Source organism: Rufibacter radiotolerans (genome assembly GCF_001078055.1).
GTDB classification, from domain to species: domain Bacteria; phylum Bacteroidota; class Bacteroidia; order Cytophagales; family Hymenobacteraceae; genus Nibribacter; species Nibribacter radiotolerans.
Genome location: NZ_CP010777.1, coordinates 3,271,713 through 3,329,383 on the forward strand (window position 1 = coordinate 3,271,713; position 57,671 = coordinate 3,329,383).

Annotated in this window: 41 protein-coding genes (2 of these 41 cut by a window edge); 9 read left to right on the top strand and 32 right to left on the bottom strand. The window is 49.4% G+C overall.

Annotation, left to right across the window (positions count from 1 at the left end; genetic code table 11):
• The 8 genes from TH63_RS13505 to hsdR all read right to left on the bottom strand — a co-directional run.
• Positions 1 to 2,281, bottom strand: the 5' portion of a protein-coding gene (locus tag TH63_RS13505; protein ID WP_048921404.1) for a toxin-antitoxin system YwqK family antitoxin. Its footprint begins 14 nt before the window's first position; the window shows 2,281 of its 2,295 coding nt (coding positions 1–2,281); its start codon is at positions 2,279 to 2,281; its stop codon lies off the left edge, out of view.
• 107 nt (positions 2,282 to 2,388) lie between these two features.
• Positions 2,389 to 3,003, bottom strand: a complete 615-nt coding sequence (locus TH63_RS13510) for a hypothetical protein (RefSeq protein ID WP_048921405.1) — start codon at positions 3,001 to 3,003, stop codon at positions 2,389 to 2,391.
• An 83-nt stretch (positions 3,004 to 3,086) separates the two neighbouring features.
• Positions 3,087 to 4,409 carry a hypothetical protein gene (locus TH63_RS13515; protein ID WP_048921406.1) on the bottom strand — a complete coding sequence of 441 codons (1,323 nt, stop codon included), beginning with the start codon at positions 4,407 to 4,409 and terminating at the stop codon, positions 3,087 to 3,089.
• A 97-nt stretch (positions 4,410 to 4,506) separates the two neighbouring features.
• Entirely contained in the window at positions 4,507 to 5,316 is an 810-nt protein-coding gene (locus tag TH63_RS20360; RefSeq protein ID WP_156180613.1) for a hypothetical protein, read from the bottom strand.
• A gap of 160 nt (positions 5,317 to 5,476) precedes the next feature.
• Positions 5,477 to 5,929, bottom strand: coding sequence for a hypothetical protein (locus tag TH63_RS13525; RefSeq protein ID WP_048921408.1), 453 nt, complete (start codon positions 5,927 to 5,929; stop codon positions 5,477 to 5,479).
• A gap of 142 nt (positions 5,930 to 6,071) precedes the next feature.
• Positions 6,072 to 7,820 (bottom strand): restriction endonuclease subunit S, encoded by a 1,749-nt coding sequence (locus tag TH63_RS13530; RefSeq protein WP_048921409.1) that lies wholly within the window; start codon positions 7,818 to 7,820, stop codon positions 6,072 to 6,074.
• Between the two features lie 6 nt (positions 7,821 to 7,826).
• On the bottom strand, positions 7,827 to 9,266 hold the full coding sequence (locus tag TH63_RS13535) for a type I restriction-modification system subunit M (RefSeq protein ID WP_048921410.1): 1,440 nt from the start codon (positions 9,264 to 9,266) through the stop codon (positions 7,827 to 7,829).
• A 234-nt stretch (positions 9,267 to 9,500) separates the two neighbouring features.
• Entirely contained in the window at positions 9,501 to 11,897 is a 2,397-nt protein-coding gene (gene hsdR / locus TH63_RS13540; protein WP_048921411.1) for an EcoAI/FtnUII family type I restriction enzme subunit R, read from the bottom strand.
• A gap of 232 nt (positions 11,898 to 12,129) precedes the next feature.
• Here hsdR and TH63_RS13545 point away from each other — a divergent pair, with 232 nt between their 5' ends.
• The 6 genes from TH63_RS13545 (at position 12,130) to TH63_RS20570 (ending at position 18,020) form a co-directional block, all read left to right on the top strand.
• Complete coding sequence (locus TH63_RS13545; protein WP_048921412.1) at positions 12,130 to 14,049, top strand: AAA family ATPase; 1,920 nt, start codon at positions 12,130 to 12,132, stop codon at positions 14,047 to 14,049.
• Positions 14,050 to 14,051: 2 nt separating this feature from the next.
• On the top strand, positions 14,052 to 15,095 hold the full coding sequence (locus TH63_RS13550; protein WP_048921413.1) for a 5-methylcytosine restriction system specificity protein McrC: 1,044 nt from the start codon (positions 14,052 to 14,054) through the stop codon (positions 15,093 to 15,095).
• A gap of 570 nt (positions 15,096 to 15,665) precedes the next feature.
• Positions 15,666 to 15,962 (top strand): helix-turn-helix domain-containing protein, encoded by a 297-nt coding sequence (locus TH63_RS13555; RefSeq protein WP_076606492.1) that lies wholly within the window; start codon positions 15,666 to 15,668, stop codon positions 15,960 to 15,962.
• A 40-nt stretch (positions 15,963 to 16,002) separates the two neighbouring features.
• Positions 16,003 to 16,332, top strand: a complete 330-nt coding sequence (locus TH63_RS13560; protein WP_048921414.1) for a hypothetical protein — start codon at positions 16,003 to 16,005, stop codon at positions 16,330 to 16,332.
• Positions 16,319 to 17,731 carry a DUF3987 domain-containing protein gene (locus TH63_RS13565; RefSeq protein WP_197088556.1) on the top strand — a complete coding sequence of 471 codons (1,413 nt, stop codon included), beginning with the start codon at positions 16,319 to 16,321 and terminating at the stop codon, positions 17,729 to 17,731. Before TH63_RS13560 ends, TH63_RS13565 begins: the two co-directional genes overlap by 14 nt.
• A gap of 4 nt (positions 17,732 to 17,735) precedes the next feature.
• Entirely contained in the window at positions 17,736 to 18,020 is a 285-nt protein-coding gene (locus tag TH63_RS20570; protein WP_048921416.1) for a hypothetical protein, read from the top strand.
• A 378-nt stretch (positions 18,021 to 18,398) separates the two neighbouring features.
• Here TH63_RS20570 and TH63_RS13575 read toward each other — a convergent pair whose 3' ends face one another.
• From TH63_RS13575 to TH63_RS13595, 5 genes are all read right to left on the bottom strand, one after another.
• Positions 18,399 to 18,809, bottom strand: coding sequence for a hypothetical protein (locus TH63_RS13575; RefSeq protein WP_048921417.1), 411 nt, complete (start codon positions 18,807 to 18,809; stop codon positions 18,399 to 18,401).
• Between the two features lie 80 nt (positions 18,810 to 18,889).
• Positions 18,890 to 20,164: a Y-family DNA polymerase gene (locus TH63_RS13580; RefSeq protein WP_048921418.1), complete on the bottom strand. Its 1,275-nt coding sequence runs from the start codon at positions 20,162 to 20,164 to the stop codon at positions 18,890 to 18,892.
• Positions 20,161 to 20,589: a LexA family protein gene (locus tag TH63_RS13585; protein WP_231583476.1), complete on the bottom strand. Its 429-nt coding sequence runs from the start codon at positions 20,587 to 20,589 to the stop codon at positions 20,161 to 20,163. The genes TH63_RS13580 and TH63_RS13585 overlap by 4 nt, the downstream gene beginning before the upstream one ends.
• 196 nt (positions 20,590 to 20,785) lie before the next feature.
• Positions 20,786 to 21,247 (bottom strand): hypothetical protein, encoded by a 462-nt coding sequence (locus TH63_RS20365; RefSeq protein ID WP_156180615.1) that lies wholly within the window; start codon positions 21,245 to 21,247, stop codon positions 20,786 to 20,788.
• Between the two features lie 711 nt (positions 21,248 to 21,958).
• Positions 21,959 to 22,417: a hypothetical protein gene (locus tag TH63_RS13595; RefSeq protein WP_048921420.1), complete on the bottom strand. Its 459-nt coding sequence runs from the start codon at positions 22,415 to 22,417 to the stop codon at positions 21,959 to 21,961.
• Positions 22,418 to 22,536: 119 nt separating this feature from the next.
• On the opposite strand from TH63_RS13595, the gene TH63_RS13600 reads away from it, so the two are divergent.
• Positions 22,537 to 22,767 carry a helix-turn-helix domain-containing protein gene (locus TH63_RS13600; protein WP_048921421.1) on the top strand — a complete coding sequence of 77 codons (231 nt, stop codon included), beginning with the start codon at positions 22,537 to 22,539 and terminating at the stop codon, positions 22,765 to 22,767.
• 95 nt (positions 22,768 to 22,862) lie between these two features.
• Here the strand turns inward: TH63_RS13600 and TH63_RS13605 are convergent, their stop codons facing one another.
• The 7 genes from TH63_RS13605 to TH63_RS13640 form a co-directional block, all read right to left on the bottom strand.
• Positions 22,863 to 23,321, bottom strand: coding sequence for a JAB domain-containing protein (locus tag TH63_RS13605; protein ID WP_048921422.1), 459 nt, complete (start codon positions 23,319 to 23,321; stop codon positions 22,863 to 22,865).
• A gap of 68 nt (positions 23,322 to 23,389) precedes the next feature.
• Positions 23,390 to 24,382 carry a DUF3871 family protein gene (locus TH63_RS13610; RefSeq protein WP_048921423.1) on the bottom strand — a complete coding sequence of 331 codons (993 nt, stop codon included), beginning with the start codon at positions 24,380 to 24,382 and terminating at the stop codon, positions 23,390 to 23,392.
• Positions 24,357 to 25,280, bottom strand: coding sequence for an AAA family ATPase (locus tag TH63_RS13615; protein WP_316931922.1), 924 nt, complete (start codon positions 25,278 to 25,280; stop codon positions 24,357 to 24,359). The genes TH63_RS13610 and TH63_RS13615 overlap by 26 nt, the downstream gene beginning before the upstream one ends.
• Positions 25,281 to 25,870: 590 nt before the next feature.
• Positions 25,871 to 26,464 carry a murein L,D-transpeptidase catalytic domain-containing protein gene (locus TH63_RS13625; protein ID WP_048921426.1) on the bottom strand — a complete coding sequence of 198 codons (594 nt, stop codon included), beginning with the start codon at positions 26,462 to 26,464 and terminating at the stop codon, positions 25,871 to 25,873.
• Between the two features lie 212 nt (positions 26,465 to 26,676).
• Positions 26,677 to 27,912 carry a site-specific integrase gene (locus TH63_RS13630; protein ID WP_231583477.1) on the bottom strand — a complete coding sequence of 412 codons (1,236 nt, stop codon included), beginning with the start codon at positions 27,910 to 27,912 and terminating at the stop codon, positions 26,677 to 26,679.
• Between the two features lie 343 nt (positions 27,913 to 28,255).
• On the bottom strand, positions 28,256 to 28,588 hold the full coding sequence (locus TH63_RS13635; protein ID WP_048921427.1) for a 4a-hydroxytetrahydrobiopterin dehydratase: 333 nt from the start codon (positions 28,586 to 28,588) through the stop codon (positions 28,256 to 28,258).
• Between the two features lie 41 nt (positions 28,589 to 28,629).
• Complete coding sequence (locus TH63_RS13640) at positions 28,630 to 29,391, bottom strand: phenylalanine 4-monooxygenase (RefSeq protein WP_076606663.1); 762 nt, start codon at positions 29,389 to 29,391, stop codon at positions 28,630 to 28,632.
• Positions 29,392 to 30,004: 613 nt separating this feature from the next.
• Between TH63_RS13640 and TH63_RS13645 the strand changes: the two genes are divergently transcribed.
• Positions 30,005 to 32,428 (top strand): DUF4982 domain-containing protein, encoded by a 2,424-nt coding sequence (locus TH63_RS13645; protein ID WP_048921428.1) that lies wholly within the window; start codon positions 30,005 to 30,007, stop codon positions 32,426 to 32,428.
• Positions 32,429 to 33,016: 588 nt separating this feature from the next.
• Here TH63_RS13645 and TH63_RS19995 read toward each other — a convergent pair.
• Positions 33,017 to 37,642 (bottom strand): rhamnogalacturonan lyase family protein, encoded by a 4,626-nt coding sequence (locus TH63_RS19995; RefSeq protein WP_076606493.1) that lies wholly within the window; start codon positions 37,640 to 37,642, stop codon positions 33,017 to 33,019.
• 758 nt (positions 37,643 to 38,400) lie between these two features.
• Here TH63_RS19995 and TH63_RS13655 point away from each other — a divergent pair.
• Positions 38,401 to 41,277: a TonB-dependent receptor gene (locus TH63_RS13655; RefSeq protein ID WP_048921429.1), complete on the top strand. Its 2,877-nt coding sequence runs from the start codon at positions 38,401 to 38,403 to the stop codon at positions 41,275 to 41,277.
• A gap of 152 nt (positions 41,278 to 41,429) precedes the next feature.
• Here TH63_RS13655 and TH63_RS13660 read toward each other — a convergent pair whose 3' ends face one another.
• The 11 genes from TH63_RS13660 to TH63_RS13710 form a co-directional block, all read right to left on the bottom strand.
• Positions 41,430 to 43,475 (bottom strand): DUF2264 domain-containing protein, encoded by a 2,046-nt coding sequence (locus TH63_RS13660; protein ID WP_197088557.1) that lies wholly within the window; start codon positions 43,473 to 43,475, stop codon positions 41,430 to 41,432.
• Positions 43,476 to 43,634: 159 nt separating this feature from the next.
• Positions 43,635 to 44,786 (bottom strand): glycoside hydrolase family 88/105 protein, encoded by a 1,152-nt coding sequence (locus TH63_RS13665; RefSeq protein ID WP_048921430.1) that lies wholly within the window; start codon positions 44,784 to 44,786, stop codon positions 43,635 to 43,637.
• A 72-nt stretch (positions 44,787 to 44,858) separates the two neighbouring features.
• Positions 44,859 to 46,214, bottom strand: a complete 1,356-nt coding sequence (locus TH63_RS13670; protein WP_053093815.1) for a BNR repeat-containing protein — start codon at positions 46,212 to 46,214, stop codon at positions 44,859 to 44,861.
• Positions 46,215 to 46,265: 51 nt separating this feature from the next.
• Complete coding sequence (locus TH63_RS13675) at positions 46,266 to 47,570, bottom strand: acetylxylan esterase (RefSeq protein ID WP_048921431.1); 1,305 nt, start codon at positions 47,568 to 47,570, stop codon at positions 46,266 to 46,268.
• A gap of 261 nt (positions 47,571 to 47,831) precedes the next feature.
• Entirely contained in the window at positions 47,832 to 48,572 is a 741-nt protein-coding gene (locus tag TH63_RS13680) for a rhamnogalacturonan acetylesterase (protein WP_197088558.1), read from the bottom strand.
• Between the two features lie 48 nt (positions 48,573 to 48,620).
• Entirely contained in the window at positions 48,621 to 49,799 is a 1,179-nt protein-coding gene (gene uxuA, locus TH63_RS13685; protein ID WP_048921432.1) for a mannonate dehydratase, read from the bottom strand.
• Positions 49,800 to 49,818: 19 nt separating this feature from the next.
• The gene (locus TH63_RS13690) at positions 49,819 to 50,640 is read right to left on the bottom strand and encodes an SDR family oxidoreductase (protein WP_048921433.1); all 822 of its coding nucleotides are present in this window, start codon (positions 50,638 to 50,640) and stop codon (positions 49,819 to 49,821) included.
• 36 nt (positions 50,641 to 50,676) lie between these two features.
• Positions 50,677 to 51,447: an SGNH/GDSL hydrolase family protein gene (locus tag TH63_RS13695; RefSeq protein ID WP_048921434.1), complete on the bottom strand. Its 771-nt coding sequence runs from the start codon at positions 51,445 to 51,447 to the stop codon at positions 50,677 to 50,679.
• Between the two features lie 221 nt (positions 51,448 to 51,668).
• Complete coding sequence (locus tag TH63_RS13700; protein ID WP_048922846.1) at positions 51,669 to 54,650, bottom strand: glycoside hydrolase family 2 protein; 2,982 nt, start codon at positions 54,648 to 54,650, stop codon at positions 51,669 to 51,671.
• Positions 54,651 to 55,187: 537 nt separating this feature from the next.
• Positions 55,188 to 56,870 (bottom strand): RagB/SusD family nutrient uptake outer membrane protein, encoded by a 1,683-nt coding sequence (locus TH63_RS13705; protein ID WP_048921435.1) that lies wholly within the window; start codon positions 56,868 to 56,870, stop codon positions 55,188 to 55,190.
• A 36-nt stretch (positions 56,871 to 56,906) separates the two neighbouring features.
• Positions 56,907 to 57,671, bottom strand: the 3' portion of a protein-coding gene (locus tag TH63_RS13710) for a SusC/RagA family TonB-linked outer membrane protein (RefSeq protein ID WP_048921436.1). It continues 2,454 nt past the right edge of the window; 765 of the gene's 3,219 nt are visible here — the last part of the coding sequence; its start codon lies beyond the right edge, outside the window; it ends in the stop codon at positions 56,907 to 56,909.

Genomic DNA, 57,671 nt, shown 5'->3' on the forward strand with positions numbered 1-57,671 from the left:
CAGCCTTGTAATTCTCTTTGCGAACCACTTTGTTATTATCATCAAGTACTGTTGTTTTTCCATTTCTTAAACCATTTTTAATTTTAATTATATGTTTATTTTTTGTCTCGGGCTCTATATACTCAAACTCCCCTGAAAATGGCTGATGCTTTAAAGTAAAAAACTGCTCATCAATTTTTTCCCCATTCACAAAATTAGATTCTAAAATTACATTTTGTTCTGGATAACGATAAGACCAAAGGCCTGTCTTTTCTTTATGATAATTACCCGCTATTAATGTATCACCCTTTTGGTTAAACACAAAATACTTTCCAGACAAGTAAGTACTAGTAGTGTCAGTTAGATTTTCTTTATTAGAAAATATGTAAGATAAAAAAGTATCATGATCTAGATTTTCCCCATCCTCTTTTTTATGCCAATACTCCAGTAAGGCACTAGTAGTAGGCTCATACAGCATTTTCCTATATTTAAAACTATTAGCCCCCTCTTCATAAATCTCATATTTAGTTTTCGGGGTCAAGCCTAAGCTATCATAAAGAACTATCTCCGTTAGTTTATTATAAGAATATAAACTCTTAATTACAGGGTTTCGGTTTGGCCTAAAAACCGTGTAAGTTCCATTAAGTATTCCTTCTTGAAAAGTCATTTCTCTTAAAGGCTTATCAAGCTTTTTGTAGGCTAACCACTTTCCTTCTTCTTTATCTTTCTTATATTCACCCTTATAGTAAGTTCTTCCATTACCATCAGCTTTTTCATCTAAAAAGCTCTCTATCCATATACCTTCTCTGTTATCATTTAGATAGTGACCTTTCGAAATAAGTGTACCTGTTGAGTCTTTCAATTCAAAGGGTCCAGATTTTAAATCATCCTTGTAGGTAGCTATCTCTAAGACTGGGATAAGTTTATAGTATTTAATATTAGTATCAGTTGAATCATCAATAAGATCATAAAGGAAGTTGCGTTTTGAAACCCCATTTTTTTTCCCTCTAGAGTAAGTTTCTTCTGACAATACTTTTCCTACATGCGGATTAAACAGGACATAGTTAATCCATTTTCCTTCCTTTTTATCATTGGTATAATAGCCCTCACTCACTTTAATATCATTGTCAAAGTAAGACCATTTGCCACTTTTCAGACCTTCCTTGTAAAAACCAGAGGCGTCTAGGTCCCAATAAGAACTAATAACTTCTCCCTCACTAGTAGAAAGACTTTTGCTGATTTTTCTTTTATAGGGTCCTTCTAATATACCATTGTTATAGGTTGCGATTTCTAATGTATCTGAATTAACAAATTCTTCTACCAATCCATGTTTTTGTCCATTTTTATAATTAATGGTTTCTACAAGTACTTCCTTCCCTTCCTCAAAAATGAATGTTTGCCATTTACCGCTCTTTTCTGAATCAACAGTAAACCCCAGTATTTTAAGGTTTAATTGTTGGTCCTCTTCAGAGTAATGATATTCTGCATACTTTCCTGTTTGAGTGCCTTGCAGAAATTCCTTTTCTATGGACTTTCTTCCATCACTGTAGATTGTTACCAAGCCATGTAACTCATCATTAGCCATGGAGTATTTTGAGGTAATCGTCCCTTCCTCATCATACTCTATGAAGGAACCATTACCTTGGCCATTTAAATAAGTACCTTTTTTGGCGAGTTTTCCATTTTCATGGTATGTGTTCACTTGACCATGCAGGTTGCCGTTCTTGAGACTATACTCCATTTTAACTGTACCATCTTCATAATAATCTACCTTACTCCCATTATTAGGATCATAGATTCCTGATTTTCTAATAATGGTGATTACATAAGCAGTAAGGCTCCGATCTGACCAATCATTATCCTCCCTCTTTTGAGTGCTGATATTTAGATAGAAGGAAGGATTAGCATAAGTAGATATCACTTGATCATCTTCTATAGAGCTTTTCGTCAATTTGAAACCTGCCGCCGAAAGGCCATTATAAATGGCTACATAAGCTGGTTTATTAAAGACTGAAATGCCTAGTTTACTTGGTCTACCTTTATAAGTATAAAGATAAAACCATCCTTGTGCTTTATTAGAGTAGTGCTCTTTGTTAAAAGACCAAGTAATTGTACTAAAATTTTCACTATCTCCTTTATTAGATTCATGATATATCCATCCTTTATTTAGCAGGCTATTGTTAACGCTTTCCCAACCTTGGCGCTCACATAGATTAATTAATTCTGGTAGTGTAAGTCTTTGTCCAAGACAAGTAAGCGTTTGAATTAGAAAAAAACAGAAGAGAAGTAAAATTTTATTCATGGCAATATATTGTATAATAAGCGATAATATAGCTGGTGTGTTTGATTTAAAATAGGCTTAAAAAAATAAGCAATTGTTCTCAGCAAGCTACTCAAGTAAGTTATGGTTTAATAACACTCCAGGTTCAATGGTGTACAAGAAATCGACATAGTGTTTACTTTGCCCTGAGCATTACCTTGACTAAAACCTTCCACAGAATTACATCTTAGGCCAAAGGAATAAGTTGAGGAAGAGGAATTATACTTATCACCTTTCTTAACTGCTACCTTGACCATCTTAGCTTTGCCTTTATTAACAGCGTAATAAGACTGAAACCCATTCATATTTACTCTGTAAATAGTTACGCAGTCGCTTTGCTTAACAAGAACCGGAGAAAGGCCTGTTTCCCGTAAGAATGTATTGAAATTAATTAAGCCAAGTTCAGTATTGGAGTTATTGCATCCTGTAAGGGTTGTTGCGAAATCATGGAAGCCATCAATTCTTTTTTCTAATTTCCTAAAGGCAGCAGGATTCTCCTCCCCTTCCTTTATTGCATCCTCAATTTTATTTTTAAGTAATTTTATTTCTTGAAAATAGTCTTCACACTTTTCTTTTTGGGTATTGGATGAAAATGACCTTATGAGCCTTGTAAGTTCATATTCAAGCTCAGTTGCTGAATCATATTTTGGACCAAAACCTAATGATAAGATGATAGCAAATGATAAGAGTAAATTATTTTTCATATTAATTGGATTAAATCAAATGTAAAATTTCAATAAGCTAAAGACCAAGGAGGCACATTATTTTATAGGATAAAAATATTGATCTAAGTAAGCTTTCCCCCATGCTTGTCTAATTCATAAAGTAATTTGCTGATGGCAAAACGGATATCATCTTCCAGGCCAATTTCTTTCTTTGCCTCTTGCTCATTTAATCCATTCCGCTTGTGGTTTTCATAGACATAGTAATGGTTTTTCATTTTGTGGAACCAGCCTAGTAAGTTGCTCTTTATGTGTTTCGCTTCTTGCTGGTCATACCTTGCCCGGTCAATTACTTCCTCTACAATGTAAAAATCCTCTTCCATAGGCACAGCATTACCGGCACGGTCCAGAGCCTCTGGTTTATATACCCTGAAGTAATGCTCCCCCAATACGAAAGGCTTGCCTAGCTTGTCTTGCACATTTATAATGACGGGTTCATCTTTGATGGCTTGTTGGCGGTTTTTGTTGAAGTAACTCAGCAAGCCAAGCCCCGGAGAAAAGTATGCTGAAAGCACCTCATAAAATTTATCAAACTCAAAACCCAGCATCAGACGGGTGGGCCGGTAGTATTGAGCCAAATGCCCGGAGACAGTTACCCCAGAATCACGGCTGAACGTGATTTCTTCTACCATTACCAAATCTGTGAGAACAGTATATTCTGGTGTGAAGTCTATAGGTGGTTTAGTCAGTGCTGGTTCATCAAAAAGACTTGGCTGCTGGCCCCTAATTGGCTCTGCTATGTCATCTTTATAAGAAATAATTTCAGACACATCTAGCTTTTCCTCTTCCAGCCAATCTTCTATCTGTACCGGCAAATCTGGGTTATAGCGTACATATTGGTCTATGAATTTAAGGTAAGGCTTGAGCTGCTTATAAATCTTGGTGCGTCTGTAAGATTTGGGATGCTTGTTTTTGAGCCGGTAAAGGTCACCATTGCAATCCAGACGTTTAAGCGCATAGAACTCATCTAGAATGACCTGCGGGTCTATAAAGGTCAGGGCCACCTCCATTAAAAAGATAGGATAGGTGTGAGTAATAATTCCTAACTCAGGCAGAACGTCATAGGCGCTGAGATCTTCCTCCTTCGCTTTTTTCAAGAACTCTAAGTCTGTGAGCACTGGGGCCGACAAATGGACTTCGGCGGCTTTCTGAAGCTGGGCTATGGCTTTCTGGATGGATGCCACTGTCACTGATTTTCGGTTGACCAGTTTGTGCAGGATCTGGAGATGTTTCATGGAGGCTGGGACCCCAAAGGATTGCAGGATATCTTCTTCTTTACCCAGAACTTCTTCAAACAAATCTCCGTCCCGTTCTGGGCCGCCTTTTTCTTCCAGTAATTTATATAGTTTGAAGTATTCTAGTAAGGCTGTTTCTTGTTGTTGAGACATGGTAAATTGTAATGGAAGGGTAATTCCGTTTTAAAGCTGTTTTCCTGAAAACAAGCGTAAAACAGGTATAAGGCTACAGGTGCACTAAGGTGAATAGTTAAATATTATTTAATGCCTGAGCCTCTGGGTCTATAGCCGCTTTCCCTTCATAAATCAACTTCTTACCCATAGAGCTAAGAGAGCTCTCAGTGCGTTGAAAACAGGAGGACAGCACTTGCAGGTCATTGGTATAGGAGAGCGCTTTGGCCAGGTACTCGGTTTCTTTCTCTGTCCAGGGCTCGTAGGCCTTGGGGTGTGCCAGACGTGCCGGCTGCTGGTTTTCTGAAAGGGTTTCGGTAGGTTTATGAATACCCAAATCATCAATCCGGACTTTTAACTGGTCAATGGCTTTGGCTGATAGTTTACAAAAGGTAGCTTCTGTAAAAAAGGAAATAGAATTCCAGGGCTTATCCTTTGTAAGTGGTTTGTTGTTAACCGTAAAGGTTTTCAAGTCAGGATTTTCTTTTAATACCTGCGCTACCAAAGGCTTTAAAGAATCATATTTGAAATTGGGCTTCAGATGACCAAATAGAGGATTTTGGGTGATAGGTGAGCCTTGAAAACGATTACTCCCTAAGAAGAACCGTGTAATTGTACTAGGGTAGGTATTTAATTTAGCCTCAAGCAAAACTGTAATAGCGGTGCTTATAGTCTCTCTGGTCAAAAAGTCTGCTATCAAGCTACTTTGAATAGGATTGCTTTGGTTTACTAAACCAGGATAGGCAGACAATGAAACTAATGCGGTCTGTAAAGCTCTAATAACTTTACGGTCATTTAAAATGGGGTGGTCTTCCAACACTTCGCCGGTAAAAGGGGAGCAGCCCGAAGCCAGGGCATCTATAATACCTATTGCCTCTTCTCTTGTCATTTATTTGAATCTTTTATGTAATCTGGTATATCTTTCTGTATAACTGTTGCGGGGTGACTTCCTAGCTTTTTGCCTCCCAGCGCATGTTCTGTTTTGGATCCGTTTTCTGAAAAACAGGCTTAAAACATTAATGCTTTAGTGCCTTTTTAAACCGACTAACTCAGGTTTTGATAACCTTCCAATCCAGGGAGTTGTCTACCCCGAAACGCCTGAACTGTGCTCCTTTCTCTGTGAACTTGACCGCCAGCACCAGGGCTACTTTCTTTGGGGGGATAGGCCATTTTAACCCAGCGGCTACCGCCTGTGGCAAATGCCATTTCCTGGTTTTGAGGTTGGTCTCGTTCCGGAGGCTCACCAGGCAGGAATTGCCTTGCCCATCTACCAAAATCTGGACGGTGAGAATGCCCCTTATTTTCTGTCTTTCCTTTGGCGCTACCCCGCTTAAAAAGATAGTGAGCAGTTCCCGGTCTGGCAGGTGCACCGTGGCAGAATCTTTCTCCAAGGTGAATTGGTCTATGGCACACCCCTTGAACTTCTCTTCAAACAAATGCTGGCCGTACCCTTTGGCAAGCAAACCGAAGAACAATAGCAACAGCGTAATCTTTTTTGACATGGGTAAGCAGGTACTTCTGATTTTATTTAATTGAATATATGTATAGGTATGAATAGAAAAGCTGTTTTGGGACTGTTTTTATAAAATCAGCCCCAAAACAGCTGTGTCTCTTAGGCAAAGATAGAAAAGGAATAGGATTATTTTATTTTTCCAGCACTGGTTCTTCATGGGGCTGCAACGCCTCCTGCACCACGGCCTGCATCAGCGCCTCGGTCTGTTGGTTGACTTGGGTGAGCTGCTGCTCCAGTTCATTGCAGAGCTGCATGAGCTGGTCTACTTTGGCGACGATGGCTTCTTGTTCCTCAAGAGGAGGAAGGGGAACGGTAAGGTTTGATAACTCTACACTATTAATATTATTAATCCCTACTGTAGTTCTTAAAGGTGCTTCTATTTGCTTCCTGAGATACGATGAACAAAAATACCTTTGAATAAACTGTGTATTAATCAAGGAAATTAAGAATCTGATTCTTATTAAATATCCGGCATATCCGAATGAACCATATCCATCAGGTATATAAACAGCTGTGCCAGTTATTTCCCTACTTCCATTGGAGCGAATTACGAGCAAATCACCTTCTTCAAGGGAATATTGTTTCCTTTCTCTTTCTGTCAAACTTGTATATTTCAAATCATCAATCGAAACACAACCATTAGACACATTAGGAATCCTTAATATTGGAGTGTTTTGGCTTGAGTCATAGCTACATTTTTGTGAAGTACCATATTGAAGATTAGTCATAAGATCCCCTACTTTACACCAAACCCAACTCTTCGGCAGTTCATACGGTACATCGTCTTCTGAAATGGGTTCTAGCGGTTTCTCCTTCTTAATCTTCTTCTCCTTCACCAGTTGCGCTTTCTCAGCCTGAATCTGCTGCAGGAGGTGAGCGGCGGTTTGGATGGTGGGGTTCTGTTTGCGCCACGCCGAGGTGAGTTTGCCTTGCACCGCCAGTTGCAGAATGGTTTCGCGGAGCTTTTTCACGTTGGCCTCCTGCCCGAAGATAGTCTGGAAGTGCTGCTTCAGGAACGCCCATTGCTGTTCCAGTTCATCGTCTGGGGCGGTGGTGAGCGCCTGTAACACCGCCACGCCCAGGCTCTTTTGCAGCTGTATTCTGTCTTGGTTGGCTTTCTCCATTTCCTCAATTTTCTGCATCAGCTCCTCCACCCGTGCCACAATGGCTTCCTGCTCAGCAAGGGGCGGAAGGGGAATTATGGAAGATTGTATTCTATGTAGTGCTAATTTAGGCTGAGCTAATTGATTGACTTTTCCTATAAATTGAGTTTTAGATTCTTTAGAAGTCAAAGCAATTTTAAAATAGCTTTTATTAAGGTAATCAAACACAAATTTTGCGGCATTTTCTGTTAAGTTCATCCCATCTAATGAATCTGGAATCTCGCCTATTTGGCCAATAGTACCCGCAATTGTTATATATAAATCATTTTTAGAAATTGTGTATTGCTTGATTATATTGAATACTTCTTCCGAGATATATTTAAGATTTGAAACATCAACCGTTCCTTTCTTCATATCAGTTACTCTGATGTAAACATGATCAGTAGGGATATCTTGAAGCGAATACCCTTTTGGAATCCTCTTTCCACCTTGAATAATTGCTAGCTGGCCTATTCTACACCAAACCCAACCTTCAGGCAATAAATAAGGCATTTCCTCCTCTGAAACTGGCTTTTGAGATTTCTCCTTTCTTATCTTCTTAAATTTTTCCGCCTCAATCTGTTTCAACAGTTCCGAGGCCGGTTCTACGTGGGGGTTTTGGTTTCGCCAGGATTCAGTGAGTTTGCCTTGCACCGCCAATTGCAACACCAGCTCTTTAAGGCGGACGGCGTTTTTGGGGTGTAGCATAAGGTGCTCAAATTGCTCTAGTAGTAACATGCAGGCTTAGGCTAATAAAGATTCTTCTAATGCTGTTACTATCTCTTGCTGCAAGTTCTTTACCCGTTGGGTAGTTAACTGCAGCTTCTTCAGCAGGTCGGCTGGGATGCCCAAGTCGTTCTCGGGCGCATGCGGGTTCTTGATGTCCAAGTTGTAGTTTCGGGCGGCAATGTCCTCTACCGATACGCGCCAGGCGTGCTCATTCTCCTCACGGTTGTGCCACCAGGCCTTCTCCAGGTCAAACTCCTTTATGTTGATGGGGCGGCCTTTGTTATAGCTTTTCTGTCCGGCGGGGTACGGGTGCTCAAAATACCACACCTCTTTGGTGGGTTGCCCCTTGGTGAAGAACAGCAGGTTAGTCTTGATGCTGGTGTACGGGTTGAACACGCCGTTGGGCAGCCGTACAATGGTGTGCAGGTTGCACTTGCTCAGCAGCTCTTCCTTGATGCGGGTTTTCACGCCCTCGCCAAACAGCGTGCCGTCTGGCAACACCACGGCAGCGCGGCCGTTGTCTTTGAGAAGCCGCATAATGAGCGCCATAAATAAATCGGCGGTTTCCTTGGTCTTAAACTTGGGCGGGAAGTTGGCATCGGTGCCTTCCTCTTCGGTGCCGCCAAACGGTGGGTTGCTCAGAATAATATCTACCTGGTCTTTGCTTCCCCAGCTGTCATACGGGCGCACCAGCAGGTTGTCATGCCGTATCACGGGCACATCCATCCCGTGCAGCATGAGATTGGTGGTGGCCAGCATGTGCGGCAGCGGCTTTTTCTCCACTCCCTGAAAGCTGTTCTGCAGCGTTTGTATGTCAGTGGGGTTGCTCAATTGGGTGCGTACGTGCTCAATGGCGCAGGTCAGGAAACCGCCCGTTCCGCAGGCCGGGTCCAGCACCGTTTCGCCCATTTGAGGGGCCGTCATGTCTACCATGAACTGCGTCACCGCCCGGGGCGTGTAATACTCGCCCGAGGAACCCGCACTTTGCAGTTCCTTGAGCATATTCTCATAGATGTCATTGAACAGGTGCCGGTCTGCCGATGCGTTGAAGTCAATGAGGTTTATCTTGTTGATGACCTGCCTAATGAGCGTGCCGCTTTTCATGTAGTTGTAGGTGTCTTCAAACACCTGCTTCACAATCCAGCCCTGCGGATCTGCCTTGGGTGACACCTCCAGGTTCTTCAAAGACTCAAACAGCTCGTTGTTCACAAACTGCAACAGCTCATCGCCGGTCATGCCCTCTTCGTTGGCCGCCCACTGGCTCCACTGCAGATGCGCCGGAATAGGCGACTTGTAGTTCTCAATAGTCAGTTCCCACTCCTCTTCCTTGTCGCTAAAAACTTTTAAGAAAAGCATCCACACCATCTGCGAAATCCGTTGCGCGTCCCCGTCCACTCCCGCATCCTGGCGCATGATATCGCGGATGGATTTAATAATACCTGAAAGGTTACTCATTGTGTGATTGTGTGTAAGCGTAATTAAAGTTTATAAAAATGCAGAAGGCCTCACCCCTTCCGTTCTTCTGAAGGACCTTTGGGCAAATGGTAAAAGCGTTTATTTAGAAGCTATTGCCGTTCACCACCAAGATCCTTTCTGGATGACAAAATAAGGTAGCGGTTGTTTTGTCTGTAAGTTTATCCTGAGAGAATGACCCTGTTTATATAATTAGGGCATGGAACCAGCTGCTTCTTAGGCTATTCTATACAACTCTAGCTCCAGTTCATTGACTGCTTGTTCAAAGTCTGCTTTCTTCCCAAATAGCTTTACCAGTTCTGTAGGAGTACCTAATTGATTCAGCGGTTTTACGTTGAGTACCGCAGTAGTTTCAATTGAACCAATGCCTTCGTCGGCGTACTTCTCCAACAGGGTTTGTAGTACCTCGCGGGCACCGGTGCCGTACTTTTCAAAGTAGTTGCGTTTCTTCACTTCCTCTGCTCTCTCCTTGCGGGTAAGCGGCGGTTTGTCAAAGGCTATATGAGCAATCAGGTCAAAGGCATCCATGTCCATGCCAATCTCCTGCTGTAATTCCTCAAAGAGCACGCCCTTCTCGGCTAGTTCATTGATAATGGCTTCTTTGCGTTCACTTTCATTCCATTTAATTAAGAAGTCATCCAGCGAGGTATATTCCAGTAACAGCTTGTTGCGGGAGTAGTCTTTCAAAGACTCAGTAATGAGTTTGCCATCTGCGCCATAATACTGCACCCGCTCGTTGGCCACCGTCACGGCCACGTCATTGATATAGTATTTCTTTGGCTTGTTGGACGGGTCTCCGCCCGGCCCGTTCCCGTCTGGGCCATCTCCTCCATCAACTCCATCAACTTTTTCACCTGGAATAGGCTTGGTGCCCGGTGGGTCATCTGTACCTCCAGTACCCTCAGGAGGAGTAGGCGGCACTACCGGTTCATCTGGGCCGGGTTCATAAATCACCACCGGGTCTCCGTCAAAATCGGGGTCGGCAAAAAGGTTGGTCACTTTCCGGAAATCCATGATGGTGAAGTACACCTTGCCATCGTCTTCCCTGAGCCTGGTGCCCCGGCCAATAATCTGCTTAAACTCAGTCATAGACTGGATGCCCGCCTCCAGGGCAATCACCTTCACCATTTTGGTGTCTACCCCGGTGGTAAGTAGCTTAGAGGTGGTAGCAATGACAGGCTGCTTCTCTATGACTGACGAGAAGTTGTACAGTTCTTTTTTCCCTATTTCATCATCACCAGTAATGCGCACCACGTAGTTGGGGTACTGCTTCAGCATGTCGCTGTTTTCGTTCACCAGGGCTTGCCGCATGCGCTCCGCATGTTCCGTATCCACGCAGAACACAATGGTCTTGGCCATGCGGTTGGTGAGCTTCAGGTACTCAGATATCTTTCTGGCCGCTACTTTGGTGCGGTCATCTATGACAATGGTGCGGTCAAAGTCTTTGGTGTTATAGATACGGTCCTCTACCTCATGGCCGTGTTTATCTACCTTGCCTTTCTCGGGCCGGTACCCGTCATCCACGTTCAGGCTGATGCGCACCACCTTATAAGGCGCCAGAAAACCGTCTTCTATCCCCTGTTTGAGGGAGTAGGTATACACCGGTTCTCCGAAATAGGTGATATTGGAGGTCTCCTTGGTTTCTTTAGGGGTGGCGGTCATGCCCAGATGCACCGCTGAGTCAAAATAGCTGAGCACCTCCCGCCAGGCAGATTCTTCATTGGCGCTGCCTCGGTGGCACTCATCTACCACCACCATGTCAAAAAAGTCACGGGAGAATTGCTTGAAAACGTTCTTTTCCTCGTCTGTACCCGTGAGCCCCTGGTACAAGGCAAAGTAAATCTGGTAAGACTTATCCACCTCGCGGTTCTGGATCTTGGTCATGATGTCTGACCCAAACGGCCTAAAGTCACCGGTTTTGGTCTGGTCCACCAAAATGTTCCTGTCTGCCAGATACAGCACCCGCTTCACAGTCTTGGCTTTCCAGAGCCGCCAGAGAATCTGAAAGGCTGTGTAAGTTTTTCCGGTCCCGGTGGCCATCACTAACAGAATCCGTTTATCACCCCGGGCTACCGCTTCTATGGTTCGGTTAATGGCAATCTGCTGGTAGTACCTAGGAGCCAGGTCCGTCTCGTCTTTGTGGTTCTCCTCCTTTACAATCTCCTGCTGGGGTGGAGTCAAGTTTTTGAAAGTGGCATAACGCTCCCAAAGCTCTTCCGGCGATGGAAAGCTCTCTAAGGAAATCTCCTTTTCTACCTCGCCGCCCGTTTTGGTTTTGTCAAACTCCAGAAAGGCGTCGCCGTTGGTGCTGTACACAAAGTGCACATCCAGAATATCTGCGTATTCCTTCGCCTGCTGCATGCCGGCCCCTATGGAATGGTTGTTCTCTTTGGCTTCAATAATGGCCAGCAGGGTCGACTTGTAGAACAGCACATAGTCTGCCCTCTTTTGTTTGCCCCTGGAATATTTCTGGCCTCTCACAATGATTCTTCCGTCTGTGAAAGACCACTCCTCCCTCACCTGTTTCTGAATATCCCAGCCGGCTGCCACCAACGCCGGGGTAATAAATTTGGTACAAATATCTCTTTCTGAGAGTGTTTGCTTTAAGAACATAGAAAAAGAGGCTTATTGGAGGAGATTGTTGCTCAAGGTAAGTATTTTGGAGGAAATTCGCCGCCTGAAATGAATTAGTGAGCAGGCCTTTTAGAAAGACTTTAGTTATCCTACCTGATCTTTGAAATTATAGAAAGGCAAGGCACTTTAATGAAGTGGGGTGCCCAATTTATTATTGGATATCCTTATATTAGAAGAATAAATCTTATTTAATATTCTATAACACATTTATATGTCTTACTACAAACTCCAAAAGCTGGTATTTGACCATTTATATGCCCGCCACGAACAAGACAACAACTTCAATTTCTCGGTAAGGCGCAAGGCTTTCACCAAAGGTTCGGCGAAAAGCTACTTCACGGGCACCGAGAAATCGGACTATATCACCTTTACCTTTTGGTTCTTGCCGTGCTATTACCCTGGGGCTTCCATAGAAGCCGCGACGTTTATTCTAGATAAAATTGACAAAGATTCCTTCAGGCTGTACTTCCAGTTTTTCACCACTAGAACTCCTGGTGATGAGCCTAATGAAATTACCCTGGCATTGGGGAAAGAGATCTTCAAAAGCTTAGGAGATACTAAACTGAAGATAGAAATGAACACTTCTGACAAGAAGATGTTCCACCTGAAGGTCAGCCATAAAGAGGCTGTTCCTATTGAGGGTTTCGCGCCCGTTCTGGATTCCTTCATCGATCAGTTAACCGCTATCGTGCAACCTTGCATCAAGAGGATAAAAGCGCAATTCCCCCATTGGAAGGATGGCACCATCTCCAAGCCTGAGTTTGAAACCATGATAGATAAGCTTTGCACTAAGCTTAGTATTCCCCATCCAGGTCTACCAACTGAGGCCACAGGCTATTGGTGGTTGAACTGCAACCCGAAGATTTGGCGGGTGGAGGATTTCGTGGTTGGGCAGGAGCAGAATTACACCAGCCACAACAAAGAGGGGAATAAGCGGAATGTGTATAAAAACTTTGGCAAGGTCAAAGTAGGGGATTTACTGATCGGGTATGAATCTACCCCTTCCAAACGCGTTAAGGCTATTCTGGAGGTGACTAGGGAACTTCACCTGGACGACGATGAGGGGGAAGTATTCTCTTTTAAAATCAAAGAGTTTGTAACGAACCAGGCAGACTGGAACCAAATAAAATCACTTCAGGAACTCGATGATTGCCAGGTATTGCGTAACAACCAAGGCAGTTTGTTTGATATAACCAAAGCTGAGTTTCAGGCAGTTTATAACCTTTGCCTAGCCCCTACCCAGAGAAAAGTATCTGACTATAGCATCCATGAGGCCGACAACGACTTGTTCATTGACCGTTCCACGATTGAAGAGATAGTAACCTCGCTCCGGCGTAAGAAAAACATCATTCTCCAAGGCGCACCGGGAGTTGGGAAGACCTTTTTCGCCAAGAGACTGGCCTTTCTGTTAATGGGCAAGAAGGACGAGAGCCGGGTGGAGTTGATCCAGTTCCATCAGTCCTACGCCTATGAAGACTTCATCCGGGGGTTCCGCCCCAATGAAGAGGGAAAGTTCACCTTGGCGAACGGAATCTTCTATGACTTCTGCCGAAAGGCGCAAGCCAACCCATCAGAGGATTTCTTCTTTATCATAGACGAGATCAACCGGGGTAACCTCAGCAAGATCTTCGGGGAGTTGCTCATGCTGATAGAGGCAGATAAACGCGGCCCCGAATTCGCCATGCACCTCACCTACCGGAAAGAGAACGAGCCCAGGTTTTTCGTACCGGATAATGTGCATATCATCGGCACCATGAACACTGCTGACCGCTCACTGGCCATGGTAGACTACGCCCTTCGCCGCCGCTTCGCCTTTTGGAATGTAGTACCTAAATACGAAGAAAAATTCAAGAGCTTCCTCCAGCAGAGCAAGGTCATTGACGCTGCCATGGCAGCCAAGATAATCGAGAGGCTATCCAGATTGAACAAGACCATTGAAAACGACAAGGACTTAGGCAGTGGCTTCATGGTAGGGCACAGCTACTTCTGCACCATACCCCAGCCGAACGCAAACGCAGAGAATTGGTACAGGGAGATTATTGAGCAGGAGATAAAGCCCTTGCTGCAGGAGTATTGGTATGACAACCAAAACAAAGCCACGGAAGCCCTTAAGTTGCTGTCCCTGAATTAGCGATGCAGATTCCCATCCAAAATGTGTTTTATCTTTTGGCCTATGCCTGGGATCAGTTGGAGGAAGCAGAGGCGCTGCAAGTGGATTGCACCGCGTTTGATAACGCCTTTGCCCTGCTAGCGAAGGTATTGGCGAATGGAACTACCCATCTCCTGAAAAGGGGGCTGGACCGGAATTATCAGGAAGAGGAGACCTTGACCAGCCAGTTGAGGGGAAAGATCCTTTTCCCAGCGTCTGTCAAAGAGAACACCTTCGCCCGGGCAGCCGCTTACTGCGCCTTTGACGAGCTAAGTTATGATGTCCTGCACAACCGGTTGCTGAAGGCTACTTTCAAACGGTTGGCCAAGGAGGAGACTTTATGCCCCAAGATTCGGCAGGAGCTACATCTGATTCTTCAACGGTTCCCGCCAGAAATCACCCCCATAACTGTCAGACCTGCTGTTTTCAGGAAAATCCAGTTGCACCGCAACAATAGGCAGTACAAACTATTGCTTTCCATCTGCGAGCTGGTATGGCTGCGGCTACTAAGTACTGAACAGGAAGGGGTACACCCTTTCAAGGATTTCCTGCGCGACAAGAAACAGATGGCCTATCTGTTTGAGAAGTTTCTGCTGAACTTCTATAAGAGACACCTGAACCGGGAAGAATGGCAGGTGAGCGCCAAACAGCTCAGTTGGCAGCTTACCCCGGTGGAAGATCCTTCCCATAGTGCCTATATACCCTCCATGCAAACCGATATCAGCCTCATCTCAAGACATAGGCACCTGGTGATGGATGCTAAATACTACCCCAAGGCTTTGAAAGGCCAATACGACAGAGACAAGATTATTACCAACAACCTCTACCAGGTTTTTTCCTACACCCAAAACATTACCAATGCAGGCGGTAAACAGATAGAAGGTATCCTTATTTACCCTGAAGTTTCCAATAGCCTTTCCCTTAGCTATAAATTCACCACAGGGAACAATGCACTTATCAAGATATGCACCGTGAACCTGAACCAAGAATGGCAGGATATTGAAAGCGATTTACTTAAGATAGTGTAATCACCTATTTGTTGCCACCTTTTTACCCTAAACCTTCATTTTTTCCTTCTTTCGCCTGAAAGAGGAATTATAAGCCGCGGGCATGTAAGGCATCATGGTCTCAAAAACCTGAAAAAGATAAAAGCAAAGACCACATAAAGTACCGTTTATATCAATTCCCTTAAAGACTGACACCCTTACCAAGTCACATTTTTTATTCCGCTCTTTTAACGGTTAATCTTTTTCCTCCCGGGTACAACCATCTTTTAATTCCCTTCTGAAATAAAATCGTAAATTTTTTCTTGTAGAACTCTAAAACCAACCTCTACAGGAATTATACAATTTTTAAAATCAACAAGAAAATAGATTCCAAATCTAAAAGTTAGGCACCTGAATTCTACAAAGCAGTTAAAGCCTCTCTTAACAAGTTCTACAAAACCCTTTCATTTTGTAGAAGTGGCGTTTTTAAGCTCAATCAAAGGTTACCCGCCCCCCATTTACTGGGGCAACCATTAGAAATCATTGTCGTTAAAACCACCATACCCAAGATTAACTCAAACATCCCCACCATATATATTACAATTAACCAACATGGAAAAGCCTGATTTATTCAAAAGGCTTGAGGGATTAATGCGTTATCTCGAAGAGCACAAGTTAAGCACTAAAGCCATCCTGAATGCGGAGGAGACCGCGCGCTATATGGGCATAAGCAAGAGCGCAGTCTACAAACTCACGAGCCAGCGAAAGCTAGAACACTTCTGCCCCAGCGGCAAACTCATCTTCTTCAAGAGAAGCTCCATAGACGAATTCCTTCTTCGGAACCGCATCCCCACCGAGGACGAAATCAAAAGTGGGGCCTATGGCTACCTTACAGGTAAGCGGAAATAAACACCTTCACCAAAAACAATTCCAATTTAAACTTATCGAAATGAAAAACACTACCATTTTGGTGGCTCTACTCGCAAAAGTAGAGCCCCGGCACAGGTATACCTATTCCGACCTCCTGGAAGATCAAGTAAAGGAACTCAGCATTGCTTATCCCCACCTTGATATTCCCTCCATTTTAGAAGATGAGTCCTTGATGGGGAATGGGCAGTCAATCTACAGCCTCCTTAACCAACTGGGCCATTTTAGGTCTGTTGTTGAAGAAGGCCCTGAGGGCGAGCGGCTTGTATTGGTGGAGATCACCGAAATCGCAAGCCAGGTCTTACAGGAGATTTTTGAAACCATAAACAGTGATGGAAATGACTCTATTTAATTCCCGCACGGATTTGGGTAAGTTCAATGGCTTAGACCTAGATAAAATCTACCATGCCCTACCTGAGTATCCCAAAGGACTTCTCCGCCATCACCTCCCCCTACAGGAGCTTGTCCTTGCCATGTTCTCAATACTCGTGACCTTGCCTGCGCTGATACCGAACGTCTACATTGAGTATGGCGGCAAGAGAATCTATCCATTCCTGTTTCTTATGGTTATCCTTCCCCCTGCTGGCGGGAAGGGGGTGATCGGGCTTAGCCGCCTTCTCCTTGCGGACATCAATCTTAAGCTGAGCAAGGAATTTGATGAAGTCAACAGGAGATACGAGCATGAGATGCTAGTTTTCAAGAAGAACGCCGGCAAACCCGGATCACCCACTTTGCCGACGCCGCCGAAAATGCCCCAAGTGATAATTCCTGGCAATACGTCAGCTGCTCGTTTCATTGTACAGCTCAGCGAAAACGGTGACCGTATAGGAGGGATCATCAACGAAACCGAGGCAGATGCGTTGTCCAATCTTCTAGGAACGGAGTTGGGTGGTCAAAGCTCCATCATCCTAAGGCAAGCCTACCACCATGAGCCTATCTCAAGTGCGAGGAAAGGAAACCGTGAGACCCTAGTTGCCCATCATCCAAAACTTGGGATTCTGGTGGCGGGGACAGAGAACCAGCTACAGGCTCTATTCAAGCAAGGCAGCCAGGATGGCCTTACTTCCAGGTTCGCCTTTGTAGAGCCGGAAGGGAACATGGAATGGGTTACCCCAAGACCATTAGGTACGGATAAACCGATTGAAGAACAATACCGACAGTATGGCCGGAAGTCTTTGGAATTATGGCCTCAGACCAAAGACCTTGATTTGGAGGTACAGCTCACCCCGGCCCAGTGGGACGAATTGGACAGAGTTGGAGAGGAAATGCAGCGACAGGCACATTTGGAGGGCGGCGTTTACGCCGTATCCATCGCCAGAAGGCACGCCCTAATGTTGGTAAGATTTTGCACGATCCTGAGCTTCTTCCGCCATATTGACCCAGAAACTTGTAAGGTGCCTTCTTTCAAGGGTCCCATATTCCCGACAGAAGAAGACTTCTGGGTGAGCAAAGAGCTAACCAAATACTCCTTCCAAAAGGCCCTGGACATCTTCAAACGGATGCCAGGTCCGCCCTCAATAAGGATGAACCACACCCGGCAGTTTACTTTCTACACATCCCTCCCACAGGAATTTACCATGCCAGAGGCTATTGAAGTGGCTGCCAAAGAAAACATACCTCCCCGCACGAAAGACCGATGGCTCAAAGAGTTTGTGGAGACAGGCGCACTGGAGCGATTAGCGAGAGGTCACTACAGAAAATGCCACGTGGCGGAAGCGGCGTTGGCGGAAGAGTATTCACCAATAAATTAAAACTATGGTTTTCAGATTTGCAAGCCTTCATAAGATCGTTTATGTAAGGGACGGAGAAGTATTGCTCACAGTTGAGACTGACAGGCTTTCAGAAGTCATCATTCATCCTCCTGACTCCCCAACCCCCTCTCACTTCAGTTTATGGGTATTCTTGCTCGCTAGTCAGGAGTGGGCAACTAGAGACCAATTGCTTGAGCTTCGCGATTTCATAAAAAGCGAAGTCCCGAGCAGTGGTATTGACTGGAAAGCTACGGATGAGTTGGTCCGGCTCAAGGGTTTAATCTATTAACTATTTGCGCCAACGCCACTAACGCCACGCTATGTTTTTCAATTAGCGTGGCGTTTTTCATTCCAATCTACACCCCAGGGCTCGGTGAACGTGTTTACCCGGACACAGAACCTAAAGCTATTGCTGCAATTCCACTTTCACTCTAACCTGAACACCTGCATTGGAGCAATCCGAGTTGAAAGCAATGATGCCAGAATTGTGAGAAGTTGAGCTACAGGAGAAGATCAGATTGGGTTTCTCAGGGTAAATGTTGCTATGATACGTGTTTCCCCAGTTTATAAGGAAACAGCTTACCAACATCATCTTTTTCTGCTTGGTGCCGATTGGATTGAAGACCTTACAGGTAGAGACATGAGAAACCACACTGCATTGCATCGTTCAATCAATTAATTGAGTAATGGCATATACCCAAGCCATGTTGTTATATTCAAAATATAACTGGATTTCCCCAGCCTTTTGACGATTTACCAATGTGATTGTGCAGCGCTTACCATCTCCATCAAGAGCACCCAACTCGAGTGATAAATTATTGTCATCATCTCGCCTACTATCACCGACAGATATTATGTCATAAATATCTTTCTTTGAGTTGTAAACAGTGATTCGCCTATTCTCCAGGTCCGAAACGATCAAGACACTGTGATCTTTCCACGGTCCATATTCAGGGTTCTTAACCTCTTTATCTAGATAAGCAACAGCCTTAGTGCGAAATCTTTGGGAAGGTTCATCCTTTGCCTTTAGTGTAAAGCAAATAAGTGTAAGCAGTAAAATGGGTAATAGTTTTTTCAATTTGTTCTAACTTTAATTCGTGAGCGATTGAAACCGAAATTTAAAGATTACTTTGAAAAGAACATATTGGTTGATTTATCTTATTCGATATAAACTATAGGAATTTCTGAGAGTCTAGTAGTAAAACACGGTGACCTGCGCTCACACTTCATCTGCCATAAGGGGTCAAGCCCTTGGGCAGCTACCTTAACGATGTCCCTCCCGTAGCGGGCGGCGAGCCGGTCCACCGTCTCCATGAGGCTATTGTGCTTTTCCCTGTCTACCTTGTCCAGCAGGTCGTACTGGATCTGGTAGTTGGGTACGATCTCCGTCAGGAAGACCCCGGACTTCTTGTAGCGGTACCCCGGCCGGAAGATGGACTTGAGCGCCAGGGACGCGTAGTGGATCAGCTCCAGGTCCGAGTTGGTGGCGACCGGCAGGGTGATGGTCCGGCTGTTGCTGTACTGGGGTTCTCTTTCCGAGAAGAAGTTGGTCTGCAGGAACACCGTCATCACCCGGGCGCAGCTTCCCTGCTTCCTAAGTTTACGGGCGCACGTGGCGGCGTAGCTTGCGGTCGCCTCCTCAATCTGGGAGTACTCCGTCAGCCGCTCCCCGAACCCCCGGGAGGTGCAGATCCCTTTCTTGGGCGGGGCGAGCTCCTCCAGCTCCAGGCAGCTCTCCCCCCGGAGTTCTTTCACCAGTCTCAACCCAACGACCGCCATGTGCTTCTTCACCCAAGCGTCATTCTTCTGGGTGAAATCATAGGCGGTGCTCACCCCGTGCCGTCTGAGCAGTTTCGCGTACTGCCGTCCCACTCCCCACACGTCCTCGATCTGGGTGGCTTTCAGCGCCTCCGCGAGGTGGTGCGGGTCGGTGAGCACCAGCACCCCCTTCGCTTTCTGGGACTTCTTAGCAAGTTTGTTTGCTACTTTAGCGAGCGCCTTGGTCGGCGCGACCCCCAGGCTGATGGGAATGCCCGTCCACTGCTGCACCGTGCGCTTGATCTCCCAGCAGTATTCGTTCAGGTCTTTCTTGTAGAAGTTGCCCAGGTCCAGGAACGACTCGTCGATGGAATATACCTCGATGTTCGGGGTGAACAGGGACAGCGTCGCCATCACCCGGCTGGACATGTCCCCGTACAGCACGTAGTTGGAGGAGAAGGCGTGCACGTCACCGCACTCCGCTAGGTCACGAATCTCGAAGAAGGGAGCACCCATCTGGATGCCCAGCGCCTTTGCCTCGTTGCTGCGGGCGACCACGCAGCCGTCGTTGTTGGAGAGCACCACCACCGGTTTTCCGTTCAGCTGCGGCTGGAAGACCCGCTCGCAGGAGGCGTAGAAGTTGTTGCAGTCGCAGAGCGCGAACAGGGTGGTCATCGCATCACCGGCTTGTGCAGGATCCAGACGATCACGCCCCACACCCGCATGTCCATCTCCTCGGTGATCTCTATCCGCGGGTAGGCCGGGTTCGCCGGCTCGAGGAACACTTTGTCTTTAATCTTCCGGAAGGTCTTCACCGTGAACTCCCCGTCCAGGAAGCACACCACCGGCAGGCCATCCCTGGGCTTGAGGCTCTTGTCTATCACCAAAAGGTCACCTTCGTGGATGTTGGCGTCCCGCATGGAGTTACCTTTTACCTTCATCATGAAGGTGGAGGTGGGGTTCTGGACCAGGTACTCGCCCAGCTCGATCCGGTCCTCCAGGTAGTCATCGGCGGGAGAGGGGAACCCGGCGCTGATGTAGGAGGCAAACAGGGGAATTTCCACCCCCTCCAGTAGGTCGATGGGAATCGGTTCCAGCACGGGGGAACCGATGGGTATTATCTTTGCGCAGCTCATATCAACACCTCCTTTGCATCACGGTTACTAATAAAGTTAGCAATTACGCGAAACTATATAGAAAAGGTGAATATCAGAGCGTGTTTTTCTGCAGTTGTGGGTAACTCGCGTGGAAAAGCCTAAAAATGTTAGCAAGCTCCTGCCGTGTGGTGACCCTCCTTCAGGAGATGCGGAAACCAGCGCCGGCGATACACTCGTTGAGCAACTGGAGGAAGACTTTGAAGTCCGGCGGGTACTCATTCGAGCCCCACGACTTCAGCTTGATGCCCGGACCCTTCGCCTTCAGCTCCCACTGGATGCCGTCGCACGTACCGTTCACGTACTCCTTTTCCCAGGTGCAGCCGGCCAGGAACGCCAGCAGCTTCTCCCAGCTCTCCGGCCGGGGGGGGGTACTGTCAGCATATCCTCTTCCTTTGGTGGCATGGGCATGTCCCAGGTGAAGCACTTCAGCACCCCATCCCGATAAGTAACCCAGTAGCCGGTGGCGAAGAACCCGACCAGGGTGAACTCGAGCGTCAGCGGTTTCGGTCTTTTTGTCATAGCTGGAAGGATGTTCGGTGGCGGCGTTCGGTGCCCGTACCCAAGGTACTGAAAAATAGGACGATGCAGCGGCAGAGTGCAATACTTCCGGCGTGGTTTATCGGTGGGTCTCCGGCTCTTCTACCGGTGGTTGTTTGCTTGTAAATTCCTACCTTGTTCACCGTCAGCCAATATCCCATGAAGAACTACTTGCTTCTGCTATTGCTGCTCCTGGGCAGCACCACCTACTCCTTCCCGACATCGACGGAGAAAGCACCCGTAAGCATCCGTCAGGGAACCGCGGCCCCGAAGGTGTACATCTGCAAGGGTGGCTCCGCCTACGCCTACCACAAGAGTGACAGATGCTCCGGATTGAACAGATGCACCCATACCATCGTCTCCGTTTCAAAGGGTGATGCAGAAGGGGTACACCGTCGGAGACCGTGCAAGAAATGCTACTAAGGATCCTACACGGGGACCTTCAGCGTTCAATCATCAACAGGTTAACCCAGAAACTGGATGAGACGGACCTTCTGTGTCTCCTGTCGGACAGCAATCTATGCTGAAAAGATCCCCGATGCTAAACCAGAGCTGGTTGAGAGGGTAAAGCGTCTCTACCCCGACAATCCAAAAGCTTTCCGAGATTTCACCTACCGGTAAGAGCGATGTGCACTTTATGAAGAGTGAAGATTAAGACGAAATCAGGTACCATGTGTAACTGGTGACACATACCCCGTCTCACTAATGATACAGGGGTATGTTTAATGTCGTTAAAATTATTGTACCAAATTTTGGGAATAAGCTTCTAGAAAGGTTACCGCTTTTTCGTAGTTTGTGATTTTGCACTCACTGGTCGCATGGAATATACGAACGATTCTAAAATACCCTCAGAGTTTAGGTGTGGTTTCTGAAATCCAAACATAATAGTACCATCTGGTACTAAGACATACGAGATGAAGATTTTTTTTCCTGATGGAAGTATTTCTGCTTCATACTTCTCATCATGAGTAGCTGCAAATTCATTTTCTATCTTCATGGTTCCGCGAAGTATTCGGTATCGTTGCTTCGCATTATTATTAACAATGATAAATTCAGGGGTAACAGTTATAGTGAAGTTACCTTTATATGTTATCTGGTCACCATACTGATTCTTTTCTAAAACTCTATAAACCTGAAAGGTAGCTCTTTGGGGTAATCGTTGTGCTTGAGCATTTTCTACTCCTAGGATAAAGGAGAGTGCTGCACAAACTACTGCTAAGAATATGTGTTTCATAATTTTTGTGTTTACAAAGATGGAGAAGTAAATATAAGGACAACAGTTTTATTTGTACCATATAAGGTGTTGATCTATATGGTGTAACATTAAGCATCAGCAACCTTCAACTTTCGCTCATGAAGAGTGAAGAAGAGGTACTGAAGGCAATCGGGGAGAGACTAAAAGCGATTAGGATACAGAAAGGGTATACCAGCTACGAGGCTTTTGCACTAGACCATGACCTAGGAAGGATGCAGTACTGGCGACTTGAGACAGGAAAAACGAACATCACTGTCAAGACACTTTATAAAGTCCTGGAGATCCATGAGATGTCGTTCCCAGAGTTCTTTTCCACCGGCTTTGATTGACGCAGATGGATGATCCGGTCCCCGCACCAAAGCAGAGAACCGGACCATAAAGCGGTGGAGTTTAAACCCATGAGATTTAAACTCCACCGCAACATTCACAAAATCCCCTCGTCCGCGAAGCTGTAGTAACTTTCGGAAGGGGTGAGGATAAGATGGTCCAGCAGCTTTATGTTGAACAGCTCCCCCGCTTTCTTGATGCTCTGGGTGATCTGCTTGTCGGCAGAGGAGGGTGTCAAGTTCCCGCTCGGGTGGTTGTGCGCGATCACCATCCCGGAGCAGAGACCTTTCAAGGCGACCGCCATGATGAGCCTAACGTCTACCACCGAGGCGGTAATCCCTCCGCTGAAACCCCTGTACACCCCGAGTACCTGATTGGCGGCGTTGAGGTACAGCACCTGGAACTCCTCCCGGATATTTATGTAGTCCGGGTCGAAGTGCTCTTTGAAGACGACATATGAATCCTGGGAACTGGTGATCTTGGGTGCGGTTGCTCTTTTCGGGTCGGCTGCATATCTCAGCCGGATCTCCTGCACGGTGCTTGTTTTCTTTCTCATGGGTACATAAAATAAAAACCCACCCCTGGAGACAGAGGTGGGTTTGTGGAACATAGGTTTAACTGTTGTTACTGCAGGTACCAGGAAGCGCTTCGGTTGTCCAAAGCGTCTTGGATCTGCGACGTGAAGTCAAGGGCGTTGACGCTTCTATCCAGGAACTGGTCAATGTAAGTGGACTTGTTTGCTCCGGTGAACAGGTTGTAGAGCTTCCAGAGATTAATGTCCCCATCCTCCTGCCGGCAGAAGCTCAAATCCCTGTAGTAGTCGTTGGTCACGGAGTTCAGCTGCGAATCCCCGTACAGCAGCTCGGGGACCAGCTTCTTGTCCGCCGGTGGCAGGTAGTTGTACATCCTGCAACGACCGAGCAGCTGGGCAAACTGCCTTTCCGTGAGGGAGTACTGGGTGAGCGTCTGCATCTGCCTCAGGTGGCGGTGCTGGTCATAGTTCCCCAGCAGATTGTAGATCCCCTCCCGCAGTTGGTTCAGGTCGGTTACCCGCAAGTCCTCCACATAGCCATCGCTTCTCACACATAGGTTCGTGCACACCATGTTCTGAAAGCCGATGAAGACCTTGAAGTGCTCGGCGGCCCCCTTCTTGTTGTAGAGGTTGTCCAGGTTGTACGCCTTCACCCCGCCTACCATCAGGGTGAGGGTGTTTCCCCCGATGGTGTCATAGATGGTGGGGACCTCCACGACGAACATCATCCGCTCATAGTAGAGGGTCCTTTCCCACTCATGCAGCTGGTTGGCGGGTTTGTTCTTCGCCTCGGGTATGCGCCCCTTGATCGGGTGGGACACGCGGATCTCAGGCTTGAGAATGGTCTCCCCCCGGAAAAGGTCAGCGACCGCCTCCTGCGTGGCCGCTATGAAATCGGATTGCGAGATCAGCGGCTCGTTGTCCTTGACGAAAACCGGGATGATGTGGTCCCGCCGTATCTCCTCGAACGGCACCCCTGACGTGTTGGCTTCTATGAAACTGCGAGAGCTGGATTTCCGGTCCAGCTCTCTGTTGATTTGCATTGCGGGTACCGGTACCCTAGCGAGCGTTTGCGTTGCTTCCATTTTTGTGGATCGTTTGGTTTAAGAGTTGATCGGTTAACTGGCTGGACTTCATGATGAACTGCTTCTGCTCCTTGAACAAAGGGACCAGGGAGTCCTTCTGCGGTTGGCTACAGCGGTGGAACAGGGCGGAGAGCTCATTCAGGTTCGTGCACTGGGAGACTTCCTGCCGTACCTGGTCGTCATTCAAGGGTGTTGGTTCCGCTGAACCGTCCAGGCACCAGGACAGGATCTGCCTGCCGGTATCCTCACTCGGCCTGAACGGTGGCTTGTCCATGAAGAGCCTCGTCCTGTCTTTGGAGGCGACTGCGTTATGCCTCAGGTCAAGTTCCAGCACGACGGTGAACTCATAGTCGATGCCGTCCCGCTGCACGCTTTTCATGCCCATTTTCTCCGGCACTTGCTTGCCGTTCTTCTCGGCCATGGCATACTCTGTCTTGCTCCTCACCGTGGCGATGATATGGCAGGGAGACTGGAGCATGTGCTGGATGAAGGCAGTGTGGCGCGGGGTCACCTTAGACCAGGCGGTAAAGGAGTTGCCCGGCAGGGAGGCGTGGAAGTCCAGCAAATACTCCCACTCATGCGTGATGGAGTCAAGGATGATGACCTCTATGCCTTCCTTCTCGCATGCCTGCATTGCCTGGATATAGCTTTCTGGGGTAAAGGGGGCAGCCAGGTTCAGCACGTTGTATTCCCCTAGGTCGGAATAGAGGTCGGCGGAGTGGTTCTCCGTGTCGATGACCGCCACTTTGGACCAGTCTCCTTCCGTAATACCTTTTGCGATCAGGAGCGCTGACATCGTCTTCCCGCCACCGCTGGGTGACTGCAACAGCAGACGGATCTTGCTCCGTTGCCTGTTTGCTTTTCGTAATTCCATGATGTGAGGTTTATAGTGAAACATGTGTAGACTGGTTCACATGGGGGGTCGTCAGGTTGTTTTCCCCTGGATTAAGAGCTCTAAACATATTACTGGACCCTCGTAACTGACAGAAACACCCCGGGGGTAGGAGTCGGCTTTTATTTGACTGGGGGGAGAGTTGGGGATATGGAGCACGCGACTGCGCATAGTGGATTTCTCCTACCGGAAAGCAGGGTTAGCTATATGGCACCTGGTTAGTGCTCTTGAAAAGGTGCAACTTCAGAGCGAGAATGAAGAAATTTTAGTTGGTTTAGCTCTAGAGGTGGGGGACAACAGTGTCTGCATGAGGTTTTCCATGCGTGCAACTTAGAAAGCTAATGTAGAAGTGACCGCGTTAGCTATTTAATACTATATGTGAGTCAACCCGATTGTGTTTCCGGTGATGACATTAAAGAATTGCGTGTTACGGGTATACCCACACGCGACTGTGCACACGGAGAATTTCACTTTCTGGAAAGAGAGATGGGTGCACTTCTATAATTCTAATACTTGAGGGGAAGATACTTGACTTAAATGCTAGAGCTGCTAAGCAAAGTTAAGTAAGTGATTTTGCTCAATTATAGAATTGCCATTTACAGAGTATATAGTAAGATAGGTTTATTGCTGTTGTCTATGTAGCCAGACAACTTCTCCAGGAAAGCAGGATTCACGGTAGGACATCCCTGGCTTTGTATAGGTTCTTCTTTAACGGGTTCATCTGGCACTCCAGACCAAGCATGTAGTACAATAGCTCGGCGGAACATATTGTTGTTGCTTTCTTCTAACCCACGAAGTTTATAGGCCTTCCCAAAGGAACCATTGTACCGATAGGAGATCTCTGCCACGCCTTTGGAACTACAGTTGCTGTCAGGGGTATTAGAGTAGATCACATTCCCCTCGTTATCTTCTCGCCCATTCAAGCATAGGCCCTTGTCTAATACTTTGCCTTCCTTCAAGTCTAGCACGAAGAACCGGTATTCATTCGCAGGCAGTGTGAGATCCGCATAGAAAGCTACGTCCTGGTTGTATTTTGATGAAAGATGGGGTTTCAGGTGAGAGATATACCGTTCAGTGGGAATAGATTTTTCCTCAAAGGTTACATTATCTTCAATGCCAGAGGATTTCCCATAACATGCACTGACAAGGAGGAGGATGAATAAATAACACCTGTTTAAATTATGTCTCATGCTATAGGAAGAACAGAATACAAGTTAGGTAATTACCGAAGGCCATCAGGAGCATTTGCCCCATCATAACAATTCATTTCTTTGAGTAAGAGAAATGTTCATCAATTAAAGCATCAAAAGGCGGCTTCCTATAATGGATTTTTTCGCGATATCTTAACATACTTAGCCAAGGTAAGCTGTTGATATACATCCCAAAGTTATAAGCACACAAATTACTCTTTCTCCTTAGAGAAGGCGGTGAGGGCACTTGAGTATCTCCTCTTCACCTTGTCCTCAAAACTGTCCAGATAACTTTCAGTGGTTTTTAGATTGCTATGCCCCAAAGCCTCTGAAATAAGCTCTATGGGAGCCCCTGCCCGCTTGAGAACCGTGGAAAAAGAGTGCCGGGCCGAGTAGGTGGAAATATTCTTCTCTATACCTACTGCAATAGCGATTCTTTTAATGTATTTATTGATCTCTTTCGTAATGTTCCTTACCCGCGCCAACTCTCTCTCCGGGCTTAGATCAGGCTCCAGTAGAGAGAAGATAAAATTATCCGCCTTAGCGTCTTTGCTCCCCCATCTTTCTATGATTTGATCAATCTCTGGTGTTCTCACAACCGTGATTGGCTTTAAGTTTTGACGGCTGGTTCTTTCAGTTTTAGCCCGGATGAAGGTGATTCGCTCCTCCTCCAGATTGCGATATCTGAGGCGGGCGATGTCTTTCACATTAATCCCCTGACATAGGTAGGAGAAAACCCATAGATCCCTAGCCCTCTCCTCACCTTCATGTTTAGGCACATAGGTGAATATTTTCTCAATATCAGTGAGAGCCAAGGCTTTCTTCACATTACGGCCGGAAGGGGTCACATATTTTCTCTTTCCGAAGGGGTAGAGCTCCTGCTTAGCATCACCAGAGGCAATGGCATCGTTATACAAAGCGCGCAGTGTCCTCAGGTAGATCCCGACGGTAGTGAGCGATTTTTTATTGGAGAGCATCCATTGCTCATACTCCCGCAGGAACTCTGCCGTCACAGCCGCAAATGGCAGGCTGGATTTATCAACGAAGGTCTCAATGGACTTCATGGCACATCCGTAGGAACTGGCGGTACCTGCTCGCCCCTCTTTCGAAAGCTTGTCTATCTGTGTTTTGAAGGCTGAGAATACATCGTCCTTGGATGCCCTATTCAGGAATTTTTTCTCAAACGCCTCAAATGAGAAGTCTGTTAAGTCACCGATGACTTTAACGGCTTTGTGCTCAATGGTCTGGATCTGGATTTGCAGGTCTTTAAACTTTGGCTTGGGCTTCTTTTCCATTACGCTGGCGAAGTCCTCCTCGGTCATATTGAACCGAGTTGGGTAATACTTCCTCTGTCGCTGGAAGGTGATTTTTAATTTAACGGGGTATGTCCCATCTTTTAAGGCCCGACGGTCATCAAGCATGATACAGGTAATTGGAGGCTTCATCATGTGTGCAAATACTAAATCCTTGCACACAATTTGCACACAAATCCTGAAACCATCGATAATCAAGTGCAATTATTTGATATAAAAACAGCCTTTAAATCTATTCAGGCAAACATTTGAAAACATCAGCAATCAAGAGAAACATTTAAATTATGACTACGAATCAGAAGGTTTGGGGTTCGACTCCCTACGCGACCACAGTTATCTTAAAAGCCCTTTAGAGAAATCTAAAGGGCTTTTTTTATTAGTATAATATCGAAAAAAAACTTTTGGGCGTGGATTAAAAACTTCATGAGTTTCGCTCTTATATCCTTACTGGGAAAGCCCCAACTCCAATGCTTTAAACCTAAAACCCCAATGCATCAATCTTAGCCGCCACAATAAAATCATTCTCTGATAACCCCTGTATAGCGTGGGTCCAAAGTTCCACCACTACTTTTCCATAGGAAAGGTGCAGGTCAGGGTGGTGGCCTTCTTCCTCGGCAATGGCCCCTACTTTGTTCACGAAGGCCAGGGCGGTTACAAAGTCAGGGAAGGTAAACTCCCGGCGCAATAGTTTCTCCTCCACCACCGTCCATTTGCTTTTTAATTGGCAGGTGTAATTTTCAATCTCCTGGCCCTGTATGGTGGGCACGCCTCCCTCGCAGGGGACGCATTTTTTTTCTGTGAGTGACATCATTTGTATAGGTATGGTTGAAAGTTCTGTTTACGTTTCTTCTGCTAAAGCCGGGCTTCCAGCTTTGCCCTGATCTCTCCCAGCGAGCCGAGCAGCTGCTCATAGGAGTCAATGATAAAGTACCTGTCCTGGAACACATCCTTTCTGTAGGGGGTGTCCAGAATCTGGTCTACGCTATAGGCAAAGTGCAGGGGGTCTTCGCTCAAACTGTGTTTGGTTTCCCCTACTGAGCTCAGAATGCCTGCGCCGTACACGCGCAGGTTCCCGTTCTCCCTGATCAGGCCAAATTCAATGGTAAACCAGTAGATTCTTGACAGCAGTTCAATGGCCTCGGGGTTTTCTGCGTGTTCATAGCCAATTTTGCTGAGAGCCTGCAGGAACTCGGTGATCGGTCCGTTGGTGAGCAGCGGAATGTGCCCGAACACATCATGGAACATGTCCGGCTCTTCCAGGTAATCCAGCTCGCTCATGCGGCGCAGCCAGGTGGTAGCCGGGAACTTGCGCTCAGAGAGGAGTTGGAAGAAAACCTTGTCGTCCACAATGCCTTCTACGGCCACCACTTCCCAGCCGCTTACCTCTTTCAAAAGCTGGTTTACCTGGCTGAAATCAGGGATGGTTTCCCCTTTGAACTCCACCGTGTGCAAGCCTTCCAGAAACGACTGGCAGGCCTGGCTGTGAAGTCCCGCCATCTGCCTCCCGTACAGGATCTGCCACACCTGCTGGTCCTCGGCCGTGTAGTTCTGGTACACTTGCTGCATGTCTTTTAACGTAGGGATAATGCGATCACCGGGGGTGGACGTTGCCATTGTGCTTTTCATTTTAGCTTGGGTTTTATAGGTTACCGGAAATAAAAAAAGCCTGGTCCGTTTCGGAACCAGGCTTTGGGTATAACTTGAGTTTTCTCTAATTCAAGTCGAACACACGCATCCTATTCCGAAACGGGGAGTCACGGTAATAGTAATAATATGCGTTGTTGGAGAAGGTCATGGGGCAAATGTACAGAAAGATGGCATTTATGAAAAATAATGTTTTTGTGCCCCCGCTGTCCGGAGTCTTCCGCAGGGCGATTTCCAAATGAAAATGAATTAGCAGGAACTCTGTTCCGGGCAAGTGGTCAACACGGCCCTGGGTACCAACCACCCTGGCTTGGGGCAGCCTTTGCGCCCTAAGGAGACACGAAGCCACAGCCTCCCAATTCCATTCTTACGTCTGGGGTCGTCCAGCGGAAAAACTCCGGGCAGTGGGTTGTAAGGGACCGGTACAAACCCAGAAGCCATTCCGCTTGCTGGTGAGATCAAGCCCCAAGGGAGAAGGTGCGTGGTAGTTTCCTTCCTGAATAGTTTAGTATCAATTTGACACCTATCCAATGTTCCCCACTCTAAAATCGCTATTTTTGAGCCACACGTTAAGAAAGAGATAATGAACAAGTGGATAGTAGGCGTAGCCCTTTTGATTTCCCAGATTTCGCTGGCCCAGGTGCGGGTGGTCACGGAACTGACCGATAACTGGAAGTTCAAGAAAGGGGCCCAGGCCCTGGCCTCTCAGGTGAACTTTAATGACAAAGGCTGGCAGAAGGTGCAGGTGCCCCACGACTGGGCCATCTACGGTCCCTTTGACAAGGAGATAGACAAGCAGGTGGTGGCCATTGAGCAGAACAATGAGAAGGTAGCCTCTGAGAAAACCGGCCGCACTGGGTCCTTGCCCTACATAGGGGAAGCCTGGTACCGCAATGAATTCACCCTGCCGCACTACAAGAAAGGCCAGAAAGTACTCATCGTTTTTGAGGGCGCCATGAGCGAGCCCAAGGTGTTTGTGAACGGGCAGAAAGTAGGCGATTGGGCCTATGGCTACAGCTATTTCTACTTTGACATCACCAACCAGATACAGGAAGGCAAGAAGAACACCCTGGCGGTGCAGCTCAGCAACCAGGGCCAGTCCTCGCGCTGGTACCCGGGCGCCGGCTTGTACCGCAAGGTGCAGGTGGTGGTAAAGAACCCCGAGAGCATTGACCAGTGGGGCACGTTTGTGACCACGCCGTATATTTCTTCGGCCCTGGCCAAGGTGAACGTCAAAACCAAAGCCTCCGGCGAAAACGTGCGCCTGGTCACCCAGGTGCGGGATGCCAAAGGCACCACCGTGGCTATAGATAGTACCGGCAAGCGCTTCGGGAAGGAATTTGAGCAGAACCTGGCCGTAGCCAACCCGCAGCTCTGGAGCCCTGAGACCCCTTACCTCTACACGGCCGTCACCAAACTATATGTGGGTAACCAACTCAAAGACGAGGTGACTACCCGATTCGGGATTCGCGAGATCAGCTACAAGTCCAGTGTAGGCTTTAGTCTGAACGGAAAAGTGCGCAAGTTCAAAGGCGTGTGCCTGCACCATGATCTGGGGCCTTTGGGTGCTGCCGTGAACAAGGCCGCCCTGCGCCGGCAGATGCAGATCCTGAAAGATATGGGCGCCGATGCGATACGCAGTTCGCACAACATGCCGTCTATGGAGCAGCTGGAGTTAGCCGATGAAATGGGCTTTATGTTTCTGGCCGAAAGCTTTGACGAATGGGCCAAACCGAAGGTGAAGAACGGCTACAACCGCTTCTTCTCTGAGTACGCTGAGAAAGATGTGGTGAACCTGGTGCAGGCCACCCGCAACCACCCTTCTATTGTGATGTGGAGCTCCGGCAATGAGGTACCCGACCAATGGGGCGCCGAGGGCGTGAAACGCGCCAAATGGCTGCAGGACATCTTCCACCGCGAAGACCCTACCCGTCCGGTCACCGTGGGCATGGATCAGGTGAAAGCCACCATGGCCTCGGGTTTCGGGGCGCTGCTGGACATTCCGGGCCTTAACTACCGCACGCATCTGTATGAAGAGGCTTATAAAGCATTTCCGCAGGGCTTGATCCTAGGGTCTGAGACAGCCTCTACCGTCAGCTCCCGGGGCATTTACAAGTTCCCCGTAGAGAAAGGCATTGAGAAGCAGTACCCAGATTTCCAGAGTTCTTCTTATGACCTGGAATACTGCAGCTGGTCTAACCTGCCGGAGGATGATTTTGTGCTCCAGGACGACAAGCCCTGGGTCATTGGGGAATTTGTCTGGACCGGTTTTGACTACCTGGGCGAACCTACGCCTTATGACGACAAGTGGCCATCGCGCAGCTCCTACTTCGGGATCAATGACCTGGCGGGTTTGCCCAAAGACCGTTTCTACCTGTACCGCAGCCGCTGGAACACCAACCAGGAAACCCTGCACATTCTGCCGCACTGGAACTGGGCCGGCCGAGAGGGCCAGACTACGCCCGTGTTTGTGTACACCAACTATGACAGCGCCGAGCTGTTTATCAACGGCAAAAGCCAGGGCATCCAGAAAAAGCACAACGCCACGCCCCAGACCCGCTACCGTCTCATGTGGATGGACGTGAAGTACGAACCCGGCACCGTGAAAGTGGTAGCCTACGGCAAAGACGGCAAACCTGCCGCCACCCAGGAAATTAAGACCGCCGGTAAACCGTACAAGCTGGTGCTCCAACCGGACCGCACCCAAATCTCCGCCGACGGCAAGGACCTTTCCTTCGTGACGGTGAGTGTGGTAGACAAAGACGGCAACCCCTGCCCCACCGCCACTGACCAACTGACCTTTAGCGTGAAAGGCGCTGGTTCCTACCGGGCCGCCTGCAACGGAGACGCCACCTCCCTGGAGCTATTCCACCTGCCCACCATGAAACTATTCAGCGGCAAACTGGTGGTTCTGGTGCAATCTGGAGAGAAAGCCGGTGATATTGAACTGGAGGTGAAGGGCAAAGGCCTGCAGACAGGTGAATTGAAACTGAAGGCGGTAAAGTAGGGACAGGTCGCTAGCTGTTCGCACGCATTTCTGGTCCTCCTGGAAGTGTCATCTCCCGAAAGCCTTCGGGAACCTTGCGGGCGAACTAGGAAAGCTTATGTATTACGCTTCTACTGTAAAAGATCAAAAGCTGTTTTGGACCTGTATTCAGAAAAACGGGCCCAAAACAGCTTTTTCTTTGGGAGGCACTGCTATCCGATTTTAGAAAACAGCAGGAACTTGCTAACCAAGTTCAACTTTATTTCTTGTCTTCATAAATAGATCTTAATTGCCCACAGGAACAGCGGTGAACCCTGCTTTTCTGGTTCCCCACAAGGTCCTTTCAGGAGGACAAAGGATAAGCGGCCTCTGGAGAAAACTGGAGCCTTTGAAGAGAACTGGAGGCGAAAGGAAGTGAAGGTAGAAAATGGTTAGCCTTGAAGTTGCCATTCCCGTTTTGAGCCTGTTTTCCGGAAAACAGGCTCAAAACAGAAAGCCATCTATTGAGCCGTCTTTCCCTGATTGCCTTAAAATTTAAACCCTTACGCATAAAAAAAGCTACCCCAAGTGAGGCAGCTTTTTTTATGCGTAGAAACAGGTCTCTTTCCTCTATTTCATCAGGCGCAATACAAATCGTTCATTTCCCTGAATGGCCTGCACATAGTACACACCCGGGAGATAAGACTCACCCAAAGAAAGCCTTCCGTTGGCTCTTACCCCGGTTCTTTCTTCCACTACCCTACCGGTGGCGTCAGTGATGATCAAGGTAATAGGGGCTGAAAGGTCGCTTTTCACCAGAAGGTTGAAGAAGTCTGTAGCCGGATTAGGATGGGCCGTTACCAGAAGCCCGGTCTGGCCATTGCCTCTTTTACCCTCAGAAGATGCTAATACGCCTTGGTTAAGCGGCACAGTCACTGTTAGGGTTTGTGTACTTACGTTACCTGCCTGGTCTATGGCGGTAAGGGTAATGGTATACACCCGCCCCGTGCCTGTGGCAGAACGCTCTGCCCTAAGCCGTACCAGGTTGGTGTTCACAATTTCCCAGTCGGGACCAGTGTCACCATCTCCTAAGCCATTCTCAGGCTCGTTGCTGGCCACCGAGATTCCTATCTGGTATCCATTCAGCTCTTCTATGTCAAAGCTCACCACAATGTCTTCCAGGGCATGGTTAGGCACCTCCAGGGTGGGCTTGTTCACGGCTGCACTGGCAAACACCGGACTAGAGCGGTCATAGGTAATGGTTTGGGCGTTGGTTGTGGTGCGCACCATGTCCCCGGCATTTCCTACCTCGTCTTTGAACTGTAGGGTAAACGGCACCACACCTTCGGTATCTGAACTGGTCAGTGTGTAGGTGACGGTGTAGTGGTCATTGCCCAGCGCCGTGGCCTGCACCGCATGGCCGGCAATAGTTACGACAAGGTTGGTGATGGCCTCAGAGGCGGTAAAGTTTAAGGTAAGCACGTCTCCTTCTTTGGCAAACGCGGGCTCAGCATTATTAGAGGCCAAGGTCACCGAAGTCAGCGTTGGGGCGGTATGGTCAAAGGCATACGTTTCCCCTTGGGTGAAGCCGCCGTCCAAGGCATTGCCAGCCAGGTCTGTGATACCGGTAGTGTTGTCCTTCACTTCCAGGCGCAGGGTTCCGTCTCCGGTAACGGCCACCGTCACCTCTAAGGTTGTACCGGAAGCGGCATTGACAGAGGTAATAGTACCGGCAGCGGTTCCAGTGACCGTAAGCGCAAAGTCAGACACATCTACCCCTTTCACCTCTTCTGAGAAATTGACTTGGTACACCACCGTAGCGGCGTTGGTCAATTCTGCGGTAGGCTCCTTTCTACTGATGCTTTCTACTTTGGGCGCCTCCAGATCTGGCAACACAATGTTTGGCATGGATGGTGCCGGCATGTCATTGCCCAGGTAGAAGCTGGGGTGAGGCGGCTGGTTGTACCCAGAGTTCTGCCAGGCTACGGCCGTGCGGTACTGCGGGTCATGCATAAGGGTGTGAATGCGGTGCTGCGTAGGAATGGTGGTGGTAAACAGGATTAACTGGGTGTTATCAGAAGTCCTGAAAATCATTTCCTCGCGCCAGTCACCCATAATATCGGCGGTTAGGCCGGGAGTGGCCTTGGAGTCATTGTTGGAGGAAACAGGGGCCGCCTGGTAAATGGTGAAGAGCCGGTTCATAGACTTGGTGGTAGGATTCCACTTATCCATCACGTTCTTGTCCAGCAGTTCGCGGCTCAGGTCCCCGTCCCACCAGATGCCAAAGTTGTAGTTAGGCTTGTTGGTGCCTATCTGCTCCCCTTTCACATTGTACAGGTTCCCGGATGAGCCCCATACCTCATAGCCTTTGTGGGCAGGATCAATGTCAGCAGCCATAGCCCTGCCTACGTCACCGGTGGTGGGTACCCCAAAAATGGTCTGGCCGGTTTTGGCGTCATACAGCCGCAGGCCGTTGCCATCATACTGGCTCTGCGATTCAAGGCTCACCCAAATCTCTTGCCCAGGACGGTCTGGGTCCATGTCAGACATGTGCATGGCATCGCCGTGGCCAAAGCCATAAGTCCAGAGGCGCTTGCCGTCATCATTGATGGCACTGGAACCGTTGATCAATTCGTCTTTGCCGTCACCGTCTACATCGCCAATGGTCATCTGGTGGTTACCCATGCTGGAGAAGGTATTGTTGGCTGGGTCACTAGGATCCTTGCTGTCAAAGATCCAGCGGAGGGTCAGTTGGCCGTCACGCCAGTCATAGGCAGCCCTTACCAGTTTGTCATAGTAGCCACGGCCCACAATCAGGCTGGGGCGGGTACCATCCAGGTACGCCACCGCCGACACGAACCGGTCTTGGCGGTTACCATAGTTATCTCCCCAGTCAGACACATTGCCACGGGCCGGCTGATACGGAACTGTAGCCATGGCAGCGCCGGTGAGGCCGTTGAAGACGGTCAGGAACTCTGGGCCCTGCTGTACCCAGCCCCCAGAATTGCGGTAATCAACCGTGGCGTCACCTATGACGTTGCCGGTACCATCTACGGTGCCGTCGGCGGTTTTCAGAATGATCTCGGCTTTTCCATCTCCGTCAAAGTCATAGACCATGAATTGGGTGAAGTGTGGCCCGGCATTGATGTTCTTACCCAGGTTGATGCGCCAAAGTTTGGTGCCGTTCAATTTGTAGCAATCAATGATCTGGTCACCCGAGTACCCCCCGGAATTGTGGTTCAGTTTAGAAGGGTCCCATTTCAGGAAAACCTCATATTCCCCGTCGCCGTCTACATCACCCACCGAACAGTCGTTGGCTGTATAGGTATAGGCTACGCCATCTGGAGTAGTGCCACCCGGCGGAATCTGCAACGGAATAGCCAGTTGATTTTTGGCCCATACGGCAACCGGCTCAGAAGCAGCACCTTCCTTACCGTTCAGGACGGGTCGTACGGTGTAGGTACCGTTAGTGGTGGTATTATCTTCAAAGTTGGTGGAGCTGGTGATAGGTGTGGCATTCAGTTTCACCCCATCGCGGTACACGTTAAAGGCAATGGCAGCTGGTTCAGTACCCAACAGGCGCCAGCCCACATACACTTTGGCGCTGGAAGAACGCACCGCCACTACGCCGCGGTTCAGAAACTCCATTTGCTTGGGACCGGTCACAATGGCATCTGGTAGGGCCAGGGTGTTCAGGCGCACGTTGTTGCCATAGGTGGTTGTGGTACCGTTGCCGTTGACAGCGTAGGCCCTAACATAATACAAGGTGGTAGGCGTAAGGCTACTGAGGTTAACGGTAAAATCTCCCGTACCGGCCGTGCCGGCTACTACCTTGGCATTGGAGGTAGTAGGGTTAGGGCTGGTGCCGTAGACAATGCCGCGCTCCGTAATGGCGGAACCGCCATCAGAGGAAATATTTCCGCTGGCTGAGGCAGCCGTGGGCGTGATGTTGCTGACCCCGGTGGTGGACAGGACAGCAGGAGCCGCCGGCGGCGTGAACACCCGGACAATAGGCGTGCTGATTCCGCTTGCATTGGTTTTGGTATACACTACAAAGGGGGCCTCGCTGCCTGCAGAAATGGTCAAGTTACCTACCGGCTCATCTATGCCTCCCAGGGTTACGGCAAGGTCTCTTAATTCTGTCCAGCCAGTGGCACCTGCTGCCTGCTTAAAGACCCGGGCTTGTGAGCGGGAGGTGCTGGCTACGTTGTCTATAAAAGAGCAGTACAGATTGCCGGAAATGTCCCTGACCAGGCTGAGGTTGGGAGCATCCCGGCCAGAGAGAGAAGCAGAATAGCTCCAGGCATTGGTGGACCTGTTGTAGACAGATACCGTAGCTCTATTGGTATTACCCGTGTTGAAATAAGCGATGGCCAGGTTTCCGGCTGCGTTGAGGGCCATACTGGTATGCCGTATACCGCCGGTGGCACCCGTAGTAGCAGACCCACCCGGTATCGGGTTAGGAACGGGAATGGACGTCCAAGCCCCACCACTGAAATTGTAAAGCGCCAAGCTACCGGTACTGGAGGTGGTGGTGCTCAAACTTGCGAAGGCTAACCAGGGCACATCCGTTTCATCAATAACCAAGGTAACCCCTACTGCTTTGGCCGCTGCATTCACAGACCCGGCACCTACGGTTACCCAGGAAGTACCATCAAACTTTTTCACGTAAGGAACAAGGACCCCGTTGTCACCATAGGCAATGTACGGGGTGTTGTCAGAGTCAAAAGCGAGGGAACTACGAGGTGTGGAGCCATACTGGCTAACGTTGTTATTCACTGATCCCGTAGATACATACAGGTTGCTGGCATTGCCGCTGAGTGGTTCCCAAACCTCAGTTTCCGCATTGTAGGTTTTGACGGCCAGCTTGTTGCCATTAGACGCATCTACATACGTCACAAAAAGGTTTTCTTGCTTATCAAGAACCAGCCTGGTAAAAGTAAGATTGGTGCCAATGGCATTACCCACCTGTTCCCAGGTGCCAGTGCTGACATTCTTTCTTTTCACTTTGGCCGCTCCGTTCTCTGTGAAAACCACATAGGGCACTTCATTGAGCACGGCAATAGAGGTGTAACCCGAAGCCGCAGAAGCAATCTGGCTTTCATTGCCCAAAATGTTCCACTTCTGAGCAGCAGAATCCAGGGCTCCCAAAAGACAGATGGCCAGGACCAATACCAGGCAGCGCAAAGCAGATTGAGGGATTTTCAGCCTTTCCCAATGGCCCTTAGCAGGATGCAGTTGTAGAGGTTTGTTCATAGACGCTGGAAAAGTTTGAGAATAATTTTAACAAGCAATTAAGCCTAGTAACCATCGCTTACTAATGCTCTAAGTTGTTGTTAAGTTTATCTTGATTTTATTTTAGGTGCATCCTGCACTGTCCTGCTGCTTTCTAATTTTATTTAAAAAATCAATCAATCCGCATAATAAATACATTAATTTAAAATAAAAAAAAAGAATATTACTCTTCCTTAAAAAGCAATTTAACTTCCTGTTAACCCCATTCACCATTACCTACCAAGCATTTGTTTATTTCCTTTTTTAAAAAGAGAAGAACAGACTTGATCGTACCGGTCCTTTAGATTTTCCCCACCGAACCTATCTTCTCTTTTTTATTTCTTTATTACTGACAACAAACAGGTTATAATTTTATTCTGATGGTTTGGAGAAAATAACGCTGGTGCTAGCAAGGCTTCCCTTATGAAAAACCAAGTCGTAAACAGGAAGGAAAGGTGTTAAGCAAATTCTTTAATTGTTGTCATTAATTGTAAAACCTGCCGGCCACTTTCTTCCCATCCCCTCTCTGTTTATAGAAATTCATATAGAATATACACCAATATATTTCTTATTTAAAACCGTTTCCTTTTCCCCTAATTCAAGGCAATAACCGTAGCTTGTTCCTTCTTTTAACCTAGCATTTTCGCACCCCATAAAAATTAATTTAAAGATTTTTATGGGAGGCAATAAACCATAAGCCTCTTTCTTAGTCTAACCCCCAAAATCTTCAATCTCTTCTCATGAAAGCACCATTACTACTCCTGTTTTTTCTCGCCAGCATTACCTTTGCCCAGGCGCAGGGATTTTCCGTTTCTGGTGCCGTGCAGAGTGCCCAAAATAAAGAGACCTTACCGGGTGCCACCGTACAATTAATCCGGCTCCCAGATTCAGTGAAAACCGCCACCGGCACAGACAAGGACGGGAACTTCAGGTTTCAGGCTATTAGGCCGGGCCAATATGCTTTACAGATAAACTACCTGGGTTATAAAACCCTTACCCGTTCCGTGCAGGTACAAAACGCTGCCGTTACGCTGGGTCAGTTGCAGTTGGAAGAATCCACTAATTCTTTACAGGAGATTAAAATTACCGGAAGCGTGGCCATGGGCACCCAGAAAGGCGACACTACGGTATTCAATGCCGGAGCTTTTAAAGTGGCAGCAGATGCCAGCGCCGAGGAACTGGTAACTAAACTACCCGGGGTGGCCATAGTAGACGGTAAAATACAGGCGCAGGGCGAAGAGGTGAAACAGGTTCTGGTAGATGGCAAGCGCTTCTTTGGCGAAGATGCCAACACGGCCCTGAGAAACCTGCCGGCCGAGGTGATTGAGAACATTGAGATTTTTGACAAGAAAAGTGACCAGGCCGAGTTCAGCGGTTTTGACGATGGCAACCGGGCCAAAACCATTAATGTGGTCACCAAACAAAACCGCCGCCAGGGCCAGTTCGGGAAAGTGTCTGCGGGCGTGGGCCCAGATAAAAAATACATGCTGGGTGCCAGCGTCAATTTCTTTAAAGGCGACCGCCGCTTTACCGTAAACGGACTCTCCAACAACATTAACATGCAGGACTTCTCAGTGGGTGAAGCCCCAGGCGGCGGCATGCGGGGACGCCGTAGCATGGGCGGGGGCGGCTCTGGGAGCGGAAGTGGCATCTCCACCACCAACACCTTCGGCCTGAACTACAGTGACCAGTGGGGCACCAAAATGGAGGTAAGCGGAAACTACAACTACAGCAACAGCAAAAACGAGAACAACCGCCTGAGTTTCAGGGACTATTTCAATTCTCAGTTTTATGAGCAGCAGAACAGTGACAACAGTTTCAACACCAGTCGCAACGAAAACCACCAGTTCAACCTAAGGCTAGATTACAAGATCAATGACCGCAACCGGCTCTTGATCTCGCCCCGGCTTTCCATTCAGAAAAATGAGTCTTTCTCCAACACCACCGGAAGATCCATCTTTGACCAGGACCCTGACAACGAGGCTTATGATGAGGCTATTTTAACTACTACTGATAACCGGTCTGATGCTGACAGCTACTCCTACAACCTAAGCAATGACATTAACTTCAGCCACCGCTTTGACAAGCCCGGCCGCACCGTCTCTGTAGGCCTGAACACCGGCTACTCCATCAATGACGGTGACACGTACCGCATCACCAACGTGGCGGATTTTGCCCAGCCAGAAAAAAGCAAGTACCTCAACCAATTGATCAAATCGTCCAGGAACGGGTTGAACTGGCGCGGAAACGTGGCTTTAGCCGAGAGAGTGGGTGAGAAATCCAGGGTACAGGCAGACTACAGCATCAGTAACCGCCAGGAAGACTCTGAGCGCCTGGCCTACGATTTTGGCGAGGCAGACTATACCGACTTTAACAGCCGCCTGAGTAATTCCTTTGACAGCGAGTACCTGACCCAGCAGGCTAAAACCAGTTACCAGTACAATTCAGATAAGCTGCGTGTGCAGGTAGAAGGCCAGTACCAGATTGCCAACCTGCAAAACGAGCAGGAGTTCCCCCGGTTTTACCAGATAAATAAGACGTTCCACAACCTGCTCCCTACGGCTCAGATAGAATACAAATTCTCCAAGACCACCAACCTGCAACTGGATTACCGCACCAACACCAATGCCCCATCGGTGACCCAGCTGCAGGAAGTGGTAGACAATACCAACCTGCTTAGGTTCAGGGTAGGAAACGCCAACCTGGTGCAGGCCTACCAGAACTCCGTGAACCTTAGGTACCGGTCATTTAACACAGAGAACAACCGGGTCTTTTCCTTCTTCATTAACGCCGCCAAAACAGATGACTACATCACCAACAGCACCTCAGAGGTAAACCTGGAGGGGGAACCCTTGTTGACAGGTTTAGAGATCAGCCGCGGGGCGCAGTTGATCAGGCCGGTAAACCTGGACGGGAACTGGAGCGCCCGCTCTTTCGTGAGTTACGGCCAGCCCCTGAGTTTCATTAAGTCCAACATCAACTTCTTTGGTTCTGTGGGCTACAACAAAATACCGGGGTTATTTAACAACCAGCAGTTTTTCTCCACCAGTACCAATTATGGTCTGGGTGGTTCTTTGAGCAGCAATATCAGCCAGAACGTAGACTTCAATATTTCTACCAATTCCAGCTACAATATGATCACCAACACCTTGCGCAAAGAACAGAACAACAACTTCTTTAACCAGTCCACCCAACTGCGGGCCAACCTGCGGTTCTTGAATGGGTTTGTCTACCGCACCGAGTTAAGCCACCAATTAAACGCCGGTTTGTCCAGCGGCTTCAACACCAATTACACCCTCCTGAACATGAGCCTGAGCAAGAAGGTGTTCAAGAGCCAAAAAGGCGAGGTCAGCGTAAGTGTAAATGATTTGCTGGGGCAGAACATAAGTGTGCAGCGTACCGTGGCAGATGCCTACGTACAAGATGTGCAGTCTACCGTGCTACAGCGCTTCTTCATGTTCACGTTCTCCTACAACATCCGCACCTTTACCGGGGCCGCCCCCGGCGAAAGAACGCCTGGCCAACGGGGCCCGGGAGGGGAAAGAGCACCAGGAGGCGAAAGAGAAAGAGGCAACTTCCGCCAGGGCGCACGAGGAACCGGAGGCTCTGGCATGTAAGGATTAGTCTTTGCTAAGAACAAAAAAGCCAGGTGGCAGCACAATCAAACGTGGGTACTACCACCTGGCTTTTTTTTAAAGGGAAAGCTTGTGAGGGAAGTATGTTTTGGGGCTGTTTTATGGAAAACAGCCTCAAAACGCAAATGGAATCCTTACTCAAACCGGACGGTTTTCGCCTTGCCTTTTCTGAACGCCACCGTAACTGTTTTCCCGTCCAGGCCTTGGGTTATTTTCTTTACCGGAACCAGTTCCTCCACCGTCCATTTTTCCCCAGACTTCTTCCAGAGCATAAGGGTGGCGTATACCGGTGACGGCTTCCCCGGCTGGAAGGAATCCATTGCATTAAAGACCGCACTTTCCTTACTGACCGGGTGAAGGCCAGTCGCCCTTACTGTTTCCAGGCCGTCCCAGCCGCTTAAGGGAACCATGGCCAGTTGGTACTCGCCGTTATCCATCAGGTGCACCTCCTGCCCTTTTACCTTCCGGGAAGTTGTCTTAATAGGACCGTTCAGTTGGGGCAAGGCATAATGCCCCAGCCGCACCTGCACAGCTTGGGTACTGGTATTGCGGTCAATCCGCAGGATGCCGTTCGGCAGCGGGATATCTGCTAAGTTGAGTTTGATGTTAGCATGGGTCTCCAGCACCACATCACGGTAATAGACGCCGTCTTCAAACTTTCTGAAGGTGTAAAGCCGCAATGCTTCCCAGGCGTTTTTCTTGTTTTTGAAAACGTAGTTCATGGCCACTTCCCCGTTGGGCCCATCGGCTTGCCAGGGGAAGGCGCTGTTGTAGGACAGGCGGTTGTAGTTCTCACTAGACCTGAATTTCTGCCAATCTTTGGCCACGGTTTCATGGCACCACGCCCGTACCTCGGCGGCGCCGATGTTGGGATAATCAGTGATCAGGATCTTGGAGCCTTCCTGAAACTTGTTGTAGGCCTTTCCCTTGCTTAATCCCTTTTCCCAGGCGCCTTCGTTCTCTGTGGCCATCCAGAACGCGTTCTCTTCTGGCACCATTAGCCCCAGAAATACCTTGCCCATCCAGAACACGCTGGGCCGGGCGCTGTAGATCTGCACGGCCGGTTCAAAGGGTCCGTAGAAACCTAAGGCCGGGATTTGGTCAGCGGCCAGGAAATCAGGATTCTGCAGGAACTGCAGCATAGCGCCAGAGGCGATGCGGCGCATCCAGCCGTAGTTGGTACCAGGCTCCTGGGCAAGGCCCATAAAAGGGTAAAGCCCCACCGATGCAAACCGGTAGCTGATGCTGCGGCCCCACATGATCATCTTCCCGTCCCGGGCAAACAAGTAGGGGTAATTGTCATTCACCTCCCTGAAGTTGGCCATGAACTTGGCGGCGTAGGCTGGGTAATGTTTCTTCCCGAACAGTTCTGACCACAACGGACCGTACATCTGGAACGCCCACATGCTGTAGTAGTCATACGCCGGGCTGTCATGGTACCACCCCTGCCCTTTGTACTGCTCCAGTAATTTGTCCAGGTAGTCCAGCAGCAGTTTCTCATTCACTTTGTAACCCTGCTCCTTGAAAAAGCTCAGCACAAACACATTGAAAAACCGCCAGTTAGAACTAATGGTAGGCCCGTCTCCATAGCTCAGCATGGTTTTGGAAAGGATTTCTTTCTGCGGAGTGGTCAGCGGGTCCCATAGAACTTCGGGCGCGTAGGCCAGTGACATGGCTACCCCGCCAAGCTCTACCAATATCTGGTTGGCCCCACCGTTACTGGCCCGTGGCTTCACGTAGGTAGGGCTGGCCGGATCAGTTAATTTCACCAGTTGGCGGCGGTAATAGTCGGCCACTTTGATGCCGTTGATCTGCAGGTCTGGATTTTCTTTGAGCAGGGGAACCGCCATAAACAGGGTGCGGCACAGTCCTTCCAGCATCTCGGTGTTGGTGTGCACCCCGTCCTGCGGATAACTTTTGCCCGGCTGCTTGGGGAACACCATGGGGTCTTCTAAAGTCTTCACGTATGAAAAGGCTCCAGACAATAGGTAAAGGGCGGCATCTTTCCAGTGTTTTCTGGTCATGCCCGTGTGCGGGCTGGTAGTAAAATCTGGGTTGACCAGCGGGAAAGTTTTCCGGCTTGTTTCTGGTTTTTCTAAAGCCATCTCAGGCTGCGCCTGAAGCGAGCGCCCAGACAGCAGGAAGAGAAACAGGAGCAGAACATGTGACGGATATTTCATGGAATTCATCATACTAACAAAAGGGACACTTTAACCTAAAAACCGAAGCCCTATTACCCCGCTTTGCCGGTCTGGCTATAAAACCACCTGATTCTTGGAAACCTGTTTCGGGCCTGTTTTCCGGAAAACAGGCCCGAAACAGCCCCGCTCGGAAACCGCTCAGTCCAGGAGGCGGTACATCTCAGAGGCGGCCAGTAGAAAGGCCCCTACCCCAAAACCAGTAGTGGAGTTGACATCTACTATCTGCCCCGGAATGGCTCGCTCCCCGATGGGCTGCACATAGCCTACTTTCCCGTTGGGCTGTAACGCGGTGGCAGTCAGGTAATGGTAGCCTTTGGCGGCCACCGGCAGGTAGTCCTTTTTGTCCAGTAGTCCGTTGTTGAGGCCCCACAAAAACCCGTAGGTAAAGAAAGCCGTGCCGCTGGTCTCGGGGCCGGGGGCGTGCGCCGGGTCCAGCATGCTGCGGGTCCAATACCCTTCGGGCTGTTGGGCGTTGGCGATGGCCTGCGCCATGTCCCTGAACCGCTGCTCGTACTCCTTGCGGTGCGGGTCCTTCCTGGGCAAATCCTGCAGCACCTTGGCCAGGCCCGCAAATACCCACCCGTCGCCCCGCGCCCAGAAGTCCTTTTTCCCGTTGGCGCTCTTGTGCCTGGGGTACACGTACTTGGCGTCACGGTAATAGAGCTTCGCCTCCGGGTCATACATGATGGAGTCTGAATAGCGCAGGTACTCGTACAGCTTCTCCAGGTACTGCTTGTTGCCCGTTACCCTATACAGCTTCGTCATGACCGGCATCACCATGTAGAGGCCGTCGGCCCACCACCAGTAATCGTGGCGGGGGGTGCCCATCTGGTATTCCATCACCTCGCGGGCGCGGGCGATTTTGCGACCGTCCCGGGCGCCGTCCAGGCAATACAGGTCCACGTAGGTCTGGAAGCAGATCTGCCAGTCCCCGAAGAGCACGTAGTCGTCTTTCTCGCCGTAGGTGTGCTTCCACTTCGCTTTGTCAGTAGACTTCGCGCCCATCCATTGGTTTTTCTCGGCCCAGGCCTCTGAGTAGGCCCGGTAGGCCTCGTTCCTGGTGAGCTTGTAGGCCTCCATGTTGCCGGTATGGTAGGCGGCCACGTCCCAAAAGGCCCAGCCGGGCGTGGGGTTGGTGCTTTGCCAGTACGTGTTGGCTTGGTTTAATTGGTCCAATACCTGCTCCTTGGAAGTGGGCAGTAAGGGGTGTTTGGGCTTGGCGGCCACGGTGCTTGCCAGCGTGAGGAGGAAAAGGAAAAGAAGGGGCAGACAGGTTCTTTTTTGAATCATGGCAATAGAAAAGCTATAGGGCGGGCTCCTGGTTTGGGGCCGCTTTACGAAAAACGGGCTTAAAACAGATATTTAAAAGGCAGGCTTCCACTCCAGCACCTGGACGGGTTGAGGGCCCAGGCTGGAGCGGCCTTCCCCGTCTACCTGGTCCACGTTCTGGATGAACAGGTTCAGGATTTGCCTCTCCTTCCAGAGCTCGGTGTCATAGGTGGGCTCCCAGGAACCCAGCGACTCCTGGGTAAGGTCCACCAGCGACCAGGTGGGGTCAGAGAGCTTTTTGAGGACCAGCGCGGAGGCCTTGTTGCCTCTTTCCTCGTCCCTGAACAGCAGCAGCACCGAGGCGTGGGCGCCGGCGTTTTTAACCAGGACCTGGGGCCGGGCAATGGGAATGCGCTTGGTGCCCGCGCCGGTCAGGCTGAAGGGTGTTTTCCTGAAATTCAGCTGCCTCTTCTGCCAACTCTTGCCGTCATGGTAGACCAGGTGGTACTGGGGAACGGTGGAGCCGGCCTCGCGCCAGTAGGTGGCAATAAAGGGATTGCCCTGCTCATCGGCGGCCATGGAGGTCTGGTTGATCAGCTCGCTGTTTTGCGGGATGGCCATGGCTTTCTCGGCAGTGGCCTCCGTGATAGGCAGGGTGTATCTCTCCCCGGTGGACTTCTCCCACGTCTGGCCGCCGTCCCGGGAGCGGGCGTAGGCCAGGTCATGGTTGCTGGCCACGTTGGGGCTCTCGCGCCACACCCAGGACACGTGCATCGTGCCTTTTTTGTCCAGGTAGGCTTGCCAGTAGGCGTTGCGTTTTTTCTCCCCGTTGATGAGGTTAGCGTGCAGGTGGGCCCATTGCCGGGAGCGGGTATCATAGCGGTTCACCACCAGGTTGCCCTGCCCCGAGCCGCCGTCGCGGTAGAAGAAGAGGAGGTCGCCGGAGGGCAGCCGGTAGAACTCAGGATAGGAAATGGCCTTCTCGTTCAGCCCCGTCATGGGCATCTTGCCGGTGAGCTGCAGCGAGCCGGGGCCCACGCTGCGGGCGTACCTCAGTTGGTGGTTATGGTGGTCCCAAGAGACGTGCAGGAAGCCCTGGCCGTCTACCATGATACTGATGGTGTTGTGGGCATCGGCGGCGTTGCCTCTGTAAGTGGTCTTCACCGTCTCCCACGTGGCACCCCCTGTCTTTCTTTTCGCCAGCATCACTGAGCGGTCAGAGTCATACCAGGCGGTGTACTGGGTATCCTTGAACGTGACCAGGGAGTTCTTCCGGAAGGCCACCGCGTTCACTGAGTTGTTCGCCCAGCCGCCTTCGGCCACCAAGGTAGTCTTAGACCCGTTGCCTGTCGTTGGCTTTGACAAACGGCACGCCGAGGTTGCTACCAAAGCAATAATAAGGGCAGAAAGCCAGACGCTTTTTATGGAGATAATTAATTGGAAATTCATGTAAAAGTTAGAAGATTGAACAAGCGCCGAGACCCACTTAATATCAATAAATTACTTTGTTACCTGCTGCTTCAGCCATTGAATAGACTCCTGGTTAGTGTCTTCAAAGCGCCAATGTGCTGCTATGGGGCTTAGGGAAATGGTCTTGGGGGCTTTCACAGAATTTACCACAGCATACACAGACGTGGGCGGGCAGGTATTGTCATTGTACCCCCAGGAGTAGAAGCCGGGCACCGTCACCTGCTTCGCGAAATTGACCACATCATAATAGCCTATGGTGTTGATTTTGGCTTGAGCATTGGCATCTGAAGCACTACCGTTGGTAAAGAGATGCGGCCAGCCTCCGGCCCGGCCCTGCAGGTACCCCGTCATGTCACTGAGGGCAGGGTAAAAACAAGCCAGGGCTTTCACCCGTTTGTCAAGCGCCGCGGTGACAATGGCCAAGGCCCCGCCCTGGCTGCCGCCCGTCACCACCACGTTTTTACCGTCATATTCGGGCAGGCTCACCAAGTAATCAATGGACCGCACGCAGCCCAGGTACACCTTTTTGTAGTAATAGGCATCACGGTGTTCCAGGTTCTGGGTATTGTAGTTGGCTAGTACCTTTTTGAGGCTGTCATAGACTTTATCATTGAGCATAGGCGAATAGCCATGAATCTCTATGCTGAAACTGATGAAGCCCTGGTCCGCGAAGCCCGTATACGGAGCGGTCGCCTTTACCCCCGCCCCGGGTGGTGTGAACAGCACCGGGTATTTGCCGGGCGCTTTGGGCTTGCAGAGATACCCGTACAGCCGTTGCCCTTTTCTGTAGTTCTGCAGGTTGACCAGGTACACATCTACTTTGGCGGTGGAATGCTCGGGGAGGAGGGTCACCTGGGCATCCATGGGCACTTTGGCAGCCTCGGTCTTGGCCTTGTTCCAGAAGGCCAGAAAGTCTTTGGGCATAGTGACGGTGGGCAAAATCTTTTCAGGGGAGAAACCCACTTTCACCTGGCCGTTGTAGGTTTTTCCGTGGTGCTCTGCTTTCACCAGCAACTGCCGGAAACCGGGTTCTTGGCTGGTGCCAATGTCTAGCTTCACCTGGCCCTCTTTTAATAGCATGGTGCCTTTTTTCTCTGGCGGCCGCATCTCGGGGCCAAACTCATAACTGATGGTTACGTCTTTCAGGGGCACGTCATTCTTGAGAACCATTATCTGCACAGAGGCGGGTTGGTTCACGGCATAGGTCCAATCATCAGAATTGGGGGTCAGGACCAGGTTTACCAGCTTAAGGGGGGCCGGTGCGTTCTGGGCGCTAGCGGATTTGCTGTACAGCAGGTGAAGACAGAAGACCAGGAAAAGGAAGGGGTTTCTCATGTGGGGTATTTCAGGCTTATAAAACCGTTAAGGCAAGCTATCTATGCATCTGGAAAGGGATTTGTTTCTGGCGCGTGTGCCGGGTTTTTACACGAATCCAGATGCCCTATCATTCAACCTTATTTTTGTCAACGTGAAACAAAAAGAAAGCCATAGGTACTCCATATCCGTTTTAAGGCCGTTTTTTCAAAAACAGCTCTAAAACGGAAGCACCATTCGCTTATAAAGCCAAGAGGCTCTATGGTTAGGTTTCATGTCAGGTTACTGTAACAGTTTGCGTAAAGGCAATTTTTGCTTCTTCACATCAGCGGCAAATAACTGGGCTATCTGCAGGGCGCCCCGGTGGTTGAGATGCGTGGAATCCTGCACGCCTTTTGAGCTTCTGCGGCATTCTTTGGGGGCGCAGAAAACAAAGATGGCTTTAGACTTTTCAGGCCCCAGGGCAGACACCAGTTCCCGTGACCTTGCCTCCAGGTCTACAAAACTCACCTTGTTTTGCCGGGCCACCGCCCTGGCCGCGTTCAGGTATTCGCCGTGGGTGTCTACCAGCTTTCCGTTCCCGTCAAAATGACGCCGAACGATGGGCGTGCACACCACCGGAATCCCTTTTTTGGCGCGGGTCTCGTCAATGAATTTCTGCAGGAACTCTTTGTAAGAGGTAAAAGGATCTGTGAACAGTTTGGGGTCATCCTGCTTTTGGTCATTGTGCCCGAACTGCATGACCACGTAGTCTCCCGGCTGGATGCTATCCAACACCGCCGCCCATCTCTTTTCACTCACGAAGCTTCGGGCGCTACGCCCACTGGCGGCATGGTTGTGGACGGTGGCCTTACCGTTCATGAGCTGCTTTAACCCCTCACCCCACCCAGACTCCGGGTCGCGCTCTGGTTTTTTCCAGGCCATGGTAGAATCACCTATCAGCCAAATGGCAGGTTTCTCTTTTCTGGTGAAGGCAAACAGCAAGCACAACAGAAGGCTAAGTGCCAGAATGTTTTTCATCATAAAAATGGCCTATAGGCCTCTTATTAGTTTTACGGACAGACTACCTGCCTACGCCTCCTGCCGGAGGATGCACCGTTCAATGCCCATCTCCAACCCACGTAGTTCGGCCAGGCCCCGCAACCGCCCAATGGCCAAATACCCCGGATTGGTGACCTTTTGCAGGTCATCCAGCATCTGGTGGCCGTGGTCTGGGCGCATGGGCAGGTTTACTCCGCGTTCCTGCATCAAAAGCACCAGCTCCTTCATGACCGCGTACATGTCTACGTCGCCTTCCAGATGGTTGGCTTCATAGAAATTGCCTTCCGCGTCACGTTGGGTGCTGCGGAGGTGAATGAAGTTGATGCGGTCGCCAAACTGTTGCACCATCTGGGCCAGGTGGTTGTCTGCCCGAACCCCAAACGAGCCGGTACAGAAACACAGACCATTGTGCAGCGAAGGGACCGCTTTTATCAAGGCTTCCACATCTGCTGCCGTGCTCACCACCCTGGGCAGACCCAGAATGGCATAGGGCGGATCATCGGGGTGGATCACCAGCTTCACGCCTACCTCTTCGGCCACCGGTACCACCTCCTGCAGGAACAGGATCAGGTGCTCCCGTAGCTGGGCCGCATCAATGCCCTGATACGCGTCCAGTGCCGACTGAAACTGTTCCAGCGTGAAGCTTTCCTCGCTGCCCGGCAAGCCAGCGATGATGTTACGCTGCAACAACAGTTTTTCCTCAGCACTCATACCCTCAAACCGGGCTTTGGCTTTCGCCAGCTCCTGCGGCGTATACTCCTGTTCCGCGCCTTTTCTTTTGAGCAGAAACACATCAAAGGCAATAAAGGCGGCCCGTTCAAAACGCAGCGCCTTGGAGCCGTCTTCTACGGTATAGGCCAGATCTGTTCTGGTCCAGTCCAGCACCGGCATGAAGTTGTAGGTGACAATATAAATCCCGCAGGCGGCCAGGTTACGGATAGAGGTTTTGTAGTTCTCAATGTATTGCTGAAAATCTCCGGTCCTGGTTTTGACGGCTTCGTGCACGGGCACGCTTTCCACCACGCTCCACCGCAGTCCGGCCTCTTCTATCGTCTTCTTCCGGATTAAAATTTCCTCCTGGGTCCAGACCACGCCGTTGGGCACGTGGTGCAGGGCGCTCACCACGTCTGTGGCGCCGGCTTGTTTCACATCTTGCAATGACACCGGGTCCTTAGGTCCGTACCACCGCCAGCTCTGCAATAAAGGCATAATTCTATGGTTAATTTGCTTATACGCCACTAAAGGCATTGAACCCTCCGTCCACCAAAATGGTCTCGCCGGTCACAAACTTAGAAGCATCACTCAGCAGGTAGATCAGCGTACCGGTTAGTTCTTCGGGCTCGCCCAGGCGTTGAAATGGGGTGTGGGCAATAAATTTCTGGGCTCTCTCCGTTGGGCTGCCATCAGGATAAAGCAACAGGGTCCGGTTCTGCTCGGTTAGGAATACGCCCGGGGCAATGGCATTCATGCGGACGCCGCCGCCGTACCTCAGCCCCAGTTCAGAAGCCATCCATTGGGTATACCCCTCCACTGCTTTCTTGGCCAGGGTATACCCCAGCACGCGAGTAAGCGGACGTTGGGCAGTAAGGGAAGAGATGTTCACAATGGAGCCTTTGCCTTTTTCAGCGATTACTTTGCCAAACACCAGGGTGGGAATGACCGTGCCAAACAGGTTCAGGTCAACGGCCTTGCGGGTATCGGCAACGCTCAGGTCAAACAAATCCTGGTTAGGTTGGATGGTGGCCCCTGGCATGTTGCCGCCAGCGGCGTTCACCAAGCCGTCTATGGTGCCCCAGGCAGCCAGAATTTCCTGCTTTGCCGCCTGCAGCTTTTCCTCATCTTGCACATCTGCCAGAATTGCCAGGGCCTCCCCACCGGCTGCTTGAATGGCGGCTACGCGTTCTTCGGCCCGCTCTTTATTACGGCCCAGGATCACTACTTTGGCGCCGGCTTTGGCCACTGCCATAGACATGGCCTCGCCCAGCACCCCGGTGGCGCCTGTGATCACAATTACTTTCCCTTGCAGGGAGAACTGTTCTAATCCGTTCATACTGTTTCTACTAGATAAATTCCTTGAATGGCTGTTCTAACCTTTGATGGTCTCCAGCCAGGCATTGGCCATTAACTGAGCGCCGGCCAACGTGGGGTGCACCCCGTCATAGGTCCAGTAAGCGCCGGGGGCCTTTTTCTGGGCCTTCTCGTAAATGGATTGGTACGGGATAAAGACCGCGTTAAAACTGGTGGCAATCTCTTGGGCCGCCTGCCGGTACTCATTGAAGGCCGGAAACCATTTGTCATCTACCGCTTTTATGCCGGGCACCGCGAAGGGTTCGCCAATGATCAGTTTCACATCCGGGAGTTTCTCTTTAGTTCTTTCCAGCAGGGTTTTGTAGTCATCATGGTAAGTTTTAACCGAGCCGCTGTATTTGCCCTGGATCATGTGCCAGAAATCATTCACGCCAATGAGCAGGCTTAACACGTTTGGCTTCAAGTCAAGGGCCTCCTTTTCCCAACGCTCTGCTAACTGATAAACCTTGTTGCCGCTGATGCCCCGGTTATAGATTTTCAGGTCTTTACCGGCATGTTGGTGCAGCAACTGAGCAGCCGCTAGAAAAGCGTACCCGCTCCCTAAACCGGCTGGGCTGTTCCCATTGAGGTCGTCTTTCTTTCTGGAGGCATCCGTGATACTATCGCCCTGAAAGAGAATGATGTCGTTTTTCTTTAACGCAACCTCTTTCTGCATTTTCCCGCCCGCCAACGTAGCCGCCGCCAGCGGAGACATACTTAAGGTAGCTACCGTGGCCAGGGAAGTTTTTTTAATGAAATTTCTTCTGGATAACTCGTTGCTTTCTTCCATTGGTAAAGGAGGTTCTTGGTTGGTGATGGACGACTATCTATAGGTTGACTTTCGGTGAGACCTTGCTCTTAAGGCAGGAAATTAGCAATTGCGTTTTGGGCCCGTTTTCCTTAAAACGGGCCCAAAACGCAATTGCTAAACCACGTGGGCAATACCTGAACTTTAATGGCAGAGCCCTTAATGGCCAAAGTGTTTTAATTTCCCCTCCTGCCTTTCTTCTGTTACTTTTTACTGGAAGCGGTTTTGGCAGCCCCTGGCAGCCCTTCATAAATCTCTGCCTCTATGATACTCAGGGTACCTTTGGCTTTGGCATCATCACGGGCTACGCCATCATCCAGTTTTTTGCCGTTTACTTCTACGCCCGTGTTACTACCGTTGGTAGCCGTGGCCCCGGTTAGCTGAATTCTTACTTTGGAGCCTTTCTGCGGCGTGCAATTAATGGTGTAATAACCCAAGGAGGTCTGCGTGTTTCCTCTGAAAACCTCTTTGCCGTCTACCATGATCACCAACGGGTAAACCCGGGACCGGAAGTTGTTCAGCTTGAGAGTTACCTCATTCACGGTGGCTTCACGTTCCAAGGTATACTCAATCCAGGCGGTAGACAGTTTTCCGTCATTCACCCAATCAGAAAGTTCGTTGTCATCAAAACTGAAGGAGGCGCTGTCTGCATTGGCCCCGGCGGTGGCTCCCACAATGGCAAGCGGGGTGCGGGTCATGGTGTACGACGGCGTAGACGGGGTAGGACCTCTGTCTAAGATGGAGGGCAAACCGGCAGCAGGCAAGGTAGTGGCCAAGCCGTTCTCTACCTTGAAAGGTTTGGTGGCAAGCGTTAGCGTGGCTGCTTTAAGGCCTTCTGAGGTGGCTTTGATAGTGATGGTACCGGGCGTGGTGGTAGACCTGATTAAGAACCGGTTTACGCCCCCTTCTACCGGAAAGCTTTTGGCCAGCACATAATTATCTGGCCCCATGGCTATGCCGCCTCTCCATTCGGCAGGGCCGTCTAAGGTGTAGTGAATCATGTTCAGGGCAGTGGGTACGCGGTTTCCTTTGGCATCTACCACCTCCACTTCAACCAGCGCCAGGTCCTGCCCATTGGCCACAAAATCAGTTGGTCGTTTGATCTGGGTTAACCGCAGGGCCGCAGGCGCCCCCACCGTCTGGATGGAGTTGGTGCAGATCTGTTTGTTATTGCCATCATACCCTACTGCGCTTATGTTGCCCGCTTTCCACTCAATATTCTTGAAGGTAAACAGGAACCCATCGCTTTTGGTACCAAAGCCCAATGACTTGCCATTTACCTTCAACTCTACTTTCTCTGACGTGGAAATAACATAGATATCCTTTTTCACGCCGGGGGCATAGTTCCAATGGCCTACTATGTGCAGGCTTTGTTTCTCTGGCACTACCCACCCATTCCACATCACCTGGTGGGCGAAGAAGTTTTGCTTTTTGATTCGCATGGCATCCACCTCGCCACTACGGCGGAAGTTCTCCTCTCCGCGGTGGTGGGTGTTTGACTCTGACCAGATAATGTTCACTCCGCCACTGCTCACCCGCTTTCCGGTGCCCGGCCGCTCGTTCCAGAACTCAAACCATCGCTTTACATTCTCCACGGCCTGGCTTTCCATGTTGCGGTTGTACACAGCGGCTGGCTGACCGTTGTGCAGGGGGCCGTCTCCGTCTTTGTGGTAAGGGGGCGAAAATTCGTCCCAGTACTTGCGGGAGCCCTCATCTCTGGAGTATTCCATAGCCCAGAGGGGAATGTGCGCACTTTTGTTAGTATAAAGCATCTCGCCGCCGTATTCGGCTATTTTGCTGTTGAGCATTTCGCGGGAGCCAATGGCACGGCCGCCTTTGGGGTCATACTGGTCTCTTATGGCTTTCATCTCTGCCATGTGCGGCTCACTGATGCTCTCATTGCCACACTCATAGAAAATGATGCTGGGGTTATTCTTGTTGTAAATGATGGCGTCGCGCATCACGGCTTTCCGTTGGTCCCACCTAACGCCTTCCACGTCTTTCTCGGCATCGCCGGCCGGCATGGCCTGCAACAGGCCTACGCGGTCACAGGATTCTACGTCCTGTTTCCAAGGGGCAATGTGCATCCAGCGTACCAGGTTGCCGCCGCTCTCTACCATTAAGTTATTGCTGTAATCGCTCAGCCAGGCCGGCACAGACAAGCCAACGCCTGGCCATTCATTAGAGGTGCGCTGCGCGTATCCGTGCACCATGATCACGCGGTCATTGAGGTAGATCATGCCGTTCTCAAAGGCCGTTTTCCTGAAACCGGTTTTAGTGACCACCGCATCTACGGCTTGGTTATTTACTTTGAGCTCGGTCTTTACGTCATACAAATAGCCGTAGCCCCAGCTCCAGAAGTTGAGGTTCTCTACCTTAGAGGAGGCTTTGATAGTCTTGGTCTCGCCGGGAGCCAGGGTTACTTTTTCACCGCTGAATGTTTTCACCGGTTTGTTGTTGAGATCAGTGATGGTTACTTCATACACTACTTGCTGGGGTTGGCCTGTCTCGTTCTTCACCTGTGACTCTGCGTGCACGGTGGCCGACTTGCCTTTTATATTAAAGTCATTGGCATACACATACACGCCGGTAGTGCCCAGGTTGCTGAACAGCGGCAGTGTCTGGTACAATTTAGGCGCCACATGCAGGTACACGTTCTTGTTGATGCCGCCGTAGTTGGCGTTGAAGTTCTTGTCTTCCCACTGGTATTTGGAGTTAGTGGCTTTCTCCCGGTAGTTCCAGTCATTGTCGGTTCTTACGGCCAGCACATTTTCCTCGCCTCCTGTTTTCACTACGTTGGTTACGTCAAACCCGAAGGCCATGGCGCCATTCTCATGTAAGCCAATCTTCACCCCATTCAGGTAAAACTCGCCAGCCTGCCGTACGCCTTCAAACTCCAGGAACACTTTCTGGCCTTTGGCCGAAGAAGGCAATTTGAAATGCTTGCGGTACCAGGCAATACCGGTAGGATGGTCTACAATGTCTTTCTTGAAAGCCGCGTCTTCGTTCCAGGCATGGGGCAGCGTCACCTTTTTCCAGGACTGGTCTGCGAAGGTGGCGGCGTCTGCCCCGGCCGGGTCGCCTATTAAGACTTTCCAATCTGAGTTGAAGTTGTATTTGGCCCGCTGGGCTGAGGCATCCAAAAGCAGGAAAAGGAAAAGGGAGAAGAGTAATCTTACTTTCATATCAAGCATACTTATAATGTAAACCCTGCTGGGGTAATAGAACTAGCTGTCCATTTGGCCAAACCTTCCCCAGAAAATCCCCTTCTTAAAGACTCAGTGCGGGAGAAAACGCATACTTCCATAAATGGCCTTTCCTGTAGAGACGCAATGCCTAGCCCTGGGTCAAAAAATAACTACCGGTATCACTCTTCCCTGCTACTCACAAAAGGTTGGGAAAGACATACCTGCAGGATACTAGTTCCCCTATTGAAATTACGTTTTGAGCCTGTTTTTCTAAAAATAGGCTCAAAACAGGTATAGCAGGAAAGCATCACTAGGTATAGAAAGCCGCGTTTGAAAGTCACCTGCCTACGTCTCACTGACCGTATGATGAATGTCTATTATTTGCCTTGCTACAAAAGGGTAAGAATAAACCCTGACAGGTTTAACACACGCCAGGGTTTAGGGTATTAGCAAATGTTACTACTGGTCTAACCTACTATTGCAAACAGTTTACAATACTGCCCAAAATTGTTTCATGCCTTGACCTGGAAATAATTACATCTTGAAAGGCAGGTACCAGTTATTGGGGTCCATTAACCTTGCTCTTACTTCCTGGGCGCGTGGGTTATTGGCTTTTACTAACTTGTCATACACCTTGTCTGCCAGGAAAGCCGGGTCATTTCTTCTTCTGGCTATTCTAAGCAGGTCTTGCCATCTGTGGCCTTCAAAGGCTAACTCCAAAGCCGCTTCATGAATTATGGCATTCTCTGTCCTGATCATGATAGGGTCTTTCACATTAGGATCATTGAGGTTAATGTTTTGCAAACCTGCTCTGTCTCTCAGGCCAATGTGGCGGTACCAGTCACCCCTGAAGTAAGGATAAGTGCCTTCCCGGGCATCAAAATTATAAGGAGCCGGCAAAAAGGTTTGCTGCGTATTGGTCACGTCTGGGTTAGTGGCCGGAAGGTTTGGATCAGAGAAGACACGCTTTATCCCTTTCTGGATGAAAGCCTCCGCTAATTTTGAGTTGCCATCGCGGTTGGCAGCTTCGGCAAACCTAAGGTGCACTAAAGAAGCCCGTGCTAAGAACCAGTTTCCTTTGTTCTCAAACGGAAGAGAAGCGCTAAAATTCTGCAGGTACTTTCCAACTACCGGCTGCCCCAATTGATAGCTAACGGCCGCATTGGCCCTGTTGTCTCCAGGAGTAAGGTCTGTACGTGTTTCTGCGGCCCATTTGTTAAGGACAGACTGTGATGGCTTTAATAGGTAAGAGCCTCCTGCATTGGCAAACAGGTTGATGAAAGGATTTTTAGGGCTGAAGCTTGGGTTGAAGGGCAGATCCCATACCCACTCATAGTTCCAGGCGTTTGATTGGCTTCCGTTAAATCCTACGAAAGGATCAAACGGGTTACTCCAGCTTACTCTATATTGGTCATAAAACCGTGTTCCTCTTGTTGCATCAGAAGCTCCGGTTTCCAGAACCTGGCGGTAATGGGTGGCGGCCTGGGTATAGTTGCCTTTCCATAAATGCAGGTCACCTAACACCAGGCGTTTGTTCACAAAGAACTTCTGGCTGCTGTACCCTCCTATGTTAGTCAAGAGGGAACTGCCGGTGGAGTACAACTCTTTGTGCGGGATCTTTTCAGTAAATGTGATCAGGCTGTCCAGCAACACCTCAAAGTCAATTTTCTGGAACCTGGACTGGTCAGTAAGATCAGTTACTTTGGCCAGCGGGTCAGTGATGTAAGGCACTCGCCCATACTGGACGCCCAGTTGCAGGTAGATCCAGCTTCTAAGGGCGGCAATATCTGAATACCGCTCATTGTACTCAGCCCTGGTGATTTTATTGGCTTCCACCATCTTATTGAAGTTGTGCAACACATCATTACAATTGATGATCACTTCATAATAAGGCCGTGGGTTGGCATATTTATTGGCTGGCTGCACCGTGTGGTAATTAAGCTGCAGCAGGTCTGGGTTAGCCGCCGCATTGGCTGTTACGTCCAGCAGGTCTGCTCTTAGCTCATTTAAGACCACGTGGCGCTCAGCTAAGTTGATAAACTTGCCATACACCCCAATGACCGCTGCATCTGCATCAAATATATTCTGGTACGCCTTGCCTTCATCCAGCGCTGTTTCCGGCTCAATGTCAAGCATATCGGCACAGGAGAAGATGCTTAGGCCAATTAGAACAACTGGCACCGCACGGGCTATGGACCTGATAAATCTATTTTTCATGTGTTGAAAACTTAATGCTTTGAATAACTCTATTGGTTAAAGACCAATTCTCACGCCTAACAGCACTGATCTGTACTGGGGTATCAACCCAATGTCTACCCCTTGGGCAAAGATGGTCTCCCCGGCACTAAATTCAGGATCATACCCTTTGTATTTGGTGAAGGTGACCAGGTTATTAGCCGTGGCATAGAAGGAAGCAGATTTGATATACTTGGTGTTAAGCGGCAGATCATATTTGAGGGTAAGGGTTCTGAACCGCAGGTAAGAGCCATCTTCTATCCATCTGTCTGAGAAACGGGCATTGCCTACCGGGTCACCCCAGCTGGCTCTTGACATATCAGTTACCTGGCCATCTGTTCTCCATCTGTTAATGACAGCGTCTGTTTGGTTGGCGGTGCCTGAAGCAGACTCTAATTGTGCCCTGGTGTAGTTATAGATATCATTTCCTTTGCTGAAGGTAAAGAAGGCATCAAGAGACAATCGATTATACTGGAGCTTGGTATTGAAACTTCCGGTGAAATCTGGATTGGGATTCCCAATCACTACCATGTCACTTTCGTCTATTAGCCCATTAGAGGCTCCTTCATTATTAAAGTTCACAAACCGCATATCCCCGCCCTGGAAAGCCACCACTTCACCGCTAGGGGTTCTGGTGCTCAGGCCTGCCTGTGCAGCCTCAGCATTGGTGGTGTATACACCGTTGGTCTTATAGCCATAAAACAAGTTGGCCTCCTGCCCTACTTTGGTAAGGATATTGGCACCCGCGAACTGGGTAATAAACTGATCAGTAGAAAGGTCTGT

What these genes read in the sequence shown, in the direction of transcription:
- TH63_RS13525 (WP_048921408.1), bottom strand. Translation starts at nt 5,929, where the DNA reads ATGTCAAAAAAGATTACGCTGTTGCTATTGTTCTTCGGTTTGCTTGCC.
- TH63_RS13700 (WP_048922846.1), bottom strand. Translation starts at nt 54,650, where the DNA reads ATGAAAGTAAGATTACTCTTCTCCCTTTTCCTTTTCCTGCTTTTGGAT.
- TH63_RS13680 (WP_197088558.1), bottom strand. Translation starts at nt 48,572, where the DNA reads ATGATGAAAAACATTCTGGCACTTAGCCTTCTGTTGTGCTTGCTGTTT.
- TH63_RS13705 (WP_048921435.1), bottom strand. Translation starts at nt 56,870, where the DNA reads ATGAAAAATAGATTTATCAGGTCCATAGCCCGTGCGGTGCCAGTTGTT.
- TH63_RS13555 (WP_076606492.1), top strand. Translation starts at nt 15,666, where the DNA reads ATGGAAAAGCCTGATTTATTCAAAAGGCTTGAGGGATTAATGCGTTAT.
- TH63_RS13645 (WP_048921428.1), top strand. Translation starts at nt 30,005, where the DNA reads ATGAACAAGTGGATAGTAGGCGTAGCCCTTTTGATTTCCCAGATTTCG.
- TH63_RS13615 (WP_316931922.1), bottom strand. Translation starts at nt 25,280, where the DNA reads ATGTTTCACTATAAACCTCACATCATGGAATTACGAAAAGCAAACAGG.
- TH63_RS13550 (WP_048921413.1), top strand. Translation starts at nt 14,052, where the DNA reads ATGCAGATTCCCATCCAAAATGTGTTTTATCTTTTGGCCTATGCCTGG.
- TH63_RS13660 (WP_197088557.1), bottom strand. Translation starts at nt 43,475, where the DNA reads ATGAAATATCCGTCACATGTTCTGCTCCTGTTTCTCTTCCTGCTGTCT.
- TH63_RS19995 (WP_076606493.1), bottom strand. Translation starts at nt 37,642, where the DNA reads ATGAACAAACCTCTACAACTGCATCCTGCTAAGGGCCATTGGGAAAGG.
- TH63_RS13625 (WP_048921426.1), bottom strand. Translation starts at nt 26,464, where the DNA reads ATGAGACATAATTTAAACAGGTGTTATTTATTCATCCTCCTCCTTGTC.
- TH63_RS13655 (WP_048921429.1), top strand. Translation starts at nt 38,401, where the DNA reads ATGAAAGCACCATTACTACTCCTGTTTTTTCTCGCCAGCATTACCTTT.
- TH63_RS13565 (WP_197088556.1), top strand. Translation starts at nt 16,319, where the DNA reads ATGACTCTATTTAATTCCCGCACGGATTTGGGTAAGTTCAATGGCTTA.
- TH63_RS13605 (WP_048921422.1), bottom strand. Translation starts at nt 23,321, where the DNA reads ATGAGAAAGAAAACAAGCACCGTGCAGGAGATCCGGCTGAGATATGCA.
- TH63_RS13535 (WP_048921410.1), bottom strand. Translation starts at nt 9,266, where the DNA reads ATGAGTAACCTTTCAGGTATTATTAAATCCATCCGCGATATCATGCGC.
- TH63_RS13580 (WP_048921418.1), bottom strand. Translation starts at nt 20,164, where the DNA reads ATGACCACCCTGTTCGCGCTCTGCGACTGCAACAACTTCTACGCCTCC.
- TH63_RS13640 (WP_076606663.1), bottom strand. Translation starts at nt 29,391, where the DNA reads ATGGCAACGTCCACCCCCGGTGATCGCATTATCCCTACGTTAAAAGAC.
- TH63_RS20570 (WP_048921416.1), top strand. Translation starts at nt 17,736, where the DNA reads ATGGTTTTCAGATTTGCAAGCCTTCATAAGATCGTTTATGTAAGGGAC.
- uxuA (WP_048921432.1), bottom strand. Translation starts at nt 49,799, where the DNA reads ATGCCTTTATTGCAGAGCTGGCGGTGGTACGGACCTAAGGACCCGGTG.
- hsdR (WP_048921411.1), bottom strand. Translation starts at nt 11,897, where the DNA reads ATGTTCTTAAAGCAAACACTCTCAGAAAGAGATATTTGTACCAAATTT.
- TH63_RS13670 (WP_053093815.1), bottom strand. Translation starts at nt 46,214, where the DNA reads ATGAATTTCCAATTAATTATCTCCATAAAAAGCGTCTGGCTTTCTGCC.
- TH63_RS13595 (WP_048921420.1), bottom strand. Translation starts at nt 22,417, where the DNA reads ATGAAACACATATTCTTAGCAGTAGTTTGTGCAGCACTCTCCTTTATC.
- TH63_RS13530 (WP_048921409.1), bottom strand. Translation starts at nt 7,820, where the DNA reads ATGTTACTACTAGAGCAATTTGAGCACCTTATGCTACACCCCAAAAAC.
- TH63_RS13545 (WP_048921412.1), top strand. Translation starts at nt 12,130, where the DNA reads ATGTCTTACTACAAACTCCAAAAGCTGGTATTTGACCATTTATATGCC.
- TH63_RS13695 (WP_048921434.1), bottom strand. Translation starts at nt 51,447, where the DNA reads ATGGAAGAAAGCAACGAGTTATCCAGAAGAAATTTCATTAAAAAAACT.
- TH63_RS13510 (WP_048921405.1), bottom strand. Translation starts at nt 3,003, where the DNA reads ATGAAAAATAATTTACTCTTATCATTTGCTATCATCTTATCATTAGGT.
- TH63_RS13630 (WP_231583477.1), bottom strand. Translation starts at nt 27,912, where the DNA reads ATGATGAAGCCTCCAATTACCTGTATCATGCTTGATGACCGTCGGGCC.
- TH63_RS13675 (WP_048921431.1), bottom strand. Translation starts at nt 47,570, where the DNA reads ATGAGAAACCCCTTCCTTTTCCTGGTCTTCTGTCTTCACCTGCTGTAC.
- TH63_RS13560 (WP_048921414.1), top strand. Translation starts at nt 16,003, where the DNA reads ATGAAAAACACTACCATTTTGGTGGCTCTACTCGCAAAAGTAGAGCCC.
- TH63_RS13665 (WP_048921430.1), bottom strand. Translation starts at nt 44,786, where the DNA reads ATGATTCAAAAAAGAACCTGTCTGCCCCTTCTTTTCCTTTTCCTCCTC.
- TH63_RS20360 (WP_156180613.1), bottom strand. Translation starts at nt 5,316, where the DNA reads ATGACAAGAGAAGAGGCAATAGGTATTATAGATGCCCTGGCTTCGGGC.
- TH63_RS13635 (WP_048921427.1), bottom strand. Translation starts at nt 28,588, where the DNA reads ATGATGTCACTCACAGAAAAAAAATGCGTCCCCTGCGAGGGAGGCGTG.
- TH63_RS13610 (WP_048921423.1), bottom strand. Translation starts at nt 24,382, where the DNA reads ATGGAAGCAACGCAAACGCTCGCTAGGGTACCGGTACCCGCAATGCAA.
- TH63_RS13690 (WP_048921433.1), bottom strand. Translation starts at nt 50,640, where the DNA reads ATGAACGGATTAGAACAGTTCTCCCTGCAAGGGAAAGTAATTGTGATC.
- TH63_RS13600 (WP_048921421.1), top strand. Translation starts at nt 22,537, where the DNA reads ATGAAGAGTGAAGAAGAGGTACTGAAGGCAATCGGGGAGAGACTAAAA.
- TH63_RS13515 (WP_048921406.1), bottom strand. Translation starts at nt 4,409, where the DNA reads ATGTCTCAACAACAAGAAACAGCCTTACTAGAATACTTCAAACTATAT.